The sequence below is a fragment of the Kitasatospora sp. NPDC051170 genome, from assembly GCF_044455705.1.
Taxonomy (GTDB): domain Bacteria; phylum Actinomycetota; class Actinomycetes; order Streptomycetales; family Streptomycetaceae; genus Kitasatospora.
Map to the genome: position 1 here is coordinate 516,373 of NZ_JBITFA010000004.1, position 55,147 is coordinate 571,519.

Consider the following 55,147-nt stretch of genomic DNA (forward strand, 5'->3'; position numbering starts at 1 on the left):
GCGGGCGGCGTCGGTTCGGCGTAGGCGCGGGGGCGGGGGGCGAGGGCGACCACCGGGGTGACGACGGGCGTCACCGCGTGGACCGTCGCCCTGTCGGCCGTCGGTGCGATCCGGACGGCGGCCCCCGCCTGCCCGTCCTCCGAGGCGGCCCGCCGGGCGGCCGCCGTCAGGCGCTCGCGCAGCACGTGCCGCAGGCCCGGGACGAAGGCGAGGTGGGTGACGGCCACGCCGATCACCGCGAGCAGGATGTGGTCCACGTTGAGCACGTGCCCGGGCGTCCAGGAGGAGAGGAACTCCAGGCCCGTCGCCAGCATGGCGGAGGCGCCGGTGGTGCGCAGGAAGGACGGCAGCCAGCCCGCCCGCACGCGCCCGCCGGCCAGCGGGAGCAGCACCCCGAGCGGGGCCAGCAGCAGGAGTTCGCCGGCGACCTGCCAGCCCGTCGAGGAGCGCAGCGACGCCAGCGGCGTCAGGTTGGCGTCGTAGACCCAGGCCACCGGCAGGGGCCGGAGCACCACCAGCCAGAGCACCACCGCCAGGTGGCAGGCCAGGCCCGCCAGCCCGATCAGGCGGAGGGGACGGTGGACGACCGCCGTCGGCCCGGTCTCGGTCCGCACGACGGAACGCTCGTCGCGTGTCCTGGTGCCATCTCGCTGCACGGGGGGAAGGACGTGAGCCGGTGGCGCGACGGTTCCACACCCGGCGTGAACATTCCGAAAGCGCCCCTCGGCGCCCCCGTACGACTGCCGGTACCGGCTACCGGCAGCCCGCGCCGGGGACGGCGCTGAACGGGTTGTCCGGCGGCGCGCTGCTCGCCTGCGCCGGGGCCGGGGACGGGCTCGCGGCGCCCTTGGCGACCCCGCCCCGGGCCTGGGTGACGGCCGGGGTCGGGGCGGGGGTGGCCAGGGCGGTCGGCACGTGCGGGGCGGTCGGGCAGGCCGTCCGGCTGGCCGGGGCCCCGGCGTCCACGGGCACGGCGGTGGGCCGGATGCCGCAGCCGGAGGCCAGCGCGAGCAGCGCCACCACCCCGGCCGAGCGGCGCAGGACGGTCGGCAGCGCAGGCGCGGCGGTCGAACGTACGGCGGTGGAGCGGGTCAACTTGCGTCCTTGTCCCGGGCGGCGTCGCGAACCGGGCCGCCCTCGGTCTCGTCCTCGGACGGCGGAGCCGGCGGGGCCAGTGGCAGCGTCAGGGTGAACACCGCGCCGACCTCCCCGTTGGCCGCCGTGATCGTGCCCCCGTGGATCTGCGCGTTGGCCATCGCGATCGACAGCCCCAGGCCGCTGCCCTCGGAGCGGGCCCGCCCCCGGTCGGCCTTGTAGAAGCGGTCGAAGACGTGCGGCAGCACGTCCTCGGGGATGCCGGGGCCGCTGTCGGAGACCTCGACCACCACCGAGTCGCCGGTCTGCCGGACCTTGACGCGCACCGGCGAGCCGCCGTGCTTGAGGGCGTTGCCGATCAGGTTGGCGAAGACCACGTCGAGCCGGCGCGGGTCGACGACGGCCAGGATGCCGCGCGGGGCGTCCAGTTCGACGGCGTCGTACCAGGCCCGGCCGTCGATGCAGGACATGATCAGGTCGGCCATGTCCACCTCGTCGGCGACGAGCTTCGCGGTGCCGGCGTCGAAGCGGGTGACCTCCATGAGGTTCTCCACCAGGTCGGACAGCCGCCTGGTCTCGCTCACCACGAGCCGTACGGCCGGTTCGATCATGGGGTCGAGGGACTCGGCCTCGTCCTCCAGGATGTCGGTGACGGCGGTCATCGCGGTCAGCGGGGTGCGCAGCTCGTGCGACATGTCGGCGACGAACCGCCGGCTCTGCGCCTCGCGTGCGCTCAGCTCCTCCACCTGCTCGTGCAGCGCCTCCGCCGTCCGGTTGAACGTCCGCGCCAGGTCGGCGAGTTCGTCGGCGCCGTCGACCTCGAGCCGGGTGTCCAGCCGCCCCTCGCCGAGCTTGCGGGCGGCGTCGCCGAGCCGCTTGACCGGCCGCAGCACGGTGGCGGAGGCGGCCTGGGCGAGCAGCGCGGAGCCGATCAGGGCGAGCAGGGTGGCGATGGACAGCGACCAGCCCAGGGTGTTGAGGTCGGCCCGCTCGTTCTCCAGCGACTTGAACATGTACGCCGTCGGGCCGTTCGGCATCACCTTGCTGCCGCCGATCAGGAACGGCCGGCCCTCCAGGTTCTGCCGCTGCCAGTACAGGTGGTACCGGTACGGGTTGCTGTCGGTGATCTCGCGCGGCTTGGCGACGGTGGACTGCAGCGGGGCCGGGACGTCGGCCAGGGTGAAGTGCGCCGGGTCGGAGGAGGCCGAGCACTCCGGGTGCTCCGGGTCCGTCACCACCACGTCGTAGCTCAGGCCGGAGCTGGCCACGCCGGAGGCGAGGCCGGCGAGGTCCTGGCAGGTCGCGTTCAGCGGCATCGTGGAGACGCTGCGGCTGAGCGAGACGCGGAAGTCGTTGAGCGCCGTGTCCTGGGCGCGCTTGAGCACCGCGTCGCGGTTCAGCCAGTACGCGATGCCGGAGGCCGAGACGGCGGCGAGCAGCGCGACCGCCGCGAACACCGCGATCAGCCTCACCCGCAGCGAGCGCAGCTGGCGCCACGAAACGGCCGGTATGCGCCGGGTGGTCGTCTGGTGGTCAGTCACGTGAGCCTGTCGTCGTACGGGAGTTGCGGGAGTGGAGGGAGCCGAGGGGGAGAGGGACTCAGGCCGGAGGGTCCAGCCGGTAGCCCACCCCGCGCACGGTGCGGATCAGCGTCGGCGCCGACGGCACGTCCTCGACCTTGGCCCGCAGCCGCTGCACGCAGGCGTCCACCAGCCGGGAGTCGCCCAGGTAGTCGTGCTCCCAGACCAGCCGCAGCAGCTGCTGCCGCGAGAGCGCCTGGCCGGGACGGCGGCTGAGTTCCAGCAGCAGCCGCAGCTCGGTCGGGGTCAGCTGGAGGTCCTGGCCGTCCTTGGTGACGGTCATCGCCGCGCGGTCGATCACCACGGTCCCGTACGCGGAGGAGTCCGAGCTCTCCCGTTCGCCGCGCCGCAGCACGGCGCGGATGCGCGCGTCCAGGACGCGGGGCTGCACCGGCTTGACCACGTAGTCGTCGGCGCCGGACTCAAGGCCCACCACCACGTCGATGTCGTCCGAGCGGGCGGTGAGCAGGATGATCGGCAGCTGGTCGGTGCGGCGGATGCGCCGGCACACCTCGAAGCCGTCGATGCCGGGCAGCATGACGTCGAGCACGATCAGGTCGGGCCGTTGCTCCTTGAAGAGTTTCAGACCGTCCTCACCGGAGGCGGCGGTGGCCACGCGGTGGCCCTGGCGGGTGAGGGCGAGTTCGAGGCCGGTGCGGATGGCGTCGTCGTCCTCGATCAGTAGGAGGAAAGGCACGGCCCCATTTTGGCCCACCGGCCGCGCCGATTCACCCCCCGGACCGGTCACCGCCCGTACGGGAACCGGAAGGAACGCCCCCGGCGTCCGGTACGGAGGAGGGCGGACCGGGACGAACGGCCCACCCCTGTGACACCCCTGTGACAGTCGGCAGACAGTGCCATCACAACCGCCGGGCAGGATTTTCCGTGTCGCCGCAGGACAGCGGGCCCCAGGCCCGGCTGGAGGGCGGCAACCGGAACCGCTCGTACCGACCCAGGGGGCGCACGATGAACGCCATGCTTCAGACCCGGACCAACCCGGCTGTCCGCACCGCGCGTTCGTCAGCCACCGCCCCCCGGACCCGGTACGAGGTCAGGACCGACGAGAACTCCGGTGCCGTGACCGTACGGGGGTGCGCGCACAGCACCGGTGGAAACCCTGCCGCACGCCGGGTGAGCGGCGGTGGCAGGACGGGGGAGCTGTACGGGATCGGCCGGACGGGGAGTGCGGCCGACTCCGCCAACACCCTCACGCTGCGGGGGATCCTCCCCGTCCGCGTCGAGGGCAAGGACGCCCTGGGGGGCAACCGGGGGAACAGCGGTCTGCGGACGGTCGGCTCGGGGGAGCCGGCCGGCCGCGAGGCCGCAGGTGCGACGCTGCTGCGGCTGAACGCCGCACCGGCCCGCACCGGCCAGGCGGGACAGGGAGACGCGCAGGGGGAGCACCCGGCCGTCGCGGAGGACCACATCACGGAGTTCACCGCGTACGTGCGCGAGCGCCGCGCCTCCCTGTACGCCACGGCCTACCACCTCACCGGTGACCGCTACGAGGCCGAGGACCTGCTGCAGAGCGCGCTCTTCAGCACCTACCGCGCCTGGGGCCGGATCACCGACAAGGCCGCGGTCGGGGGCTACCTGCGCCGCACCATGACCAACCTGCACATCTCCGCCTGGCGGCGCCGCAAGGTCAACGAGTACCCGACCGAGGAGCTGCCGGAGACGGCCGGCGACACCGACGCGATGGGCGGCACCGAGCTGCGCGCCGTGCTGTGGCAGGCGCTGGCGAAGCTGCCGGAGAACCAGCGGACCATGCTGGTGCTGCGGTACTACGAGGGCAAGACCGACCCGGAGATCGCCGACGTGCTGGGGATCAGCGTCGGCACGGTCAAGAGCAGCATCTGGCGTGCGCTGCGCCGGCTGCGCGAGGACGAGCACCTGAACAAGTCGGGCGACACCGTCCGGGCGTTCGGCGAGCTGGTCGCGTAGCGGCGCGGCGATGGACTCCCGTCGGGGGACGGGAAGCGGACGGTCACGGTCCGGGGGTCGGCTCGGGGGAGCGGCCCGTGGGGGAGCCGAGGATCGTTCGAAGGGCGACGGGCCCGGTGCGGGGGAGACGCACCGGGCCCGTCGTTTTCACGTCGTTCTGACGCCGTTCTGACGCCGCTCCGACGTCGTACGAGCGGCTCAGACGGTGGTGAAGCGCCCGGCCCACGCCGCCACGTGTATCCGCCGCTCGGCCTCGGGGCCGGCGCAGGCGTACGAGCCCAGCGAGACCTGCCGCTCGACGATCGAACGCTCGGCCCGCATCAGCCGCACCCCCCGGCGCAGCAGCACGGGCAGCGACTTGCGGCCCTCCCGGACGTCCCGGCGCAGCCGGCGCCAGGCCGTGGTGAGCGCGCCGTTGCGCAGGCACAGGGCGTCGCCGAGCAGCCCCTGGGCCTCGCACTCGCCGACGATCTCGGCGGCGAAGATGCCCTCGGCGATGAACGCGCCCGCCTCGCCGAGCTCCAGGAGGTGGGTGCCGACGCGGCCGTTGTCCGGGATCGAGTACACCGGCACCTCGGCGCGCCCCTGCTCGTGCAGCGCGCGGATGGCGGCGAGCGCCTGGTCGCGGTGCCAGGCGAGCGGGGAGTCCCAGTCGACGGCGCCGTCCGGCAGCCGGGGCAGGGTCGGGTCGTCGCCGTCCTTGTAGAAGTCGTCGAGCTGGAGGACCGGCAGACCGCTGCGCTCGGCGAGGGAGGACTTCCCCGAACCGGAGGGCCCGGAGATCAGGATCACCCGGGCGGGCGGGGTCGGTGCGGGGTTCATGGGGGAGTCACTCACGGGACACCAGTCTGACGCATCCCGGCCGGTTACCGAAACCGGTCGGTCAGACCTTTCCGGCGGCGTCCGGACCGGCCAGGGCGAGGTGCAGCATCGGCAGGTAGCGGCTGTCGACCTGGAGGTAGACCATCCGGCCGCCCCGGGGCGGTTCGTAGCCGGTGGCGGCCCAGTCCTGGCTGTGCCAGGTGTCGGGCTCGGGCTCGTGGAAGGTGCCGCCGACGGGCAGGTCGACGTGACCGAGCGCACGGGAGCCGAAGGTGACCGTGCGCGAACCCGGGGTGATGTGCAGTTTCCCGTTGACGTAGGCGCGTTGCCGGCCGGGCCGCTCGGACCGGGCCGAGCACGGGATCCGTACGGGCCGGCCGGCGGCCAGGCGCCTGCGGGTGCGGGAGACGTGCCACCGGCGGATGAACCCGTCGGTGAGCAGCGGCATTAGCTCGGCGATCAACTCTCCCACGGCGCCCCCTCGTTCGGTCCCTCGTTCGTCCGGGTGAAGGTCCCGGTGAACGTTCCGTGAACGCCCCGGTGAACATCCCGGTACGAAGGATTGTGCGCCGCGCGCGCCCGCCCCGGGGATCGCCGAAAGTCGAGGGGTACGCCGACGAAAGTCGACGGACCCGCACCTGGGGGGGAGAGGTGCGGGTCCGTCTCATGACCGCCCGGGCCCTGGGGGGGAGAGGGCACTGGGGACGGCCAGTCTGTGGAGTTGTGACTCAACCCGTCGGGGACGGAGGTCAGATCCCCATCGGGTGCCAGACCGTCTTCGTCTCCAGGAACGAGAGTAGCCGGTCCGTACCGGGCGCATCCGTCCAGTCCCGGGCGAACGGGTCCAGCTCCGGACGGATTACCCGCTTGAGGGTATCCGCGGCGGAAGCCTCCAGGGCGGGCGCCGCGCCGGGGCCGTCCTCGGCGATCGCGCCGGTGAGGTCCAGCGCGTTGACGTCCTGGTGCGAGGCCAGGGTCGGCGCGATGTCGGCCGTGCGGCCCGAGATGATGTTGACCACGCCGCCCGGGACGTCCGAGGTGGCCAGCACCTCGCCCAGCGACAGCGCGGGCAGCGGGGCGTCCGCGGCGGCCGCGACCACGACCGTGTTGCCGGTGGCGATCGCCGGGGCGATCACCGAGACCAGGCCGAGCAGCGAGTGCCCGTACCCGGCCTGCGGGGCGACGATCCCGACCACGCCGGTCGGCTCCGGGACGGAGAGGTTGAAGAACGGGCCGGCGACGGGGTTGGCGCCGCCCGCGATCTGGGCGACCTTGTCCGTCCAGCCCGCGTACCAGACCCAGCGGTCGATCGCGGCGTCCACCAGCGCGGCGGCCTTCTTCGGGCCGATGCCCTCGGAGAGGGCCACCTCGGCGGCGAACTGCTCGCGGCGGCCCTGGAGCATCTCGGCGACGCGGTACAGCACCTGGCCGCGGTTGTAGGCGGTGGTGCCGGCCCAGCCCTTGACCGCCTTGCGGGCGGCCACGACGGCGTCACGGGCGTCCTTGCGGGTGCCCAGCGGGGCGTTGGCGAGCCACTGGCCCTTTGCGTCGGTCACCTCGTACACCCGCCCGCTCTCGGAGCGCGGGAACTTCCCGCCGACGTACAGCTTGTAGGTCTTGAGGACGTCAAGACGCGCGAAGGTCGTGTCAGACATCGAGGTAGGCCTCCAGACCGTGGCGGCCACCCTCGCGGCCGTAACCCGACTCCTTGTAGCCGCCGAACGGCGAGGTCGGGTCGAACTTGTTGAAGGTGTTGGCCCAGACCACGCCGGCCTTGAGCTGGTTCGCCATCCAGAGGATGCGCGAGCCCTTCTCCGTCCAGATGCCGGCGGAGAGGCCGTACGGGGTGTTGTTGGCCTTCTCCACGGCCTCCGCGGGGGTGCGGAAGGTCAGGACGGAGAGCACCGGGCCGAAGATCTCCTCCTGGGCGATCCGGTGGGCCTGGCTGACGCCGGTGAACAGGGTCGGCTTGAACCAGAAGCCGGTGCCCGGGAGTTCGCAGGCGGGGGACCAGCGCTCGGCGCCCTCGGCCTCGCCGGCCTCGGTCAGCGCGGTGATCCGGGCCAGCTGCTCGGCGGAGTTGATGGCGCCGATGTCGGTGTTCTTGTCCAGCGGGTCGCCGACGCGCAGGGTGGCCATGCGGCGCTTGAGGGCGTCCAGCAGCTCGTCCTGGATCGACTCCTGGACCAGCAGGCGCGAGCCCGCGCAGCAGACGTGGCCCTGGTTGAAGAAGATGCCGTTGACGATGCCCTCGACGGCCTGGTCGATCGGCGCGTCGTCGAAGACGATGTTGGCGGCCTTGCCGCCCAGCTCCAGCGACAGCTTCTTGCGGGTGCCGGCCAGCTGCCGGGCGATCGCCCGGCCGACCGGGGTGGAGCCGGTGAAGGCGACCTTGTTGACGTCCGGGTGGGCCGTCAGCGCGGCGCCCGTACGGCCGTCACCGGTGACGATGTTGACGACGCCCTTCGGCAGGCCCGCCTGGCGGCAGATCTCGGCGAAGCGCAGGGCGGTCAGCGGGGTGGTCTCGGCCGGCTTGAGGACGACGGTGTTGCCGGTCGCCAGGGCGGGCGCGATCTTCCACGCGAGCATCAGCAGCGGGAAGTTCCACGGGATGACCTGGCCGGCCACGCCCAGCGGCTTCGGGTTCGGCCCGAGGCCAGCGTGGTCGAGCTTGTCGGCCCAGCCCGCGTAGTAGAAGAAGTGCGCGGCGACCAGCGGCAGGTCGACGTCGCGGGTCTCGCGGATCGGCTTGCCGTTGTCGATCGACTCCAGCACGGCCAGCTCGCGGCTGCGCTCCTGGACGATCCGGGCGATCCGGAACAGGTACTTGGCGCGCTCGCTGCCCGGCAGGGCCGACCAGTCGGTGAAGGCCTTGCGGGCGGCGGCGACGGCGCGGTCCACGTCCTCGTCGGTGCCCTGGGCGAACTCGGCGAGCACCTGCTCGGTGGCCGGGTTGACCGTCTTCAGGGACTCGCTGCCGGAGGAGTCGACGAACTCGCCGCCGATGAAGTGGCCGTAGGAGGTGGCGATGTCGCCCGCGGCGGCGGGGGACTCGGGGGCCGGGGCGTACTCGAAGAGGCCGCCCTTGCGCACGGGCTCCCCGGCGGTGGAGGTGGTGGTCGTCTTCTTCTTGGCCATGGTGATCAGTCCACCGTCACGTAGTCGGGGCCGGAGTAGCGTCCGGTGGTGAGCTTCTGGCGCTGCATCAGCAGGTCGTTGAGCAGGCTGGAGGCGCCGAAGCGGAACCAGTGCGGGGTCAGCCAGTCGTCGCCGAGGGTCTCGTTGACCATCACCAGGTACTTCATGGCGTCCTTGGTGGTGCGGATGCCGCCCGCGGGCTTCACGCCGACCTGCACGCCGGTGGCCTCGCGGAAGTCGCGGACGGCCTCCAGCATCAGCAGGGTGACCGGCGGGGTCGCGTTGACGGCGACCTTGCCGGTGGAGGTCTTGATGAAGTCGGCGCCGGCCAGCATCGCCAGCCAGGAGGCGCGGCGCACGTTGTCGTACGTCTGCAGCTCGCCGGTCTCGAAGATCACCTTGAGGTGGGCGGAGGTGCCGTCGGCGCGCTTGCACGCCTCCTTGACGGCGACGATCTCGTTGAAGACGTCGAAGTAGCGGCCGGAGAGGAAGGCACCGCGGTCGATCACCATGTCGATCTCGTCGGCCCCCGCGGCCACCGCGTCGGCGGTGTCGGCGAGCTTGACCGGGAGGGCGGCGCGGCCCGCCGGGAAGGCGGTGGCGACGGAGGCGACCTGGATGTCGGTGCCGCGCAGGGCGTCCTTCGCGGTGGCGACCATGTCCGGGTAGACGCAGATCGCGGCGACGCGGGGGGTGGTCGGGTCGGTCGGGTCGGGGGTCCTGCCCTTGGCGCACAGGGCGCGCACCTTGCCGACCGTGTCCGCGCCCTCGAGCGTGGTCAGGTCGATCATGGAGATCGCCAGGTCGATGGCGTACGCCTTCGCCGTGGTCTTGATCGAGCGGGTACCGAGGGTGGCGGCACGCGCCTCCAGGCCGACCTGGTCGACGCCGGGCAGGCCGTGCAGGAAGCGGCGGAGCGAGGCCGCGGACGCCGCAACGTCCGAGAGGCCGCTGCCCGCAACGCCGGGGGCATTGGCTGCAACAGTGGACATAGTCACCAGACCAGCATATCTACGCGCGTAGTCGTCCGCTAGAGCACCCCCCTTTCGTGGCCGGACCGAGATCTGGGGGCGGTCGGCGTTCATGCGAACGGGCGAATCGGGGAAAACACGGATGTCTCCGGGTCTCCTCGTCGCCACACTGGCGGCATGGGGGTGAAACCGACCATCAGGGACGTGTCCGCCGGCGCCCGGAACATTCTGGCGGCGAGAGCGAAGCGCGAGCGCCCGTTCCTCACTCGCTACGTCGCCGACGTGCTGGACCGAGGGGCCCGGAGACCGACGATGGGCGAGGTGTTGGACCGCATCGCCTCCCGCCGCAGACTCCCGGGCGGCAGCGAACAGGTGGTCGAGGCCGTTCGTGAACGGTGATCGCCGGTGTCCGCGCCTGGCGAGGGGCGGAAGCCGGCCACCCGGCGTGATCATCGAGACGACGGACGACATCAAGCGACGCCTGAAGTTCCGGCTCCCCGCCGGAGCCGATCTCGCGGCCGACGATCGCGCCGGGGCGGACGAGGACCGTGCACATCCGATAGGTGCCGAATAGCCGTCGAACGGTGATCGTCGGGGCCTGTGGTCCGCGCGGGGCATGGGGCAGAATCGGGCCATGACCCAATCCGACGGCGGGCCCCACCGGGGCCGGCCCGCTCCCGACGGGGACCAGGCGTACGCGGACCGCGTGTACCGCTCCGTCCCCGGTGTGATCACCGGCGTGATGCTGCTCGCCCTGGCCGCCTGGCTGATCGGCGACGCCCTGCTGAACGGGACGGGCAGGACCCCGTACGTGTCGCTGGCCGCCCTGCCGCTGTTCGCGGCCCCCGTGATCGCCTACACGCTGCGCCCGGTGGTGCGGGCGACCCCCGCCGGGCTGCTGGTGTGCAACCCGTGGCGGACGATCACCGCGCCCTGGGCCTCGGTGGACGCCCTGCGCGCCGGGTACTCGGTCGAGCTGCTCGCCGGCGGGAAGAAGTACCAGGTCTGGGCGGTGCCGGTGTCGCTGCGCCAGCGCAAGCGGGCCGGCCGGCTGCGGGCGGAGAACCAGGGCGAGGAACACGCCTCCCGGGTCGGGATGATCTTCGGCCGCCAGGCCAACCCGGTGGTCGTCGGCTCCCCGGACCCGACGAAGGCGTGGTCCGACCAGGTGACGGCCGTGCTCCAGGAGATGGCCGAGCGCAACGCCGGCGAGCCGGCCGCCGCCGGGCCGGTCGTGGTGCGCTGGTGCTGGTGGCTGATCGCGCCGACGCTGATCGGGCTGGTCGCGCTGATCACGGCGATCGCGGTCTGACCGCGTTCCGGGCGAACGTACGGAGAAGGGCCCGCCGTGCACCGGCGGGCCCTTGCGTCGTGACGGGGGCCGGGGTCAGATCCCGGCGGCCGCGGCGAGGTCGCGCTTGATCGCGTCGAGCAGCTCGGCGGCCCGCGTACGGGCGGCGCCGAGGTCGGCGGCGGTGGCGACCGGGAGGACGACCTCCAGGTAGCACTTGAGCTTGGGCTCGGTGCCCGAGGGCCGGACCACGATCCGCGCGGAGCGCACGGCCTCGCCCTCCAGGTAGTAGCGCAGCCCGTCGGTGGGCGGCAGCTCGGCGGAGCCGGCCGACAGGTCGTCGGCGCGGGTGACGGTCAGGCCGGCCACGGCGGTCGGCGGCCGCTCACGCAGGCGGCGCATGGCGTCGGCGATCAGCGAGAGGTCCTGGACGCGGACGGAGAGCTGGTCGGTGGCGTGCAGGCCGTGCTCCAGCGCCAGGTCGTCCAGCAGGTCGGTCAGGGTGCGGCCGGACTTCTTGAGGGTGGCGGCCAGCTCGGCGACGAGCAGGGCGGCGGTGACGCCGTCCTTGTCGCGCACGCCCTGCGGGTCGACGCAGTAGCCGAGCGCCTCCTCGTAGCCGTAGCGCAGGCCCTCGGTGCGGGAGAGCCACTTGAAGCCGGTCAGCGTCTCGGCGTAGCCCAGGCCCGCGGCCTCGGCGATCCGGCCGAGCAGGGTGGCGGAGACGATGGTGGTGGCGAAGGTGCCCTCGGCCTTCTTGGCGACGAGCGCCGAGCCGAGCAGCGCGCCGACCTCGTCGCCGCGCAGCATCCGCCAGCCGGAGGTGCCGTTGCCGGAGCCGGCCGCGTTGGCGTTGACGGGCACGGCCACCGCGCAGCGGTCGGCGTCCGGGTCGTTGGCGATGACGATGTCCGGGCCGACGGAGGCGGCGGTGCGGAAGGCGAGGTCCATCGCCCCCGGCTCCTCCGGGTTGGGGAAGGCGACGGTCGGGAAGTCCGGGTCGGGCTCGGCCTGTTCGGCGACGACGGTCGGCGCGGGGAAGCCGGCCCGGCGGAAGGCGGCGACGAGGGTGTCGCGGCCGACGCCGTGCATCGGGGTGTAGACCACGTCGAGGTCGCGCGGGCTGTGCTCGTCCACGATGCTCACGGCCCGGTCCAGGTACGCCTCGACGACCTCCTCGCCGAGCACCTCCCAGCCGCCCTCGGCGCGCGGGACGTCGTCCAGCGAGCCGATCGCGTCGATCTCGGCGGCGATCCCGGCGTCGGCCGGCGGGACGATCTGCGAGCCGTCGCCCAGGTAGACCTTGTAGCCGTTGTCCTGCGGCGGGTTGTGGCTCGCGGTGACGGTGACGCCGGCGGCCGCGCCCAGGTGGCGGACGGCGAAGGCGAGCACCGGGGTCGGCAGCGCGCGGGGCAGCAGCGCGGCGCGCAGGCCCGCACCGACGACCACGGCGGCGGTGTCCCGGGCGAAGTCGTACGACTTGTGGCGGGCGTCGTAGCCGATGACGACCAGGTCGCCCAGGCCCTCCTTCTTCACGTACGCGACCAGGCCTGCGGCGGCCCGGATCACCACGGCGCGGTTCATCCGCATCGGGCCGGCGCCGAGCTCGCCGCGCAGGCCGGCGGTGCCGAACTGGAGGCGGTCGGCGAAGCGCCCGGCCAGCTCGGCCCAGGCGAGCTGCCCGTCCTCCTCGGCCCCGGGGGCCTCGGCCCGGGCCAGCAGGGCGGTCAGTTCCTCGCGGGTCTGCGGGTCCGGGTCCTCGGCCAGCCAGGTCCGGGCCCGGGAGAGGAGGTCGGTGGTGCTTGCCTGCGTCATGGTGTGCAGCTCCATCGGGAAGTGCGTCGGTGGGTCGGCCGGAGGGTTCCGCGCGATGAGAAGACGCGATGAGAAGGGGTGTGCACATGCGGACGGGGCCCACGGGAGGGCGTGATCAGCGGATCACGCCGCCCGTGGGCCCCGTCTCATGCATTCTGTGCCTGGTGGGCGTCAGATCCGCTCAAGGACCTTCGCCAGCAGCTCGCCCATGCGCTCGGCGGAGGCCTTGCCGGCCTCCAGGACCTCGGCGTGGTTGAGCGGCTCGCCGGTGATGCCGGCGGCCAGGTTGGTGACCAGGGAGATGCCGAGCACCTCGGCGCCGGCTTCGCGGGCGGCGATGGCCTCCAGGGTGGTGGACATGCCGACCAGCTCGCCGCCGATGACCCGGGCCATGTTGACCTCGGCCGGGGTCTCGTAGTGCGGGCCGCGGAACTGGACGTAGACGGCCTCGTCCAGGGTCGGGTCGACCTCGCGGCACAGGGTGCGCAGGCGCTTGGAGTACAGGTCGGTGAGGTCGACGAAGTTGGCGCCGACGATCGGGGAGTCCCCGGTCAGGTTGATGTGGTCGCTGATCAGCACCGGCTGGCCCGGGGTCCAGCCCTGGCGCAGGCCGCCGCAGCCGTTGGTCAGCACGATGATCCCGCAGCCGGCCGCGGCGGCGGTGCGCACGCCGTGGACGACGGTGGCGACGCCGTGGCCCTCGTAGTAGTGGTTGCGGCCCAGGAAGATCAGGGCGCGCTTGTCGCCGATCTTCACCGAGCGGATCGTGCCGGCGTGGCCGGCGACGGAGGGGGCGGGGAAGCCCGGGAGGTCGGTGACCGGGAACTCGGCCACGGTCTCGCCCAGGGCGTCGGCGGCCGGCACCCAGCCGGAGCCCATCACCAGGGCGACGTCGTGCCGCTCGGCACCGGTCAGCTCGCGCAGGCGCGCGGCGGCGGCCTGGGCGGCGGCGTAGGGGTCGGTGGAGACGACCGACTGAGGAGTTGCGTTCACGCGTCCGAGGATAGACGGGAATCGGCTACGCGCGTAGAAAATCGCCCGCGGCATGCCGGATCGTTACCCGGTTGACCCGAAAGTACAGCTCGGTGGCGCCTTTCGGGTGAAGCGGCCGTCGGGACGTACGAGAGCTCAGCAGGGGCGGCGGCGAAGGTCGAGCACGTAGTCGTCCGGGGCGCCCGCGCTCTCGGCGGCGTCGGCGATCAGGCCGAGGTAGCGGGCGGCGGGCAGGCCGCCCTCGTAGTCGTTGAGGACGTACGTCCAGACCTGGATGTCGCCCTCCAGGGTGTGCGCCCGCAGCTTGGTCTTGCGGTAGATGCCCAGCTGCACGCCCTCCCAGCGGTCCAGGCCCTCCTCGTCCATCGGCGCGATCTCGTAGAGCGCGACGAAGACCTGGTCCTTCTCGTCCTCCACGACGGTGGCCAACGAGCCCTCCCAGCCCAGCTGTTCGCCGCCGAAGGTGAGCCGCCAGCCGTCCAGCCAGCCGGTGCCGCGCAGCGGGGAGTGCGGGGCGCGGCGGGTCATCTGCCGGGCATCGAGGTTCGTGGCATACGCGGCGTAGAGGGGCATGGGGGTCAGAGTAGCCCGGCCGGGTGGGTGGGGCGTGTGTCCGGTACACGTCCTCACCTCCGACCCCGGCGTGGCGGCGTTCCCGGCGTGCGGGACAATGGGTGGCGTGACTCGGATCGTGATCATCGGTGGCGGACCCGGCGGCTACGAGGCGGCGCTGGTGGCCGCCCAGCTCGGCGCGGAGGTGACCGTCGTCGACCGCGACGGTCTGGGCGGATCGGCGGTCCTGACGGACTGCGTGCCGTCGAAGACCCTCATCGCGACCGCGGAGGTGATGACCACCTTCGACAGCTCGTACCAGGAGCTCGGCATCACCGTCCAGGACGGCGCGGCGCGCGAGCAGGGCGAGAAGGTCGTGGGCGTGGACCTCGGCAAGGTCAACCGCCGTGTGAAGCGCCTGGCCATCGCGCAGTCCCACGACATCACCCAGTCCGTCACCCGGGCCGGGGTCACCGTGCTGCGCGGCCGCGGCCGGCTCGGCGGCGGCGGGCAGGCCGTGGACGGCTCCCGCGAGGTGCTGGTGGACGGGCCGGACGGCTCGGTGCAGTCGCTGCGCGCCGACGCGGTGCTGATCGCCACCGGCGCGCACCCGCGCGAGGTGCCCGACGCCACGCCGGACGGCGAGCGCATCCTCACCTGGACGCAGGTGTACGACCTGGAGGAGCTGCCCCGCGAGCTGATCGTGGTCGGCTCCGGCGTCACCGGCGCCGAGTTCGCCGGCGCCTACCAGGCACTGGGCTCCAAGGTCACCCTGGTCTCCAGCCGCGACCGGGTGCTGCCGGGCGAGGACCCGGACGCCGCCGAGGTGCTGGAGGACGTCTTCCGCCGCCGCGGCATGAACGTGATGAGCCGCTCCCGGGCCGAGAGCGCCAAGCGCATCGGCGACCGGGTCGAGGTGACCCTCTCGGACGGCAAGGTCATCGAGGGCACCCACTGTCTGATGGCGGTCGGCTCGATCCCCAACACGGCCGAGATGGGCCTGGAGGAGGCCGGGGTCAAGCTCAACGACTGGGGCCAGATCCAGGTCGACCGGGTCTCGCGCACCAGCGCCCCCGGCGTCTACGCGGCGGGCGACTGCACCGGCGTCTTCATGCTCGCCTCGGTGGCGGCCATGCAGGGCCGGATCGCGATGTACCACGCGCTGGGCGACGCGGTGCAGCCGCTGAACCTCAAGACCGTGGCCTCCAACGTCTTCACCGACCCGGAGATCGCCACCGTCGGCTACACCGCCGCCGACGTGGAGTGCGGCAAGATGGACGCCGTCGTCGTCAAGCTCCCGCTGCGCGGCAACCCCCGCGCGAAGATGCAGGGCATCCGGGACGGCTTCGTGAAGCTGTTCTGCCGCCCGGGCACCGGCATCGTGGTCGGCGGCGTGGTCGTCGCCCCGCGCGCGAGCGAGCTGATCCACCCGATCTCGCTCGCGGTGGACGCCAATCTGACGGTCGAACAGGTGGCCAGTGCCTTCACCGTCTACCCGTCCGTGTCCGGATCGACCGCCGAGGCGGCCCGGCAGCTGCACATCCGCAAGCGGGCCGACGGCGAATCCTGAGCTCAAGGGGCACAGTTGAGGGCGGTCATCGGAAGGTGGCCGCCCTTCGCGCACGACGGACCGTCACCCGGACGGCGGGCGCAGCCCCGGCTTGCTGACGGCGCGTATTGTACGGTCACGCGCCGCTCGTGCGTGAGCATTTCCCGCTACCAGCTGCAAACGCATGAAAGCAGACGGTCACGCGGGTTACCGTCAGTTCTGTGTTTGCTGCAGAACGTCGCCAGTTGATCCTCGAAATGGTGCGCGCCAACGGAGCCGTCTCGCTCCGGGAGTTGGCCCGCGTCGTCCAGACCTCCGAAGTGACCGTGCGCCGTGACGTACGGGCGCTGGAGGCAGAAGGGCTCCTCGACCGCCGTCACGGCGGCGCGGTGCTCCCCGGCGGCTTCAGCCGCGAACCCGGCTACCCGCAGAAGACCCACCTGTCCGCGGCGGAGAAGAGCGCCATCGCGGACCTCGCCGCCTCGCTGGTGGAGGAGGGCGACGCGGTGGTGGTCGGCGCCGGTACCACCACCCAGGAGCTGGCCCGCAGACTCGCGAGGGTGCCCGGGCTGACGGTGGTCACCAACTCGCTGCTCGTCGCCCAGGCGCTGGCGCACGCCAACCGGGTCGAGGTGGTGATGACCGGCGGCACCCTGCGCGGCTCCAACTACGCGCTGGTGGGCAGCGGCGCGGAACAGGCGCTGCAGGGGCTGAGGGTCACCAAGGCCTTCATCTCCGGCAGCGGGCTGACGGCCGAGCGCGGGCTGTCGACCGCGAACATGCTGTCCGCGAGCGTGGACCGGGCCATGGTGCTGGCGGCCGCCGAGGTCATCGTCCTCGCCGACCACACCAAGCTCGGCGCGGCCGGCATGTTCCAGACCGTCGCCACCGACGCCATCACCCGGCTCGTCACCGACGAGCAGGCCACCGCGGACGACGCCACCGCCCGGGAACTGGACGCGCTGGCCGACTGCGGGGTGCAGATCGACCTGGCGCCCCTGGGCGGCGGCGCGGGCGGCAGCGACGCCCCCGTCCACGGCACCGGCAGCGGGCCCGTCCACCAGACGCAGCCCGGCCCGATGGCCCGCCGCTCGGGCCCGCCGCCCGGCGGCGCCCCGCTGCCCGGCCAGCGCCGCCCCGGCGCGCACGGCGGGCCGGTCGGCCCGGGCGGGATGCCCGTCCGGATGGCCGAGCTGGGGCTGCAGCGCGGGCGCTGAGCGCCGTACGAGAGCGGCCGGCCCGCACACCCCGGTGGGGCGTACGGACCGGCCGTGGAAAACGGACCTGCGTCAGTCCTTGATCTCGCTCAGTCCTTGATCTCGCAGAGCGCCGCGCCGCTGCTGACGCTCGCGCCGACCTCGGCCTTGAGGCCGACGACGGTGCCCGCCTTGTGCGCGTTCAGCGGCTGCTCCATCTTCATCGCCTCGAGGACGACGATCAGCTCGCCCTCGGCGACGACCTGGCCCTCCTCCACGGCGACCTTGACGATGGTGCCCTGCATCGGGGAGGCGAGGGTGTCGCCGCCGACGGCCGAGCCGGCCTTCTTGGCGCCCACGCGGCGCTTGGCCTTCGCCGCGCCCGCACCGGCCGCCGGGGCCGTCGAGACGCCCAGCGAGGACGGCAGCGAGACCTCGATCCGCTTGCCGCCGACCTCGACGACCACGGTCTCGCGGGTCTCGGCCTCCTCGCCCTCACCGGCCCCGCCCGCGAAGGCCGGGATGGTGTTGTCGAACTCGGTCTCGATCCAGCGGGTGAAGATCTTGAACGGCTCGTCGCTGCCGTGCACCTCGGGCGCGAAAGCCGGGTCGGTGACGACCGCCTGGTGGAACGGGATGGCGGTGGCCATGCCCTCGACCTTGAACTCGTTCAGCGCGCGGCGGGCCCGCTCCAGGGCCTGCTTGCGGTCGCGGCCGGAGACGATCAGCTTGGCCAGCAGGGAGTCCCAGGCCGGGCCGATGACCGAGCCGGTCTCCACGCCCGAGTCCAGGCGCACGCCCGGGCCGGACGGCGGGGCGAACAGCGTCACCGTGCCGGGGGCGGGCAGGAAGTTGCGGCCCGGGTCCTCGCCGTTGATGCGGAACTCGAAGGAGTGACCGCGCACCTCGGGGTCGCCGTAGCCGAGCTCCTCGCCGTCGGCGATGCGGAACATCTCGCGGACGAGGTCGAGGCCCGTGACCTCCTCGGTGACCGGGTGCTCCACCTGAAGGCGGGTGTTGACCTCCAGGAAGGAGATCGTGCCGTCCAGCGCCACCAGGAACTCGCAGGTTCCGGCGCCGACGTAGCCCGCCTCCTTGAGGATGGCCTTGGACGCGCGGTACAGCTCCGCGTTCTGCGCCTCGGTCAGGAACGGCGCGGGCGCCTCCTCGACCAGCTTCTGGTGGCGGCGCTGCAGCGAGCAGTCACGGGTGGAGACGACCACGACGTTGCCGTGGCTGTCGGCGAGACACTGGGTCTCCACGTGCCGCGGGTTGTCCAGGTAGCGCTCGACGAAGCACTCGCCGCGGCCGAAGGCGGCGACGGCCTCGCGCACCGCCGACTCGTACAGCTCCGGGATCTCCTCCAGCGTGCGGGCGACCTTGAGGCCGCGGCCGCCACCGCCGAAGGCCGCCTTGATGGCGACCGGCAGGCCGTGCTCCCGGGCGAAGACGACGACCTCGTCGGCACCCGAGACCGGGTCCGGCGTGCCGGCGACCAGCGGGGCGCCGGCGCGCTGCGCCACGTGCCGGGCGGTCACCTTGTCGCCGAGGTCGCGGATGGCCTGCGGCGGCGGGCCGATCCAGATCAGACCCGCGTCGAGGACGGCCTGGGCGAAGTCGGCGTTCTCCGACAGGAAGCCGTAGCCGGGGTGGACGGCGTCCGCGCCGGAGTCGGCGGCGGCCTTGAGGACCTTCGCGATGTCCAGGTAGCTGGTGGCCGGGGTGTCACCGCCCAGCGCGTAAGCCTCGTCGGCCGCGCGGACGTGCAGCGCATCCCGGTCCGGCTCGGCGTAGACGGCGACGCTGGCGATACCGGCGTCCGAGCAGGCCCGAGCGACGCGGACTGCGATTTCCCCGCGGTTGGCGATGAGCACCTTGCGCACTGTGGCTCCCTTCTTGAACCTCGTTGAGTTTATGGATTCCTGGGCGGTACCGGCGAGTAGCCCCAGGTTGTGAACTATCCCACACGCTCGGTGATGGGAATCGAGGCGTCCTCGACCGTCCGTGGAGACACTGCCCAGGTCACCGCGGGTGCGGTCGGAACAGCATGATCAACGGCGAGTGACCGTACGGGGGTACGGGCGGTCGGTGGCATCGGACACACTCTCGCGCGGCCCCCCTCAGGCGGCCGTCGTGGCGGACGTGGAGGCGGACGTGGAGGCGGCGGCGGGGGCGGACGGCCGGTGCAGCGCCTCGGTGGTGACGTCGGCGGCCAGTTCGACCATGTCCGGCCCGTACGCCTCCGGGTTGACCACCCGCAGGACCAGGGCGAAGGTGCCGTTCCGGCCGTACTTGCGGGCGAGCTCGCGGTGGTGGGCCACCAGGTAGCGCACGCCCGCCTGGTTGGCGACGCCGGTCTGTCCGCAGACGAGGAAGACCGGGCGGCCGCCGTCGGGCGTGGCGATCCGGGCGAGGAGCACGTGGGTGCGGTCGGACTCGACGACGTAGCTGTGCTCGCCCACCACCATCGCGTTCTCGCTGTGGTTCGGGCCCGAGGTGATCAGCACGCCCGGCAGGGCCCACGCCACGTGGGCGGCCATCCGCTCGTTGCTGACCGGACCGCCCAGGCACAGCTCGGTCTTGGCGCCCAGCCCCCGCTGCGCGGCGTCGTGGGCGACCAGTTCGGGGCGGGCCCCGCACTCCTCGACCAGCCCGGCCAGCCACATCAGCGCGTAGGCGTCCCGGCGGGTCACGGTGTTCGCGTGCGAGCCCGTCCCGATGCTGCGGTTGACCACGATCAGGCACTCGCTGCCGGCGGGCAGGCCGAAGAACCGGCGCACCCGCTCGACCCTGCGGCGCCGCCGCAGGGCCTGGGCGAGCCAGCCGAGCCCGGCGCTGATGGCACTGGCCACCAGGCCCAGCACCACGTTGAGCACGTTGTCGGCCATCGCCGCGTTCCTCCCCGGATCGAACGGGGGTCAGCTTAGAGGGCCGACTGCCCCGCGCGTCAGGTCAGTTGGTCCACAGATCCACAATGCGCACGTCGAGGTCGGCGAGCAGGCGGCGCAGCAGGGGCAGCGAGAGGCCGATGACGTTGCCCGGGTCGCCGTCGATGCCGTCGATGAACGGCGCCGAGCGGCCGTCCAGGGTGAACGCCCCGGCCACGTACAGGGGTTCGCCGGAGGCCACGTAGGCGGCGACCTCGGCGTCGTCCGGGGTGCCGAAGCGGACGGTGGTGGAGGCGGTGGCGGAGGACTGGCGGCCGGTCGCGGTGTCGATCACGCAGTGGCCGGTGCGCAGGACGCCCTCGCGCCCGCGCATCGCGCGCCAGCGGGCGACGGCCTCCTCGGCGTCGGCGGGCTTGCCGAGCGCCCGACCGTCCAGCTCCAGGACGGAGTCGCAGCCGATCACCAGCTCGCCGGAGTTCAGTTCGGCGGCGACGGCCTTCGCCTTGGCCTCGGCGAGGACGAGCGCCAGCTCGCCGGGGGTGGCGGCGCTGATCGCGTCCTCGTCGACGCCGCTGACCACCACGCGCGGGTCGAGCCCCGCCTGGCGCAGCAGCCCGAGGCGGGCGGGGGAGGCGGAGGCGAGGACGAGGGAGCGCTGGTCGGTCATGCCGACCAGCGTATCGGGGGCCCGCGCCCGTTCAGGCGAACCAGCGGGAGAGCAGGATCAGGACGGAGCCCACCAGCACGATGGCAGCCAGCACCCGGCCGGAGCGCTGCATCCGTTCCTGCATCCGCCGGGCCTCGGGTGAGGGCTCGTCGCGAGGGTCTGACCAGAGCACCCGTCCAGGGTGCGCCGCGCGGGGCGGCGGGCGCCTGAGTACGCGTACTCAGGTTGGGAACGCGTGTGGGGAGCCGCTTCCGGCTCCCCACACCTCGTCCGAGGGTTTTCTAGCGTGCCCAGCCCGAGGTGCGCCAGGCGTTGACGCCCGGGTGGATCGCGGGGCGGAGCAGGCGGGCGCGGTCGTTCCAGGGGGAGGCCGGGCCGACGCCGGCCAGGCGGGACGCCTCGGCGGCGGCCTGCGCGGCGGCGGCCCGGGCCTGGACCACCGCCAGGACGGTGGCCAGCTCCTCGGGGGTCGGCTGCCCGTGCAGCACGTGGATCGGGGCCATGGTTCGATTCTCTCCCGTACCGACCTACAGAGGGATGTTGCCGTGCTTCTTGGCGGGCAGCACCTCGCGCTTGCCGCGCAGCGCCCGCAGGCCCCGGACGATGTGGCGGCGGGTCTCGCTGGGCGCGATGACCGCGTCCACGTAGCCGCGCTCGGCCGCCAGGTACGGGTTGAGCAGGGTGTCCTCGTACTCGGCGACCAGCTCGGCCCGGCGGGCGTCGACGTCCAGGCCGGCCTCGGCGGCCTCGGCCAGCTCACGGCGGTAGACGATGTTGGCCGCGCCCTGCGCGCCCATGACGGCGATCTGCGCGGTCGGCCAGGCCAGGTTGAGGTCGGCGCCCAGGTGCTTGGAGCCCATGACGTCGTACGCGCCGCCGAACGCCTTGCGGGTGATCACGGTGATCAGCGGGACGGTGGCCTCGGCGTAGGCGTAGATCAGCTTGGCGCCGCGGCGGATGATGCCGTCCCACTCCTGCTCGGTGCCGGGCAGGAAGCCGGGCACGTCGACGAAGGTCAGCACCGGGATGTTGAAGGAGTCGCAGGTGCGGATGAAGCGGGCGGCCTTCTCGCTGGCGTTGATGTCCAGGCAGCCGGCGAGGTCCATGGGCTGGCTGCCGACGATGCCGACGGAGTGGCCCTCGACGCGGCCGAAGCCGGTGATGATGTTGCCGGCGAACAGCGGCTGGGTCTCCAGGAACTCGCCGTCGTCGACGATGTGCTCGATGACCTTGCGCATGTCGTACGGCTGGTTCGCCGAGTCCGGCACGATCGTGTCGAGTTCGAGGTCCTCGTCGGTGACCGCCAGGTCGGCCTGCTCGGGGTAGGACGGCGGGTCGGAGAGGTTGTTGGAGGGCAGGTACGAGAGCAGGCTCTTGACGTAGTCGATCGCCTCCTTCTCGTCCGCGGCCAGGTAGTGCGCGTTGCCGGACTTGGTGTTGTGGGTGCGAGCGCCGCCCAGCTCCTCCATGCCGACGTCCTCGCCGGTGACGGTCTTGATGACGTCCGGGCCGGTGATGAACATGTGCGAGGTCCGGTCGGCCATCACCACGAAGTCGGTGATCGCGGGGGAGTACACCGCGCCGCCGGCGCAGGGGCCCATGATCAGCGAGATCTGCGGGATGACGCCGGAGGCGTGCACGTTGCGGCGGAAGATCTCGCCGTACAGGCCGAGCGAGACCACGCCCTCCTGGATGCGGGCGCCGCCGGAGTCGTTGATGCCGATGACCGGGCAGCCGGTCTTCAGCGCGAAGTCCATGACCTTGACGATCTTCTCGCCGAAGACCTCGCCCAGCGAGCCGCCGAAGACGGTGAAGTCCTGGGCGAACACGGCGACCTGGCGGCCGTCGACGGTGCCGTAGCCCGTGACCACGCCGTCGCCGTACGGCCGGTTCCTCTCCTGGCCGAAGTTGGTCGAGCGGTGGCGCGCGAACTCGTCGAACTCGACGAAGGAGTCCTCGTCCAGCAGCTCCACGACCCGTTCCCGGGCCGTCAGCTTGCCCTTGGCGTGCTGCTTCTCGACGGCCTTGGCGGAGCCGGAGTGCACCGCCTCGTCGAGCCTGCGGCGCAGGTCGGCGAGCTTGCCGGCGGTGGTGTGGGGGTCGTACGGCGCCTCGGTCATTCCGGTGGCTCTCCCTGATCATCGGCCGCGACCTGTTCGAGTGCGCGCGGGCCGGATGCGGGGGCCCGCCGCGGGAGGGCAGGGCGGCGCTGCGAACTACCGTTGGGTAGCGTAAACGGCGGGTGGCGCCGGATGTAACGTCCGCCGGTTATGGCCAGCGACACAGTGTCATCGGCGTACGTTCTGGGGCACGATAGGTCGGCCTGGGGCATCTACTGTCATCCTCATGACCGCACCCGACACCCCCCGCCGCAGTGGACTGCGCGGCTTCGGCGCCGCCGGGCCGTCGCCCTGGACGGACCTGGACCGGCCCCCGCTGGACGGGGCGGCGCTGCGCCGCTCCCTGATCGTGCCCGGCGGGCTGTGGACCTCGCTGGACGTCCTCCCCGAGACCGGCTCCACCAACAGCGACCTCGCCGAGCGGGCCCGGGCCGGTGCCCCGCAGGGCGCGGTGCTGGTCGCCGAGGCGCAGAGCGCCGCGCGGGGGCGGCTGGACCGGCAGTGGACGGCCCCGGCCCGCTCGGGGCTCTTCCTCTCCTTCCTGCTGCGGCCGGAGGAGGTGCCCGTCGAGCGGTACGGCTGGCTGCCGATCCTCGTCGGCGTGGCCGCCGCCAGCACCCTCGGCCGGGTGGCCGGGGTCGAGGTGGGGCTGAAGTGGCCCAACGACCTCCAGGTGGAGATCGACGGCGCGGAGCGCAAGATCGGCGGGATCCTCACCGAACTGAGCGGCGGCGCCGTGGTCGTGGGCATGGGCCTCAACGTCTCGCTGCGCGCGGAGGAGCTGCCCGTCCCCACCGCCGCCTCGCTGGCGCTGGCCGGGGCCTCGACCACCGACCGGTCCGTCCTGCTGCGGGCGCTGCTGCGCGAGTTCGCCGGGCTGTACGGGGAGTGGACGGCCGCCGCCGGGGACCCGCACGCCAGCGACCTGATGCGCGCGTACGCCGACCGCTGCACCACGCTGGGCCGCCGGGTGAAGGTGCACCTTCCGGGCGGCGCGGAGCTGGACGGCGAGGCGGTGGCGGTCGACGGCGACGGCCGGCTCGTGGTGCGCGCGCAGGACGGCGCACGCCGGGCGGTCGGCGCCGGGGATGTCGTCCACGTGCGCCCCGAGCCCCGTTGAGCGGGTCGTAGGCGTCCGGTCCGGGGGCGTCGCCGCCCCCCTTACTCCCCCTTGACCCGGGCGGATGCCCCGGATGACGGGATTCCGTGCGAACATTCCACCTGGCAGCGGTGTGAGGCGCGCCACTGCTTGCAGGGGTGGTCAAACGCGCCCGGACAGGCAGCGCGCCCGGACAGGCAGGACACGAGGCGAGTGCGGCGACCGCACGGGGACGGACCGGTGGCAGAGGACGGCAGCAGCGGCACGGCGGCGGGCGACCACGACCAGACGGTCGCCCTCGAACTGGAGCGGCTGATCCTGGACGCGCCGCGCCGCTACACCCCGTACCAGGCCGCCCGTGCCGCCGATGTCCCGATGGAGCTGGCCACCCGCTTCTGGCGGGCCATGGGCTTTCCCGACATCGGCCAGTCCCGGGCGCTGACCGACGGCGACGTGATCGCCCTGCGGCGCCTGGCCGGGCTGGTCGAGTCCGGGCTGCTCAGCGAGTCGATGGCGATCCAGGTGGCCCGCTCCACCGGGCAGACCACCGCCCGGCTGGCGGGCTGGCAGATGGACACCTTCCTGGAGAACCTCACCCAGTCCGTCGAGCCCGGTCTGACCCGCGCCGAGGTCGCGTACCCGCTGGTCGAGCTGCTGCTGCCGGAGCTGGAGCAGTTCCTGGTGTACGTCTGGCGGCGCCAGCTGGCCGCCGTCACCGGCCGGGTGGTGCAGGCCGCCGAGGATCACGAGATCACCAGCGGACGGCTGGCGGTGGGCTTCGCCGACCTGGTCGGCTTCACCCGGCTGTCGCGTCGGCTGGAGGAGGAGGAGCTCGGTGAGCTGGTCGAGACCTTCGAGAACACCTGCTCCGACCTGATCGCCGGCCAGGGCGGCCGGGTGATCAAGACCCTCGGTGACGAGATCCTCTACGTCTCGGAGGACCCGGCGACCGCCGGCGAGATCGCGCTCAGCCTCATCGACGCGCTGGCCGAGGACGAGACCATCCCCGCGCTGCGGGTGGGCATGGCCTTCGGCACCGTGACCTCGCGGATGGGCGACGTCTTCGGCACCACCGTCAACCTGGCGAGCCGGCTGACCTCGATCGCGCCCAAGGACGCGGTGCTGATCGACGGGGAGTTCGCCGCCGCCCTGGAGCAGAGCGGCGCCGTCGCGCCCGCCGACTCGGAGGGGCCGGGCCTGGCGGAGGCGCTCTCCGCGGCGGCGGGGATGCCCGCCTCGGGGCTGCCGATGCCCGCGCCGGAACCCGGCCACCGCTTCCACCTGCAGCCGATGTGGCGGCGGCCGGTGCGGGGGCTCGGGCTGGTCGAACCGTGGCTGCTGTCGCGGCGGATGAAGGCGGAGTAGCCCGGGGCGGCGCGCGGCCGCGTAGCTCTTCCCTGGGGCAAACGGGACATAACCGAGCGAAATCGCCATAGTCTTGGTGCAAGCGGGCCGCACCGGCCCACGGGGGGTCTGGCAGGACCGAGCACACAGGGAGCGAGGCGAGCCGGTGAGCAGTGAGGCGATCATGACGGACCGCGGCTGCGACTGCGGTGGCCCGACGCGGCCCGAGTCGCTGCCCGACCTGCGGTTGCGGTCCGTGGTCGAGCTCGCCCAGGACATGGCCGGCGCGCTCACCCCGCTGGAGGCCGTGCGGGTCGCCGCCGCCCGGGCCACCGAGGCGCTCGGCGCCACCATGGCCGCCGTCTCCGTCTGGGACCGCGAGTCCGGACGGCTGCGGGTGCTGGTCAACCACGGCGACCTCGCGCCCGGGGAGCAGGAACTGCCCGAGGACGAGTCGTACCCCGTCGCCGACTTCCCCGAGATCGTCACCTACCTGGAAGAGCGCTGGACCACCGGGCGGCTGCCCCGCGCCTGGGTGCAGACCGCCCAGAGCGTCGAGCCGCACGCCGGGCACGCGCACCCGACCGCCGGCGCGTACTGCCAGGAGCGCGCCGCCGCGCTGCGCCGGCGCGGGCGGGGCTGCTGCGTGGTCGCGCCGATCGTGCTGCACGGGCAGGCGTGGGGCGAGCTCTACCTCGCCCGCGCGCTCGGCATGCCCGAGTTCACCGAGGCCGACGCCGACTACGCCACCCTGCTCGCCGCCCAGGTCTCCGCCGGGCTCGCCCAGACCGAACGCCTCGCCGACCTGCGCCGTCTCGCCTTCTCCGACCCGCTGACGGGCCTCGCCAACCGGCGGGCCGTCGACGAGCGGCTGGAGGGCGCGCTCGCCGCGCACAACCGCGACGGCGCCGTGGTCTCCCTGGTCGTCTGCGACGTCAACGGGCTCAAGCGGGTCAACGACCAGCTCGGCCACGAGATGGGCGACCGGCTGCTCGAACGCTTCGGCCACCAGCTCTCGCTGGCCGCCGCCAAGCTCCCCGGCAGCCTCGCCGCCCGGCTCGGCGGCGACGAGTTCTGCCTGCTCGTGGAGGGGCAGAAGGCGGACGAGGTGGTCGCCGTCGCCGAGGAGCTGTGCGCGCGGGCGCTGGCCCTGTCCGAGGGGGAGGGCGTCGCCTGCGGGGTCGCCTCCACCGGGGACTCCATCGGGCCCGTCACCACCGCCGACCGGCTCTTCCGGCTCGCCGACGCCGCCCAGTACCGGGCCAAGGCCGCCCGCGCCGCCCACCCCGTCGTCGCCGGGCGCAGCCACGGCCCCGGCTTCTCGCCCGACCCCACCGTGCTGCTCGCCGACGCCGCCGACCCGCACCGGCGCGCGGACGGGCGCCGCGGCCCCACCGGCCGCGCCGGGTCCGGCGACCGGCGGCGCTTCCGCGGCGCCGCCCACAGCGCCGACCCGGGGCAGCTGCTCACCGCCGTCCTCGCCTCCCTCGACCAGGCGGCCGGCGCCCGGTCCGTCCACCCGGCCGACAGCCTCGGCAAGCTGGTCGTCGTCGCCGAGACCTCCGCGCGGCTGCTGGACGCGGTCGGCTGGTGGGTCTCGTACGTGCCGCCGGGCTCGCAGCTGATGCGCACCGCCCAGCACGCCGTCTACCGGATGACCAGCGGGCCCAGCAGCAGGCGGGCCGAGACGCAGCGCGCCCAGATCGAGGCCCCGGACGCCGTCTTCGACCTGCGGCACTACCCGATGACGCGGCGGGCCGTGCGCGGCGGCGCCTTCGCGCTGCGCGCGGGCGCGGCGGGCAACGACCCGGCGGAGGAGGCGATGCTGGTCGTCTCCGGGTACCGGGGGATGGTCGCCGCCGGCGGGCAGAACGCGGCGGGCGGCTGGCTGGTCGAGCTCTTCGCGGACGACGCCACCCTGCCGCTGGGCCAGGCGGCCTGCGCGATGCGGACGCTGGTCGCGGTGGCCCTGGCCGGCCCGGCCTCGCCTCCCGGGCTCTGACGGCCCGCCGCCACTGTGGGAATCCGGATGGCGGGCACCTGTTGTCATATCTTCATTCACCTGATGTGATGATGCATATGGATATGCACAGTGCTGTGGCCCCCGACGCTCCGCTGGTCCTGGTCGGCAAGGCCGACGTCAGCGCGGAGGACGTGCTCGCCGTCGCCCGGGGCAACGCCCGGGTCGAGATCGGCCCCGACGCGCTCGCCGAGATGGCGGCCGCCCGCGCGCGGATCGACGCCCTCGCGGCCGAACCGCGCCCCGTCTACGGCGTGTCCACCGGCTTCGGTGCGCTCGCCGTCCGCCACATCAGCCCCGAGCTGCGCGCCCAGCTCCAGCGCTCGCTGGTGCGCTCGCACGCGGCCGGGATGGGCCCGGCCGTCGAGCGCGAGGTCGTCCGCGCGCTGGTGTTCCTGCGGATGAAGACCCTCGCCTCCGGCCGCACCGGCGTACGGCCGCTGGTCGCGCAGACCATGGCCGCCGTGCTCAACGCCGGCATCACCCCCGTGGTGCGGGAGTTCGGCTCCCTCGGCTGCTCCGGCGACCTCGCGCCGCTGTCGCACTGCGCCCTGGTGCTGATGGGCGAGGGCGTGGCCACCGGCCCCGACGGCGTGGAGAAGCCCGCCGCCGAACTGCTCGCCGCCGCCGGCATCGAGCCGGTCGAGCTGCTGGAGAAGGAGGGCCTGGCCCTCATCAACGGCACCGACGGCATGCTCGGCATGCTGGTGATGGCCATCGCCGACCTGGCCCGCCTGTTCACCACCGCCGACATCACCGCCGCCATGACCCTGGAGGCGCTGCTCGGCACCGACAAGGTGCTCGCCCCCGAGCTCCACGCCCCGATCCGCCCGCACCCCGGCCAGGCGCTCAGCGCCGCCAACATGCTGGCCGTGCTCAAGGGCTCCGGCCTCACCGGCCACCACCAGGACGACGCCCCGCGCGTCCAGGACGCCTACTCCATCCGCTGCGCCCCGCAGGTCGCCGGCGCGGGCCGCGACACCCTCGCCCACGCCCGGCTGGTCGCCTCCCGCGAGCTGGCCGCCTCCGTGGACAACCCGGTGGTGCTCCCCGACGGCCGGGTGGAGTCCAACGGCAACTTCCACGGCGCCCCGGTCGCGTACGTGCTGGACTTCCTCGCCATCGCCGCCGCCGACCTCGGCTCGATCTCCGAGCGGCGCACCGACCGGCTGCTCGACAAGGCCCGCTCGCACGGCCTGCCGGCCTTCCTGGCCGACGACCCGGGCGTGGACTCCGGCCTGATGATCGCCCAGTACACCCAGGCGGCGCTGGTCAGCGAGAACAAGCGGCTCGCCGTCCCGGCCTCGGTGGACTCGATCCCCTCCTCCGCGATGCAGGAGGACCACGTGTCGATGGGCTGGTCGGCGGCCCGCAAGCTGCGCCAGGCCGTGGACAACCTCTGCCGGATCCTCGCCGTCGAGCTCACCGCCTCCGCCCGCGCGCTGGAGATCCGTCAGCAGGCGGACGCGGCCGGCGGGGTCGCCCCGGCCACGGCGGCCGCGATGGCCGCCGCCCGCGAGGCGGGGGTCGGCGGCGCCGGCCGCGACCGCTTCCTCTCGCCGGACCTGGAGGCCGCCGCCGCGCTGGTCGCCTCGGGCGAGCTGGTGCGCGCCGTCGAGAAGGTCACCGGCCCGCTGGCCTGAGACCGCTGAGCGGTGGGACGGCTGGGTTCGGGCGGTGGCTCAGTCCCAGTCGTCCCGCGAGCGGCGCTCCTCGCGGCGGTTGCCGAAGGCGGCGGCGAAGTTGATCCCGACGATGCCGGCCCAGCAGACCAGCAGGCCCTCGAAGCCGCCGCCGGTGGGGTTGCTCGCGATGGCCGTCAGCGGGATGCCGAACATCATCGAGGCGATCGCCAGCCGGGTGCCGGGGCGGCCCTGGCCCCAGCCGCGGCGGCGCGAACGGTCGTGGTGGTGGCCGTGGTGGCGGGACGGCCCGTAGTCGTCCATCCGGTCGGCGACGGCGTTCTCGACCCGGGCGTCCAGACGGGAGTCGAGGCGCTTCATGAAGGAGTCGACCAGCTCGTCCTCGTACTCCTTGCCCAGCTCCTTGCGGGCCTGCAGGGTGGCGTTGAGGTCGCGGCGAAGTTCGTCCTGACGGGTGTCCATGGCACCAGCCTGGGGCCGAGGTTGGGCTCGGTCCACCCCTTCGTGGGGGGAATCCGGGCGGGATCAGGGTGAAATCAGGGTCACCCCGAGACGCCGCCGCCCCTTCGGGACGTCTCACCGGCCGTCCCGTCGTACGAGACGTTTTTGCCAGGGAAGGCGTGCTGCTGCACAGTCGTCGTCCAACCCGCACGCATCCGGAGGTACCGCGCTGATGACCGCCACCGACGAGGCCGGCACCGTCGGGCCCTCCGCCCGCCTGCTCCAGCTCTTCGAGGGCCACCGGCTGACCCCCACCCAGCGCCGGATCGCGCACTCGCTCGTCCGGCACGCCACCGAGGCGCCGTTCCTGTCGAGCGTCGAGGTCGCCGAACTCGCCGGGGTCAGCCAACCCTCCGTCACCCGCTTCGCCGTCGCGCTCGGCTACGACGGCTACCCGGCGCTGCGCCGGCAGCTGCGCGAACTCGGCGTGGGAGAGCAGGCCGCGCCCGAGACCCCGGACGACACGATGCGCAACGAGCACCAGCAGGCCGTGCTCGCCGAGATCGAGCACCTGCGCCACCTCGCCGAACTCCTCGCCGACCCCGAGCCGATCATCCGCGCCGCCCGGCTGCTCGCCGCCTCCCGCCCGCTGCCCGTCCTCGGGCTGCGCGCCGCCTCGGCGCAGGCGCGCGGCTTCGCGTACTTCGCCGCCAAGGTGCACCCGGACGTACGGCTGCTCGACGAGGGCGGCAGCATGCTCGCCGACCGGCTGGAACAGGCCACCGCGGCGGGCGCGACGGCGCTGCTCTGCTTCGCGCTGCCGCGCTACCCGCGGGAGCTGATGGACGCGCTGGCGGTGGCCCGGGACTGCGGGCTGACGGTGCTCACCGTCGCCGACAGCGCCTTCGCGCCCGTCGCCAAGATGTCCGACCTGATGCTGCCGGCGGCGGTCGGCACCGGGCTGGTCTTCGACACCGCCTGCGCGCCGATGATGCTCGGTCGGGTTCTGCTGCAGACCATGTGCGACGAACTCCCGGGCGCGGAGGCCCGGTTGGAGGCGATCGAGCAGGCGGCGGCGGCGCGGGGATTGTTCCTGGAGTAGGGGCCGGGGAGTATTCGGTATCAACCCGGGCATCCCCTACAGCAGGGGGTGCCGCCCATGCGCGTGATCCATGAGATGAAGTTCGTCGCCCGCCTGGCCTCGGGTGTCGACGAATGGTCCTGCCCCACCTGCGGCCGCCGCGTCACCCTGCGGCGGCTGCCCGAACCCGAACTGACCGTCCTCGACCCGGGCGACGACTCCGCCGTCCACGTCGGCGTCATCGAACCCGCCGCCGGAGCCGACGCCGGCCCAGCCGCCGGGACCGCCTCGGCCACCGCCGAGAAGTACGGCCTGGGCCCCGTCCAGAACGTCCCCCGCCCACCGTCCCCGCCCGCCCCCAACACGGCCGACCGCCGCTGGCTCGCCGAGATCGGCATCGACTGGGACGGCGACGCCGCGGCGTGACGCGGCCTGCCCCGAAACGCCCGTCCGGCCCGTCCGGGCGGGCGTTTCGGCGTGCCCGGAGGCGGGTTCCGGCCATCGCTGATCGGATGGGTCCAGGTCTGGCCGAAGGCCGGATGTTTGGATATATTCAGCCGAACCAAGTCTGAATGATTTCATCCGCAGGAGGCCGGGACATGGTGCAGCAGGTGAGTGGGCCGCGCGAGGTGCGGGCGGCGCGAGGGACGGGGCTGTCGACGCAGGGGTGGCAGCAGGAGGCGGCCCTGCGGATGCTCATGAACAACCTCGACCCCGAGGTGGCCGAGCACCCGTCGAAGCTGGTCGTCTACGGCGGCACCGGCAAGGCGGCGCGGGACTGGCGCTCCTTCGACGCCATGGTGAAGACGCTGCAGGGCCTCAAGCAGGACGAGACCATGCTCGTCCAGTCCGGCCGCCCGGTCGGCGTGATGCAGACCCACGAGTGGGCGCCGCGCGTGCTCATCGCCAACTCCAACCTGGTCGGCGACTGGGCCAACTGGGAGGAGTTCCGCCGCCTGGAGAGCCTCGGGCTCACCATGTACGGCCAGATGACCGCCGGCTCCTGGATCTACATCGGCACCCAGGGCATCCTCCAGGGCACGTACGAGACCTTCGCGGCCGTCGCCAACAAGCGGTTCGACGGCACGCTGGAGGGCACCATCACCCTCACCGCGGGCCTCGGCGGCATGGGCGGCGCCCAGCCGCTGGCCGTCACCATGAACGGCGGCGTGGCGATCTGTATCGACTGCGACCCGTCCCGCATCTCCCGCCGCATCGAGCACCGGTACCTGGACGTCGAGGCCAAGGACCTCTCCCACGCGCTGGAGCTCGCCACCGCCGCCCGCGACAAGAAGCAGCCGCTCTCCATCGGCCTGCTGGGCAACGCCGCCGAACTGTTCCCGCAGCTGCTCGCGATGGACGCCCCGATCGACATCGTCACCGACCAGACCAGCGCCCACGACCCGCTGAGCTACCTGCCCGTCGGCGTCGAGTTCGACGACATGGCGGACTACGCGGCCGCCAAGCCCGCCGAGTTCACCGAGCGCTCCCGCGAGTCCATGGCCCGCCACGTCGAGGCGATGGTCGGCTTCATGGACCGCGGCGCCGAGGTCTTCGACTACGGCAACTCCATTCGCGGCGAGGCCCAACTGGCCGGATACGACCGCGCGTTCGCCTTCCCCGGCTTCGTCCCGGCGTACATCCGCCCGCTGTTCTGCGAGGGCAAGGGCCCGTTCCGCTGGGCGGCCCTGTCCGGCGACCCGCAGGACATCGCCAAGACCGACAAGGCCGTCCTCGACCTCTTCCCGGAGAACGAGTCGCTGCACCGCTGGATCAAGATGGCCCAGGAGAAGGTGCACTTCCAGGGCCTGCCCGCGCGCATCTGCTGGCTCGGCTACGGCGAGCGCGACAAGGCCGGCGAGCGCTTCAACGACATGGTCGCCTCCGGCGAGCTGTCCGCCCCGATCGTCATCGGCCGCGACCACCTGGACTGCGGCTCGGTCGCCTCCCCGTACCGCGAGACCGAGGCGATGCTCGACGGCTCCGACGCCATCGCCGACTGGCCGCTGCTCAACGCCATGGTCAACGTGGCCTCCGGCGCCTCCTGGGTCTCCATCCACCACGGCGGCGGCGTCGGCATCGGCCGCTCGATCCACGCCGGCCAGGTCACCGTGGCCGACGGTACGGCGCTCGCGGGCGAGAAGATCCGCCGCGTCCTCACCAACGACCCCGGCATGGGCGTCATCCGGCACGTGGACGCCGGCTACGACCGGGCCGTTGAGGTCGCCGACGAGCGTGGGGTGCGCGTCCCGATGGGCGAGCTGTGACGGCCTCGTTCAACGAGATGTGGGCGGAGCTGCTCCCCGTGGGCCGCTCCGCCTCCTCCGGCGGCTACCGCCGCTTCGCCTGGAACTCCGCCGACGCCGAGTGCCGCGCCTGGTTCGAGCAGCAGGCCCGCAGCCGCGGCCTCACGTACGAGCTCGACCGCAACGGCAACCAGTGGGCCTGGCTGGGCGACCCGAAGGGCGAGGGCGCGATCGTCACCGGCTCGCACCTGGACTCCGTCCCCGACGGCGGCGCCTTCGACGGCCCGCTCGGCGTGGTCTCCTCCTTCGCCGCCCTGGACGAACTCCGGGGCAGGGGAGCCGAGTTCGACAAGCCCCTGGCGATCGTCAACTTCGGCGACGAGGAGGGCGCCCGCTTCGGCGTGGCCTGCATCGGCTCCCGCCTCACCTCCGGCGTCCTCGGCCGCGAGGCCGCGTACGAGCTGCGCGACGCGGACGGCCTGCGGCTGCCCGACGCCATGGAGAAGGCCGGCTACGACCCGACCGCCCTCGGCGCGGACGAGGAGCGCCTCTCCCGGATCGGCGCCTTCGTCGAACTCCACGTCGAACAGGGCCGCTACCTCACCGAGGGGCAGCCCGTCGGCGTCGCCAGCGCGATCTGGCCGCACGGCCGCTGGCGGTTCGACTTCCACGGCGAGGCCAACCACGCCGGCACCACCCGGATCGAGGACCGCCGCGACCCGATGCTGACCTTCGCCAACACGGTGCTCGCCGCCCGCAAGAAGGCCAGGCTCGCGGGCGCGCTCGCCACCTTCGGCAAGGTCGCCGTCGAGCCCAACGGCACCAACGCCATCGCCTCCCTGGTGCGCGGCTGGCTGGACTCCCGGGCCGCCGACGAGGCCACCCTCACTTCGCTGGTCACCGAGATCGAGCAGGCCGCCGCCGAGCGCGGCGGGCGCGACGGCGTCCGCGTCGAGCTGACCCGCGAGTCCTACACCCCGGTGGTGGACTTCGACGGCCCGCTGCGCGACCGCCTCGCCAAGCTGCTCGACGCCCCGGTGCTGCCCACCGGCGCGGGACACGACGCGGGCATCCTGGCCTCGGTCATCCCGACCGCCATGCTGTTCGTGCGCAACCCCACCGGCGTCTCCCACTCCCCGGCCGAACACGCCGAGGAGGCCGACTGCCTCGCCGGGGTCACCGCCCTCGCCGACGTACTGGAGGACCTGGCGTGCCACTGACTCCGCTCGTGACCTCGCACGTGACCTCGCACGTGACCTACTGGGCCGAGTACGCCTGGCTGCCGGGGGCCAACGGCCCGGCCGTCGAGCGGGACGTCCTGATCGCCACCGGCCCCGGCGGCCGGATCGTCAGTGTCACCGCCGACTCCGGGCCGTGTCCGTCCGGGGCCGTCCGACTGGGCGGGCTGGCGCTGCCCGGCCAGGCCAACGCCCACTCCCACGCCTTCCACCGGGCGCTGCGCGGGCACGTCCAGGTCGGGTCCGGCACGTTCTGGACGTGGCGGGACACCATGTACCGCTTCGCCGGCACGCTCGATCCGGACTCGTACCTGGAGCTGGCCACTGCGGTGTATGCGGAGATGGCGCTCGCCGGGATCACGGCGGTGGGGGAGTTCCACTACCTGCACCACGCGCCGGGTGGGGTTCGGTACACCGATCCCAACGCGATGGGCGAGGCGCTGATCGAGGCCGCCGCCCGGGCCGGGATCCGGATCACGCTGCTGGACACCTGCTACCTGTCGTCCGGGTTCGGCGCGGAGCCGACCAGGCCGCAGCTGCGGTTCAGCGACGGGGACGCGGAGGCGTGGGCCGTACGGGCGGACGCGCTCAAGCCGCGCGAGCACGCGCGGATCGGGGCCGCCATCCACTCCGTGCGGGCGGTTCCGGCGGAGCAGCTGGGCACCATCGCGGAGTGGGCGGACGAGCGGCAGGCGCCGCTGCACGTCCACCTGTCGGAGCAGACGGCCGAGAACGACGCCTGCCTCGCGGCGCACGGCGTCACCCCGACCCGGCTGCTCGCCGACCACGGGGCGCTCGGGCCGCGTACGTCGGCCGTGCACGCGACGCACCTCACGGAGGAGGACGTGCGGCTGCTGGCCGACACGTCCACGACGATCTGCATGTGCCCGACGACGGAGCGGGACCTCGCGGACGGCATCGGCCCGGCGCGGGCGCTCGCCTCGGCGGGGTGCCCGATCTCGCTGGGCAGCGACAGCCACGCGGTGATCGACCCGTGGGAGGAGGCGCGTGCCCTGGAGCTGGACGAGCGGCTGCGCACCCGGACGCGGGGCCACTGGACGGCCAACGCGCTGCTGCGGGCCGGCGGCGAGGACGGGCACGCCTCGATCGGCTGGCCGGAGGCCGGGCGGATCGAGGCGGGGGCGCTCGCGGACTTCACGGTGATCGCGCTGGATACGGTTCGTACGGCGGGGCCGCCGGCGCGGCTCGGCGCGGAGATCGCCGTCTTCGCGGCCTCGGCGGCGGACGTGCGGCACGTGGTGGTCGGCGGGCGGCAGGTCGTCCGGGACGGGCGGCACCTGCTGGTGGCCGACGTACCGGGGGCGCTGCGGGCCTCGATCGGCGCGCTGAGCGGCTGAACTTTCAACTCACCTAGGAAGGCGCTGTCTTGAGCACCAAGACCACCGTGATCACCGGCATCGGCAGCCTGGTCACCAACGATCCCGGGCTCGGTACCGGGCCGCTCGGCCTGCTGGCCGACGCGGCCGTGGTGGTCGAGGGCGACCGCGTCGCCTGGGTCGGCCCGGCTGCGCAGGCCCCGTCGGCGGACGAGCGGTTCGACGCCGAGGGGCGGGCGCTGCTGCCCGGGTTCGTGGACTCGCATGCGCACCTGGTGTTCGCGGGTGACCGTACGGCGGAGTTCAACGCCCGGATGTCGGGGCAGGCGTACACGGCGGGCGGGATCCGGACGACGGTGGCGGCCACCCGGGCCGCGTCGGATGCCGAACTCGACGCCAACCTGGCGCGGTTCGTGCGGGAGGCGCTGCGGCAGGGGACGACCACGATCGAGTGCAAGTCCGGCTACGGGCTGACGGTCGAGGACGAGGCCCGGGCTCTGCGCATCGCCGCGCAGCACACCCCGGAGACGACGTACCTGGGCGCGCATGTCGTCGCTCCCGAGTACGCCGAGGACCCGGCGGGCTACGTGGACCTGGTGACCGGCGAGATGCTCGACGCCTGCGCTCCGCACGCCCGTTGGGTGGACGTGTTCTGCGAGAAGGGCGCCTTCGACGGGGACCAGGCGCGGGCCGTCCTGACGGCGGGCATCGAGCGCGGCCTCACGCCGCGAGTGCACGCCAACCAGCTCACGTACGGCCCCGGCGTGCAACTCGCCGTCGAACTGGGCGCGGCCTCGGCGGACCACTGCACCCACCTGACGGACGAGGACGTGGCTGCCCTCGCCGGCTCGGGCACCGTCGCCACCCTGCTCCCCGGTGCGGAGTTCTCCACCCGAGCCGAGTACCCGAGCGGCCGTCGCCTGCTCGACGCGGGTGCCGTGGTGGCGCTGTCCACCGACTGCAACCCCGGCTCCAGCTTCACGAGCTCCATGGCCTTCTGCATCGCGGTGGCCGTACGGGAAATGGGCATGACCCCCGACGAGGCGGTGTGGGCCGCGACGGCAGGCGGCGCCCACGCCCTCCGCCGCACCGACGTCGGGAGCATCACGGTCGGCGCCCGCGCCGACCTGCTCCTGCTCGACGCCCCCTCCCACGTCCACCTGGCCTACCGCCCCGGCGTCCCGCTCACGGCCGCCGTCTGGCGCGCGGGAGTCCGCGAGCTCTGACCCCCCCAGGCCAACGTCGCCCCGTCGAGCCGCTGCTCGACGGGGCGACATGCTCCGGCGGTCCCGCACGGCCGTCCGGCGGCTACGCCGCGAGCGATGCGGCGTCGCCCATCACGATCACCGGGTGCCGGGCCGGGTCGAGGGTGTGCAGCAGCTCCTTCATATGGTCGGCGCTGAGGCTGACGCAGGCGTGGGTCGGGCCGCCGTGGTCCACGTGGACCCAGATGCCGCCACCCCGGTCGGTGCCCATCGGCTTGGTCCGGTCGAGCGGGGAGGTCCCGGGGACGCGGTTGTAGTTGATCGCGACCACGTAGTCGAAGGAGCCGGCCAGTGGTTCGCCGTTGAATCCCTGCCCGCTGACGGTGAAGCCGTTCGAGTGGTTGTAGGGCAGCAGACTCCCGGGGGTGGGCAGTCGGCCGCCCGCGTCGGTGAGGCCGAAGACGCCGATGGGGGAGCGGTAGTCGTTCAGGCGGTGGTCGGCGGTCCAGCCGTCGTGGCCGTTGTGGGCGGCCCAGATCGACCCGGGCTGCCAGCCCGCCGCCGAGCGCTGGTAGAGGACGGCGGTGGCGGTCGAGGAGTCCCGTCCCGAGCCGGTGACCAGAAGCACCTGCCCACTGTCCGCCGGTATCGCGGCGAGGAGGTGCGGCCCGAGGCCGACGAGCTGGCCCGGGGCGGGGGCGGCCGTCGTGGCGGGGATAGTGGCGGCGGGGGTGGGCACCGCCTGGTCCGCCGCCGGCATCGGGCGGGCGGCCCGGGTGACGTCGGTGGCCGGGGACGGGGCGGCGGTCCGTCCGGCCGGATTCCCCAGCCGGACGCTGTGGGCCCCGAGCTGGCCGCACCCGGTGAGCGCGGTCAGGGCCAGGAGGATCGCACCTGCCGTGAGACGGCGTGCAGAGGACATGCTTCAGCCCTTTCGGAGCCGGAGAAGGTGTCGGAGTGGCCGGGCTCAGCCCGGGAAGTGGCCGAGGCTGATCGATGCCGCGATGCCCCTGGCCTGGGCGAGCGTCGACTCAGCGGTGCCGTTCAGGCAGACGGACAGCACGAACCGCGTCTCCGGGCCCGCCTGCCCGGTCGGGATGCTGCCCGCCAGTTCACGGGTGCCGCCGACCCCTCGGCAGGCGGGTGACGGAGCTGTCTCGGTGAGCTTCAGGGCGTCGGCTGCGGGGATCTGCTCGGACTCCGGCAGGGTCTGGAAGACGACCAGCCCCCCGCCCGGCCGCAGGTGGTTGAGCAGTGGGCAGTACGGGGCCTTGAAGTCCGTCGGCTTCGGGCAGGCCGACTCGCCCGTCGGCAGCGGTTCGGTGGTGGCGAAGGCGACCGGCTCCGCCGTCCCGATCGCCGACCCGGCGGAGTCGTGCCACCCGGGCGGCAGCCGGTACTCCAGCCCGGCGACCGCCGGGACCTGGATCTCCGTCCACGGGGTCGGGTTGCCCGCGGCGGGGGCGAGCGCGGCCGGCGGCGGCGCGAGCGCCGGGGTACCGGACGAGGTGGCCAGCACGAACGCCGTCACCGCGGCAGCGGCGGCCGACCCGACGGTGGTGGCGGCGGCCCGTCGCCGCCGTCGCCGCACCACGCGCTGCCGGAGCTGGCGCATCCGCTGCTCGGGAGCGGGCAGCCGGGGCACCGTCAGCTCCAGGAACAGCCGCATGGCCGCCTCCTCGCCGCCCGGGGTCCGGTCCGGATCGGGTCGCTGGTCAGCTCCGTACACGCCGCTCACCGCCCCAGGCCTGTTCGTCCACCGGCAGCCGGCTCTGCAGTGTGCGCAGCGCCCGGGACGCCTGGCTCTTCACCGTGCCGGTGCTGCAGCCGAGCGTCATGGCGACCTCCTCCACACTCAGGTCCTCGAAGTACCGCAGCACCACCACGGCTCGCTGCCGCGCGGGCAGCCGCCGCACCGCCGCCGCCAGCGACTGCTCCAGGTCGACCGCCGCGAACGGGTCCCCGCCCGCCGCGCGCTCCGGCAGCTCGCCGTGCGGCAGCTCGCCCCGCCAGCGGCGGCGCCACCACGAGGCGTGCGTGTTCACCAGCGCCTTCCGGACGTACGCCTCCGGATGGTTGTCCGCCAGCCGGTGCCACTTCGGCCACACCTTGGCGAGGACGGTCTGCAGCAGGTCCTCCGCCAGGTGCCGGTCGCCGGTCAGCAGCCAGGCCACCCGGATCAGACGAGGCCCGCACCCGACCACGAACTCCTCGAAATCCGGAGCCGGGTCCGTCACCGTCGTGTCCTTGCCATCGTGTTCCTGTTCCTGTCGTGTCTCCCACATCCGGTGGAACCAGATGTGGGCCGGATCAGGTTGTCACGAATTCCGGAACCATCTGTTCCGGTCCGGCGGCCCCCGCGGAGGCCCGCTCCCGGCGCGCAGGGAGCGGGCTGCTTTATTGGCCTGACGCCTCGGCTGGGCGTGCGTGATCATGACCGGATGAACGCTCGTTTCCTCGGCATTCCCGAGTTGGCAGAAGTCCCGTCCGTGGCGGTCGTCGTCGATGTCATGCGTGCCTTCACCGTGGCTGCCTGGGCCTTTGCCCAGGGTGCGGAGAAGATCGTCCTCGCCGAGTCGCTGGATGACGCCCTGGCGCTCAAGGCTCGCCACCCGGGCTGGGTGGCGCTCAAGGACGGCCCGCCCGCGCCCGGGTTCGACGCGGTCAACTCACCGGGCTTGCTTCGGTCGGTTGAGCTGGGCGGGCGGACCGTGGTGCAGAAGACTACGGCGGGGACGGTCGGCGCCCTCGCGGTGAAGGAAGCGTCGCTGGTGCTGTGCGCCAGCTTCGTGGTGGCGGAGGCAACGGCCCAGCTCCTGCGGGCGCGAGGGCGTGACGATGTCACGTTCGTGGTCACCGGCGAGGACGGGCAGGCCGATGAAGACCTGGCATGTGCTGAGTACATCGCCCGCAGGGCCGCCGGGGCGGAGACGGATGCCGGTGAGTTCCTCCGCCGCGCTGCCGAGTCACGCGCTGCGACCGAGCTCGCGGAGGGCGTGCGTCAAGGGGTTCATCCTGATGACGTCGCACTCTGCATCGAGCTCGACCGGTTCCCCTTCGCCATGGTGGCGACCTTGGAGGACTCGCTCATGGTCCTCCGCCCATGTGTCGTGCCTTCGCCGACCCACGAGGTTCCGGCCTGATTGTCTGATCACGTCCAGCGGTTCTCGGCCCGCTGGGCCGCTGAGATCCTTACGCCGCTCCTCATAGGTTCGCCGTTGAGGGGCCAGATCTTTCCCGGCGGCCTCTTGCTCCCCGCAAGAGGCCGCCGGAAGGAGCTCATCGTCCGATGGCTCCTGCTCAGGGGGTGAGCAGGTTGCGGACTGCGTCGCTGACCTCGGGAAGCTTGCTCGGGAGTGCCCACTGGTGGGCGTCGTGTTCGGTGAGGACGACCGGCTCGGTCTTCTCCACGGTGACGGCGAAGTTGAACTGGCGGGTGGTGCCGCCGCGACTGTTTTCATAGTCGAAGTGCCCGCGGTAACCCACGATCTGGTTGACCGTCAGGCCGGTCTCTTCGGTGGTCTCCCGATGGAGGGCCTCCAGGATGCTCTCCCCGACGTCGACCTTTCCGGAGGGGATCTCCCACATCCCGCCCATGTAGTCGTCGGGGTTGCGACGGACGAGCAGGACCCGGCCGTCGTGGCTGATCACTGCGGCGGCGACGAAACCGGTGATCCCAGCGGCTTCGGCATCGGCGGCCAGGCCGGCCGCGAACTCGGGCGAGGGGACAGTCACTGCAGCTCCTTGTGTGGTCGCTGATCTTCGCGAGGTGTGAGCCCCTCAGTACGTCACGTCGCCCCGTCGAGCCGCTGCTCGACGGGGCGACGTTCAGGGCTGACGGTGGGCGCGGACAAGCAGGCTATCGGCCGCGCGTGCACTCGGTTCGGTGGGAGGGAGCCGGGAGATGGTGATGTTCGTGAACCCGGACTCGCCGAGCAGCTTCGTCCAGACGGTCCCCTGGAGAACCCAGCGGCGCATGGTCGTCGTGGTGCCGTCCTGGGCGAGGGCCGGAATGTCGGCGGGCCGGACGTCCGGCTCAGCGGGTGCTCCACCGAGGTAGTGACCCAGGGTGGAGGAGGCCAGCAATCCGCCGGGCCGCAGGGCGCGAGCAGCTGCTGGGAGGAGCTGGCGGGGATCGGCGAAGTCGAGGCTGCCGAACACCGAGTAGACCACGTCGTACTCGCCAGGATGCGCGTCCAGGTGCGCGGCCGCGTCCGCGTGCACCGCGCGAAGACGCGGTGCGAGGTGGCCGTACAGGTCGCAGGCCATCGCGTGCTGGGCGGGGGAGGCCTCGACGGCGTCCACACGGGCCGGAGTGTGGTGGGTGACGAGGTGCGCGGCATGACGGGCGGCACCTGCGCCGAGGTCGGCCACCACGAGGCCGGTGATGTCTCCCAGTACCTCGGCCCCTGGCCCGCCGTGCTGATCCCAGACCCAGTGGAAGGTGCCGGGGACGGCCCGGTCCGTCTCGGAGCGGGCGCGGCCGTAGTGGTGCCACAGGTCCGGTGCCGGGGAAGGGGGCGTCACCCGGTCATCCTCGCGCTGGGTACGCGCTGGTGCCGAGATTTGGGCGAAGTCCACTCCTGCGGGCTGCGGTGGCGCCGGACCGAGCCCGGCGCCACCGCAGTGGTTTCAGCGAGTACGACTCGTTGCCGGGGTGGCAGGAGGCCGCTTCGGCCTGCCTGTCAGCCGAAGGGCAGGACCTCGGTGCTGCCACCGGCCAGGATGTGCGGGTACTCGGTTCCGCCGTTGAGCGGGCGGTAGTTGAGCACCGGATCGCCGGCCCGGACGAGGGCCGTCGCGCATCCGAGGCACCAGGGCTTTGGCGGCTGCGCGTCGAGATCCTCGATCACCGCAGGGCTGGAGCACTGCGTGCAGCAGGCTGCCATCGATTCCTCCCCGGATCAGGGTCGGCACCCGATCCGCAGACCGGGCAGTGGCGGGTGTTGAGTCGGTCGGCCCGCTCCGGCAGCGGACTGGGCGGCGGCGCGGTTGCGGATACGGTCTCGACGGGCCTTGTTGACATGCGTTGTGGCGGAGCAGAACGAGTCTGGGGCGCCACGACGAGGACCCAGATCTTTGCCGGTGGCCTCTTGCATCCCGCAAGAGGCCACCGGAACGATTTGCGCTGGGACTCCTTTCCCCGGTTTCCGACATAACGTCGGAAACCGGATGTGTTCGATGCAGGTAGCATCGCGTCAACATCTCGTCCAAGGCCGGGAGTTGGCGTATGAGCACACTGGTGGTGGGGTCCCGGGCCAGTCACCTGGCACGAGCTCAGGTGCGGGAGTTCCTGGCGCCGCTGCGAGAGCGCTTCCCCGGTGTCGTCTTCCGTCACCAGGTGATCCTGGAAGGCGGCGACCAGGACCGCCGGGCAGCCCTGTCGCAGGTCTCCGTCCGCTCCGGAGGGTCGGCGTTCTCTACCAACCAGGAAGCCGCCCTCGTCGTCGGCGAGGTCGACGTGATCGTGCACAGCCTCAAGGACCTGCCCACTACCAGCCCTCCCGGCCTGGTGCTGTTGCCCCCGCCGGGGCGGGAGGACGTGCGGGACGCGCTGTGCGGGAGCACGCTGGCCGGCCTTCCGCAGGGCGCCAGGATCGGCACCGGGGCGGCCCGCCGGATCGCCCAGCTCCTGCACGTACGCCCGGACCTGGTGCCGGTGCCGATCCGCGGCAACGTCCCGCCCCGGCTGAACAAGCTCAAGACCATGAGCCTGGACGCCGTGGTGCTCGCGGCTGCCGGGCTCAAGCGCCTCAGCCTGGACGACGCGATCGGCGAGCTTCTGCCGATCGAGCAGTTCCCCCCGTCGCCGGGCCAAGGCGCCCTGGGCATCCAGATCCGCGAGGACAACGATCTGGCTCGCAAGATCCTCTCCACGGCCGGTGACTTGGTGGTGGAAGCGGAGGTGCGCGCCGAACGCGCGATGCTCGCCGAGCTCCACGGAGGGTGCTCGGTCCCGATCGGCGCTTACGGGAAGGTCGACGGTGATGTATTGACCCTGTACGGGCAGGTCACCTCCCTCGACGGCAAGCGGCAAGTGGACGCCCGCCTCTCCGGCTCGCTGGGCGAGCCGGAGAAACTGGGCGTGCAGGTGGCCCGTCTCTTGTTGGCTCAGGGCGTGGAGGGAATCCTCGCGGAGGTACGGCCCACCGCTACCGTTTAGGCATGCAGGCGGGCGAGGTCCAGGGCCGCGTAGGTGATGATCCGTTCCGCCCCGGCCCGTTTGAGCATCGTGAACAGCTCAGTCAGGGGGCGGAAGTCCCGCTGTCCGGTGGCCTGGTCGATCGGAGCAAGGCGCAGGTACTCGCCGGAGACGGAGAACGGCATCAACGGCGCCTGGGTGCGGCGCCTGAGGGCCGTGAGGACGTCCACCGACAGCATCCCGGGCTCCAGCAGCAGCATGTCCGCGCCCTCGCTGAGGAACGCCAGGCCCGTGTCCACGGCGGTCTCCGGGCTACGGGGGCTGATCTGGAACGGGCGGCGTGCGCCGGAGGCGGGGGTGGCCCGCATGGTGGTGCGGTAGCCCTCGTAGAGGGCGGAGTCGAAGATCAGGTGCGGCATGGTCGCCACGTCCCGGTGACCGGCCTCGTCCAGGGCCCGGCGCACGGCCCAGGTGGTGCCCTCGGTCATCGCTGCAGGTCCCACGATGTCGGCCCCGGCCTCGGCCTGGATGACGGCCTGGGCAGCGATCAGCTCGGCAGTCGCGCCGAGGTTGATCCGGCCGCCGGTGCTCAGGTGGCACTCGCCGGTGTCGGTGTGCCCGCACAGGCAGTTCTCCGTCATCACGGCCATGCCGGGCTCGGTGTCCTTGACGGCGCGGATCGCCCGCACCATCAGGCTGTCCGGCGCGATGGCGCCGGACGCATGCTGGTCGCGCACGAGGCTGTTGGCGAACACCTTCACCGAGCGGACGCCGACGACGGCCAGGCTCCGAACGATCTTGGGGATCTCGGCGGCGGTGACGGTCGGCATGGGCCGGTCACCGTCCTCGCCGTCCTCGCGGACCAGCAGGACCATACTCAGGTCCGCCGCCGTCAGTTCGGGGCCCTCCAGGAATCCGCGGACGGCCGCTCGGCCGTGGAGTCGGTCGGTGGCCGTGTGCGCGGAGGTGTGTCGGGTGGTGGTCATCTCAGCCCTCCGGACTGCGTGGTGGGGAACGGCGGCGACCACGCGATCCGGGGCCACGGTATCCAGCAGCTCACCGGCACGAGTGAACCCCCGGATCTGGACCTGTTCCTGCCGGTGCCGCAAGTGGTCTTCGATCGTCTGGTGGCCGAGGCCGTTGACCGCAGCGCGTCGTTTCATGCGCGGACTCCTTCCGCTTCGTGAAGGAACATGTCGGTGCACGACGAGTAGAGCCCAACTCGCGGTCACCATCCAGGCGTTGTCCGTAGTCCCAGGGTTGTCCCGCTATTGCTCGCAGTAGGCTCGCGGTCACAGTCGATGATGGGATTGGGCCCGTGGACGACCAGATCCGGCACCCCCTCGCGTATGCCCGCGCGCTTCGCGGCTGGTCCCAGACCGACCTCGCGGCCCGCATCCACCGCGCTGCCAGGAGCAGGCCCGAGGGGCTTCGTTCCGGCACCGACAAGGCCGCCGTCAGCAAGTGGGAGAACTGGCGGAAGACGCCCAGCATCGAATCCCAACTGCTCATCGCCGAAGCCTTCGACGTCCCGATCGCCGACCTGGAAGCCTTCGACTGGCCGCACTGGCTCCCGGGTCAGGAGCAGCCGGTGCCGCTCGGATCGGCGTTCACCGTCCACGCACTTCGAGACGCACAGAGAGCCGCCATGGACCATCGTCGCCGCAGCTTCATGACCTTCAGCGCGCTCGCCCTGGCCGGGTTGTCCACCCGGTGGGCCACCCTCGAACCCGACCGGCTCACCTCAGCCCTGAACGGCAAGCTGGTCGACGGCGAACTGGTCGACTGGTTGGAGGAGACCAGCGCCAAGCTGACCGCTCTGCCCACTGAACAGCGGCAGCACACTGCGAAGCTGATGGATGCCCAGCTCGACATGGTCACCGACTTGCTCGAGAAGGGCCGCTACACCGAACCCGTGGGCCGGCGGCTTCACCTGCTGGCCGCCTCCATGGCCAGCACGTGCGGCTGGCACCGCTTCGACCAGGGGCACCACTTCGCGGCGGGCAAGCTCTGGAACGCGGCCCTCACCAACGCGCACGCCGCGCGTGACCGCGACCTCGGCGCAGGGATCCTGTCCGACTTCGCCTACCAGTCGATCTGGCTCACACAGCCCGACGCCGCCGTCGAACCGCTCAGCCAGGCGCTCATCCATACCCGGCACCCCACCGCCCGTTCCCTGCTCCACCTCCGCCGGGCCCGCGCGCACGCGGCCATGGGGGCCTCCGCCGACTGCCATCGCGACCTGGCCGCTGCGGAGGTCGCGTTGCTGACCGACAGCCCCGACCCGGCACCGGCCTGGTGCCGGTGGATGAGTACGGCGGACCTGGCCGTCGACTCCGGCCAGTGCATGCTCGACCTCGGCCGTACGGAGGAGGCGCACGCCCGGATTGGTGAGGGCATGAGCCTGCTGCCGCGCTCTCGTGACAAGACCCGTGGGATCTTCCTGACCTACGAGGCCCGGAGCTTGTTGAAGGCCCGCGAGGTCGAGCAAGCCGTTGCCGTCGCGAACCAGTCTCTCGACCTCGCCACCCGGATCGGCGCCGAACGGTGCGTCACCCTGGTGCGCGAACTCGCTCTGGGCTTCAGGCCCTACCGGCAGGTGGATGGTGTCAGCGACCTCATGGACCGTCTCCCGGTCGGCTGAGCGGAGCGGGCGTGGTTTTTGCCGGCGGCCTCTTGCTGCCCGCAAGAGGCCGCCGGAACGATTCGCTTCGGCGCGTGGTGTGGTGGTCGAACTCGCCAGCCTGCGCGCTCTGGAGAAGCGCAGCGAACTTGGGGCGAGTCGTACGGACGACGATGTCGGCGTCATCCGACTCGCGAAGCTCGATTAGCCCGAGCTGGCGGCCGCCTGGCGCCTGTGCCCATTCGACCCGTGAGTGATGCGAGCAGGTCTGCAAGGCCGGGCCCACCTCATGAGCGGCCCGCTCCCTGCGAGCAGGGAGCGGGCCGCCTCGATGTGGTGCCGGTCAGCCGAAGGGCAGGACTTGGGTGCTGCCGCCGGCCAGGATGTGCTGGTAGTCGGTTCCGCCGTTGAGCGGGCGGTAGTTGAGCACCGGATCTCCGGCTCGCACGAGGGCGGTCGCGCAGCCAAGGCACCAGGGTGTCGGCGGCTGTGCGTCGAGGTCTTCGATCACCGCAGGAGCGGAGCACTGGGTGCAGGCCGCCATGGGGTCCTCCCCGGGTCAGGCCCAGGTGGAGCCGCAGGTGGTGCAGCCCCATCGGCCGTCGATCGTCTGGTAGGTGGCGCCCGATCCGCAGACCGGGCAGGCGCGGGCGCTGGGCTCGTCGGCCCGCTCCAGCAGGGTACTGGGCGCCGGGGTGGCAGTGGGCTCAGTCGCGGTGACGGGCTTGTCGATCATGGTGCACATGACGTATCCCCTCGGGACGGAGTGGCTGGGGTGCGCCGGCCGGGCAACACCCAGAGAACCCCGCCGAGGACCGGAATCGGGCGCAACTGAGGGGCTTCCGCACGGGGTGTGCGTGCACCGCACACCCCGTGCGCGCTCTGCCCCCGTGTGCCGTCCTGTCGATACCGTGAGTACTCCTTGCACTCGAAAGGCGACACCGTGTCACGTCAGCGTCGGCTTGGGACGGCCATCAGGGCCGCCCGATGTGCACGACGGATGACCCAGGCCCAACTGGGTCTGGCATGCGGCTACTCGGCCTCCGCGATCAGCCGGGTTGAGGCGGGCGCGCTCCGCCCGACCGAGCGGGCGCTTCTGCTGATCACCCGGGTGTTGGACCTGCCGCTTGAAGCCCTCGGGCTGGGGCGACCGGCTACCCTGGCGCAGGATGTGATCCCGGATCAGGAGGACGCCATGCTCCGCAGGCAACTGCTCGTGGCCGGCATGGCGGCGGCCGGGGCATCGGCCCTTTCGACCACTTCGGCGGCCGCTGCGCGCCCGGATGCGTCGGCCCGGATCGTCAGGGCCCTGTACGAGCCTGAGACATCCGAGGCCACATCGTTGCAGCAGCTCAAGGCGACACTGTCTTCGGCGCGTGCGCAGTTCACGACGGCTCGCTACCGGCAGCTCGGCGATGAGCTGCCTGGCTTGCTGGGCTCCGCGCAGGCGACCCGAGAGGCGTTGTCCGGCCGGTCCCGCGAGGAGGCCCATGCGTGTGTGGCCCGAGCCTGGGTGTTGGCGACCGAGCTCGCGTTGAAGGCTCACTCCGATGTCGCGTGGCCTGCAGCGGACCGGGCGCTGGCAGCGGCCCAGGCCAGTGGCGACCCGGTGGTGCAGGGTGAGGCGGCACGCGTTCTGGCGATCACGATGCGGCGTTCCGGCCGTCCCGTCGCTGCTGTCGATCTCCTGCGTCGTACTGCTGACTCGCTCGCCACGGCCCGGGACGACGTGTCCCGGGCCGTGGCGGCAACCCTGCTGATGACTGCCGCCTACACGGCGGCATGTGGGCAACGACGAGGTGACGCCCTCGACCTTATGGCGGGTGCTGGCGACGCGGTGGACCGCTTGCCGGGTGCCGGAGTTCGACCGGGTACCCCGCTGTTCACGGTCGACGCCACGAGTGCCCAGCTGAATCTGTACTGGATCGGGGTGCACACGGCGATGGGCACTCCCGAAGAGGGCGTGCTGTATGCGGCGCGGATCACGCCGGGGCAACTGCCCACGGCCGAGCGTCGGGCCCGGTACGGTACGGACTGCGCGCGGATGTGGCACAACCTCGGAGACCAGCGCAGGACGTTCGCGGCGTTGCGGTTCACCGAGCAGGTCGCTCCGGAGGAGGTGCGAAGGCCCGCTCTGCGGGCGCTCACAGCGGACCTGTTGTACGCCCCGGCAGCGGTGGCCGGCGTGCGGGAGTTTGCCGCGCGCACAGGGGTGTCCTGACGACCCGAGACGGACCCGTTGCTTCTCGTCGCCCCGTCGAGCCGGTGCTCGACGGGGCGACGTGCTCAGGCGGTGGTGGCGTGGTGGTCGAACTCGCCCGCCTTGGCGCCCTGGAGGAGGTCGGCGAACTTGCCACGGGTGGTGTGGACGATGACGTCGCCTTCGTCGGACTCGCGGAGTTCGATCGCTCCCTCGGCCGTACGGACCTCGACGCAGGATGCGTTTGAACCGGAGTAGCTTGATTTCTGCCAGGTGGAGTTATGCATGCTTGCTTTCCATTTCCTTCTTGATCGAGCGAATGAACTCTCGGGACTCCGAATCCGAGAGGGCGGCCGAGCCGAGCTGGGCGAGTAGTGATCTGAATCGGGCTGTGTGGGCCGGTGCATCGAACAGCAGGTTGCCAACCTCGGAGTCCGTCTGAACTGTGTCGAGCTCCTGAACCGGGCCCGCGACGTACGTGAAGTTCTCATTGGGGAGCGGAGCTGTATCCACCTCGAACAGCACGACTCGAATCGAGATGTTGGGCTGCTCGGAGGCTTCGACAAGGGCAGCGAGTTGCTCTGATTGGACCTTGGCTCCGCTGAACTGCATGCGTAGCGCCGCTTCATGGATGTAGGCAGTGAACGGAGTCGATTCAGAGCGGATGATCTGTTGGCGCCGCAAGCGAAAGGTTGCCCTCAGATCGACCTCATGGCCGGGAAGGGGCGGATAGGAGCGAGCGAAGACGGCGGAGGCATAGGCGTTGGTTTGAAGTAGTCCGTGGATGAAGGCCATCGTGTAGGCGGAGAGACCTCGTGCGTGACTCTCGATCTCGGCAACCTCAAGGAAGTCCTGTGAGAGCCGTCCGCGGTACTCCTCCCACCAGCCGCCTTTGTCTCGGTCCGTGATGATGCTCGCGAGCGCCTCGATCAGAGGTTCGTTGACACACATGCATCGTGCGGCGACTGTGCGAAGGCGTTCGACGCTGATCCCGGTCCTGCCGCTCTCCATCTGCGTCACATGGGCTGGGTTGATGCCCAAAGCGCGGGCGAGCTGACTGCCGCCCAGGCCCGCCTGCTCCCGCATCCTGCGCAACTCGGCTCCCAGGCGCAGTTGGCGGATGGTCGGGTTCGATCGAAGCGCCATGGCGTCCCTTCTGCAGGTTCTGGGACCAGTGTGCCGCACGTCGACAGCCTCGTTAGAGGGAACCTTGCGCGGATCGCCACAAAACTGTGGCGATCCGCGCTATCGTCGTGCTCAGGTCGATCCGATGGATCGTCAACAACGCCTGCCTTCACGGCAGTAGGCGCCTGCTGCCCGCGCACCGAAGAGCAACCAGCCCCACTCTGGCCTGGCTCACGGCGACGTATCCGCCGTCTCTCTCCTCTCCCACACCACAGCCTCACGGAGGTTCCCGTGTGCACCCGTAACAACCCCTCGCTCGCCCTCTCCCGGCTGGCCCTGCGAGACGTCCTGACCGGCAACGGCTGGGACCCCGAAACCATCTTCAATGCCGAACTCGCCCTGGTGGAGCTCATCTCCAACGCCTGGCGGCACGGCGACACCCCCTCGCCCGTCGTCTGGTTCTCCCTCGTCGGCGGCACCCTGCGGGTCGCCGTCTTCGACGAGTCCGACGTCGTCCCCCGTCTCCGGCCGTCCTCCGGACTCGCCGAGAGCGGCCGGGGGCTCCAGCTCGTCGACGGCCTCACCCACCGGTGGGGTGTCGACCCGCAGAAGCGCGGCAAGACCACCTGGTACGAGCTGGACTTCGCCGCATGATCGGCGAACCCGTCCCGGCGGGCGACCCCAGCACGCGCGACTGCACCGGCCCCCACATCATGGAACTCCTCGGCGAGTTGCACCGGCGCGGCCTGTCGCACGGCCTCCTCTGGGGCTCCGCCTCGCCCGGCGAGAGGACGCTCGACGGCTACACCCTCGTCAACTTCGGCAACGCCCCGGTGAGCACCCTGCTCAACCTCCTCCACCTCCTTCGCGACCTGGATCTCGACGATCCGTGCTACCCGTGAAGTTCTTCGTCGGCGCGATCCTCATCGCGCTCCTCTTCCTCGCGATCGCCACCGTGGCCCTCGGCGTCGTGGCCACCCTCAGGACGCCCCGCCCCGAGGACCGCGACGACCACCACTGAGCCCACGCGAAGGCCCTCGCCCACCCCGGGCGAGGGCCTCGCGGGTACACCGTTCGTCAGCCGAGGTGGGGGATCGTCCGGTGCTCCAGGAAGTGCTGGAGCCTGAGGCGCTGGGTGCGGTGCATCGGAAGGCCCTCGATCTCGCCGGGCGCGACGAACCGGAGGTCGGTGGACTCGTCCGAGATCCGCAGTTCCCCACCCGTGATGCGCGCAGTGAAGCAGATGTTGAACTGCTGCCGGACCTCGCCGTCCGAGTAGGCGATCACGTGCCGGGGATCGGTGTACGTGCCGACGAGTCCCGTGATCTCGATGTCGAGCCCGGTCTCCTCACGCACCTCCCGGACGGCCGTGCCGGGAAGCGACTCACCGAGGTCCATCGCTCCGCCCGGCAGCGCGTACAGCCCGTTGTCAGTACGCCGCTGGAGCAGGATGCGTCCTTCGGTATCTGTCACCACCGCCGACGCTGCCACAACCAGCCGGTTCGGCTTGGGAGCGTCGGGGTCGTCGTAGAACTCCGTCCGTGCCATGAGATCAGCTCTCCTTCACCTGGACCCGGGGCGGTCCGAATCTATTGACAGGTCTGGACCATTCGGAGTTGAGTCGCTGCGGGCTCCCTGCCCTGCCCCGTCCTTACCCCCACAAGGAGTGGCATTGAACAAGCAGAAGATCGCCGCGCTGCTGGCCGGCGCGCTGGCCGCGACCGGCCTGGCCGTCATGGTCCCCACCGCCTCGACGGCCGCCTCGGCCTGTGCGGCGCCGTATTCGGCGTCGCAGGTGTACACGGGAGGCGCGTCCGCCTCGTACAACGGGCACAACTGGAACGCCAAGTGGTGGACCCAGGGCGAGACCCCGAGCACCGGCGGCTCCGGGGTCTGGTCCGACCAGGGCGCCTGCGGCGGTGGCGGCGACCCGTCCCCGAGCCCGACCGGCACCGGTACTCCGCAGTCCTGCGACCACCCCGTCTGGGTGGCCGGTACCCAGTACACCACCGGCGCGGTCGTGAAGTACGCGCCCAACGGCCAGTACTACATCGCCACCCACGACAACCCGGGCTACGACCCCACGATCTCCACCTGGTACTGGAGCCCGTACACCTGCACCGGCGGCGGCTCCAGCCCGACCCCGACCAGCCCGACCACCCCCAACCCGGGCGGGTTCGTGGTCTCCGAGGCCCAGTTCAACCAGATGTTCCCGAACCGGAACCCCTTCTACACGTACTCCGGCCTGGTCACGGCCCTGAGCGCCTACCCGGCGTTCGCCAACTCCGGCTCGGACACCGTGAAGAGGCAGGAAGCCGCCGCCTTCCTCGCCAACATCAACCACGAGACCGGCGGACTGGTCTACGTCGTCGAGCAGAACACCTCCAACTACCCGCACTACTGCGACGCCTCGCAGCCCTACGGCTGCCCGGCCGGCCAGGCCGCGTACTACGGCCGTGGCCCGATCCAGCTCAGCTGGAACTTCAACTACAAGGCCGCGGGTGACGCGCTGGGCATCGACCTGCTCCACAACCCGAACCTGGTGCAGACCGACGCGGCCGTCGCCTGGAAGACCGGCATCTGGTACTGGATGACCCAGAACGGCCCGGGCACCATGACCCCGCACAACGCCATGGTCAACAGCGCCGGCTTCGGCGAGACCATCCGCTCCATCAACGGCTCTCTCGAGTGCAACGGCGGCAACCCCGCCCAGGTCCAGTCCCGGGTCAACGCGTACACCACGTTCACCTCGATCCTGGGGGTCCCCACCGGCTCCAACCTGAGCTGCTGACCGGCGGAGACGGAGCACACCGCCCGTTCCCACCCGGCAGGGTGGGGACGGGCGTGAAGGTTCTCGGGCTTTCGGACGTGGGCTGACGGTCTGGCAAGTACGGTGGCCCGAAAGCATCCAGGAGCCTGGGGGAGGGCGAAATGGGCACCGTCATCGTGAGGCCGGCGGAGTTGAACGCGTCGGCGGGGGTGGCTCGCAGTATCGGGGAGGATCTGGGCAAGGCGTGCACGGCTGCGATCACCGACAGCCATGCGGCGGTCGGGCAGTCGGCGGGCTGGTCGGTGGTCGCTGCGCTGGAGCAGGTGGCGACCGCCTGGGATCCCGTTCTGGCGACCGTCCGGGAGCGGTTCGGGAAGACGGCGGACAATCTCGTCGCCACCGCCCAGGCGTACACCGGTCATGAGGACGCCGTCACCGACGTCTGGCAGAAGAACAAGATCGCGGAGCCGTCGGACGTGAAGCCGAAGGGGGCCCCGTGAGCGGGCCGGCGGCGGTCAACCGGTTCGAGCTGCTGATGCGCTTCGACCCGGCGGGCCTGCACGCGGCGGCCAAGTCCTGGCACGGTCTGGCGAACGCGACCCGTTCCGCCGGGACGAGGCACCGGAGTCAGGTGGACGGGCCGCTGCGGCAGATGCACTGGCAGGGGAAGGACGCGGAGACCGCCTTCTGGACCATGCGCCGCACCGAGGAGATGGTGGAGATCGTCCGGGTGGAGGCCGCGGCCATCGCGCTCACCCTCAATACGGTCGCGGACCGGATGTACCAGGCGCAGACCAACCTGAAGAACGCCGTCCAGCGCGCTCAGGAGTGGAGCCTGACGGTGGGCCCGGACGGCACCGTGAACCCCCCGAAGCTGAGCTTCGCCGAGGCGCACGACCCTGGTGAACTGCCGGAACGCAAGGCCCAGTTGGACCAGTGCAAGCAGCTCCAGCAGCGCATCGACAAGGCGCTGTCGGACGCGCAGGCCGCCAGCGACAAGGGCAAGGAGGTGCTGGAGAACCGCGACCCCGGCATCCTCACCCAGCCCCGGGTGTTCGGCGCGGTGGCCGCCACGGCCGGTGTCGGTGACGCGGTCGAGAAGGCGCTCGGGCTCGACGGCCTCTCCGTCCCGGACAACACGGACCCGCAGAAGGCCGCCGCCTGGTGGAAGACCCTGACCCCCGACCAGCAGGCGGACTTCATCGCCCTCCACCCGGGCCGGATCGGCGCCATGGACGGGCTGCCGTCCGCCGTACGGGACGAGGCCAACCGGCTGTCCCTCGATCAGCAGTTGGACAAGAGCGAGGCGGGCCACGCGCGCGAGAGCAACCTGACCTCCGAGGAGTACAACAAGCAGCAGGCGGGCCTCCGCGCACTGCGGGACCGGCTCGCGGAGCAGGACGGCGCCCCCGAGGGCAAGCAGCTCTTCCTGCTCGGCCTGGACCCGAACGGGCACGGGCACGCGATCGTCTCGATGGGCAACCCCGACACTGCGGACCACACCGCCGTTGTCGTCCCGGGGACCGACACGACGATCGCCAGCATGCCGCGCGAGATCAAGCGCATCGACGCCACGCAGGAAGCGGCCAGTGACGCCTGCCAGGGCACCAAGAAGGTCGCCGTGATCTCCTGGCTCGGCTACGACGCACCCGAGATCCCGCCCGAGAACTTCTCCGTCGCGGACACGGACCGCGCCAAGGACGGCGCCGCGCCGATGCGCCAGTTCACCGAGGGCCTTCGCATCGCGCAGGGCGACCACCACAGCCACCTCACCGTGATCGGCCACAGCTACGGCACGACGGCGGTCGGCGCGGCCGCCTCCGGGGGCGCGGGGCTCGGGGCGGACGACATCATCGCGCTCGCCAGTCCGGGCATGATCGTGCCGGATGCCGGAAAGCTCCACATCAGCACCGATCACGTCTGGGTCGGCACGGCGAACGACGACCCCATTCGTTTCGCGTCCGGGCTCACCCTGGGGCGCGACCCGAGGAGTGACGTGTTCGGGGGGCACAACATCCAGATCGACACCAGTGGGCACAGCGGCTACTGGGACGAGGGCAGCATCACCCTCATGAACCAGGGCCGCATCATCGTCGGAGCCGATCCGCTCCAGGCCCCGAAGAAGATCGAGGGGCACTTCGTCGTCCCGCCCTACAACGTGCCCGGCGCGGGAGGTCGGTGACCGTGGTCCGGGCAACCGCGCGGCGCACGGGCGTCGCGGTCGCACTGCTCCTCTCCCTCTCCTCACTGATCGGAGGCTGTGTGTCCCAGGACCACGCGAAAGGTGCCGGTCCGGACGACCCGCTGCCGGTGAAGAGCCGGGAGGAGGCCCTGAGCTGGGCCAAGCGGACGACCGACTACCTGGCGCAGCTCGTCGGCACCACCATCAGGCCGGAGGGAGCCCGGACCTCGTACCGGGACTGCGTCGGCAAGGAGGGCGAGATGCGGGACGACGGCCGCTTCGTCATGTCGTACGCGGGCTATGCGCCGTTCCCACTGGAGCAGCACCCGGAGGCGGCACGCAAGGTCCGGGCGGAGCTGGAGAAGGAGGGCTTCGAGATCGCCGGGTACCGGGAGAAGGTGGACAGCGGGAGGATCGACGTCATCGTCGACGCCTACCAGAAGTCCAGCCGTTACCTGATGACGCTGGAGACCATGCAGTCCGGGGACCTCATGTTCCGGATCAATACCCCCTGCCTGATGCCCCCGAGCAGCTCCGGCGCCCCGCAACCCTGAGGTCCGGGGAAAACCACCGGGGCCGTCGCGGATCTCAGGAATCCGCGACGGCCCCGGAGCCGTATGGGGTGAACGTCAGTGGACGTCGCCCATGAGGGCCTGGACCTTCTTGCGGTACGTGTACACCGCGAAGCCGGCGAGGACGGCGAGGGCCGCCTGGACGGCGATGATCGTGGTGCCGTCGAGGTTGACGCCGGCCAGGGAGAGGAGGCTGGTGGTGCAGTCACCGGCGGTGACGGCGAGGAACCAGACGCCCATCATCTGGGAGGCGTACTTCTGCGGGGCCATCTTGGTGGTGACCGACAGGCCGACGGGGGAGAGGCAGAGCTCGCCGACGGTCTGGATCAGGTAGATGGACACGAGCCAGAGCGGGGAGACCTTGGTGCCGCCGTCGGCCATCGTCATCGGGAGGATGAAGACGAAGAAGGAGGCGCCGATCAGGGCCAGACCGATCGAGAACTTCACGATCGTGTTCGGCTCCTTGTTGCGGCGGGACAGCCACAGCCACAGGAAGGCGAACACGGGGGCGAGCGCCATGACGAACAGCGGGTTCAGCGACTGGTACCAGGTGGCGGAGAAGCCGAAGCCGAACACGGAGTCCGCGGTCTTCTTGTCGGCGAACAGCGACAGGGTCGAGCCGCCCTGGTCGTAGATCATCCAGAACACGGCGGCCGCGACGAAGAACCAGATGTACGCGGACATCTTGGACTGCTCGCCGACGGTGAGGTCCTTGTCGCGCTTGATGCGGGTCAGGACGATGACCGGGATGAGCAGACCGGCGATGGTCAGCGGGACGAGGGCCCAGTTCAGGGTGTAGAAGCCCAGGCCGGCGACGACGCCGTAGAAGACCGCGATGGCGAGGACGATGAGGCCGCCCTTGACCAGGAGGCGCTTGGTCTCCTCGGGCTTGAGCGGGTTCGGGACGACGCTGCTCCTGGCGCTCAGGTGGCGGCTGCCCAGCAGGAACTGGACGAGGCCGAAGGCCATGCCGACCGCGGCGAGGCCGAAGCCCAGGTGCCAGTTGTACTCCTTGCCGATGGTCCCGATGATGAACGGGGCGGCGAAGGCACCGAGGTTGATGCTCATGTAGAAGACGGTGAAGCCACCGTCGCGGCGCGGGTCGTCCGGGCCGTTGTAGAGGTGGCCGACCATCGTGGAGATGTTGGCCTTCAGCAGGCCGGAGCCGATCGCGACCAGGAACAGGCCGACGAAGAACGCCGCCGAGCCCGGGACGGCCAGCGCGATGTGGCCGGACATGATCACGAAACCGGCGATG

The 55,147-nt window shown here is 72.1% G+C and carries 57 protein-coding genes and 1 pseudogene (2 of these 58 running past the window's edge); 26 read left to right on the top strand and 32 right to left on the bottom strand.

Annotation, left to right across the window (positions count from 1 at the left end):
• The 4 genes from ACIBCA_RS12560 to ACIBCA_RS12575 form a co-directional block, all read right to left on the bottom strand.
• On the bottom strand, positions 1–614 hold the 5' portion of the coding sequence (locus tag ACIBCA_RS12560) for a VanZ family protein (RefSeq protein WP_396282825.1). 7 nt of this gene lie to the left of the window's left edge; 614 of the gene's 621 nt are visible here — the first part of the coding sequence; its start codon is at positions 612–614; its stop codon lies off the left edge, out of view.
• Between the two features lie 139 nt (positions 615–753).
• Positions 754–1,095: a hypothetical protein gene (locus ACIBCA_RS12565; protein ID WP_396282826.1), complete on the bottom strand. Its 342-nt coding sequence runs from the start codon at positions 1,093–1,095 to the stop codon at positions 754–756.
• Positions 1,092–2,636: a sensor histidine kinase gene (locus ACIBCA_RS12570; RefSeq protein WP_396282827.1), complete on the bottom strand. Its 1,545-nt coding sequence runs from the start codon at positions 2,634–2,636 to the stop codon at positions 1,092–1,094. The genes ACIBCA_RS12565 and ACIBCA_RS12570 overlap by 4 nt, the downstream gene beginning before the upstream one ends.
• Positions 2,637–2,694: 58 nt before the next feature.
• Complete coding sequence (locus ACIBCA_RS12575; RefSeq protein WP_031073463.1) at positions 2,695–3,372, bottom strand: response regulator transcription factor; 678 nt, start codon at positions 3,370–3,372, stop codon at positions 2,695–2,697.
• 557 nt (positions 3,373–3,929) lie between these two features.
• On the opposite strand from ACIBCA_RS12575, the gene ACIBCA_RS12580 reads away from it, so the two are divergent.
• Complete coding sequence (locus ACIBCA_RS12580) at positions 3,930–4,619, top strand: SigE family RNA polymerase sigma factor (protein ID WP_396282946.1); 690 nt, start codon at positions 3,930–3,932, stop codon at positions 4,617–4,619.
• A gap of 198 nt (positions 4,620–4,817) precedes the next feature.
• Here the strand turns inward: ACIBCA_RS12580 and ACIBCA_RS12585 are convergent, their stop codons facing one another.
• From ACIBCA_RS12585 to deoC, 5 genes are all read right to left on the bottom strand, one after another.
• Positions 4,818–5,441 (bottom strand): ATP-binding protein, encoded by a 624-nt coding sequence (locus ACIBCA_RS12585; RefSeq protein WP_396282947.1) that lies wholly within the window; start codon positions 5,439–5,441, stop codon positions 4,818–4,820.
• A 61-nt stretch (positions 5,442–5,502) separates the two neighbouring features.
• Positions 5,503–5,913 (bottom strand): hypothetical protein, encoded by a 411-nt coding sequence (locus ACIBCA_RS12590; RefSeq protein WP_396282828.1) that lies wholly within the window; start codon positions 5,911–5,913, stop codon positions 5,503–5,505.
• 277 nt (positions 5,914–6,190) lie between these two features.
• Entirely contained in the window at positions 6,191–7,096 is a 906-nt protein-coding gene (locus ACIBCA_RS12595; RefSeq protein ID WP_396282829.1) for an aldehyde dehydrogenase family protein, read from the bottom strand.
• Positions 7,089–8,579 carry an aldehyde dehydrogenase family protein gene (locus ACIBCA_RS12600; RefSeq protein WP_396282830.1) on the bottom strand — a complete coding sequence of 497 codons (1,491 nt, stop codon included), beginning with the start codon at positions 8,577–8,579 and terminating at the stop codon, positions 7,089–7,091. The genes ACIBCA_RS12595 and ACIBCA_RS12600 overlap by 8 nt, the downstream gene beginning before the upstream one ends.
• 5 nt (positions 8,580–8,584) lie before the next feature.
• Positions 8,585–9,571, bottom strand: coding sequence for a deoxyribose-phosphate aldolase (gene deoC, locus ACIBCA_RS12605; protein ID WP_396282831.1), 987 nt, complete (start codon positions 9,569–9,571; stop codon positions 8,585–8,587).
• Between the two features lie 156 nt (positions 9,572–9,727).
• On the opposite strand from deoC, the gene ACIBCA_RS12610 reads away from it, so the two are divergent.
• Entirely contained in the window at positions 9,728–9,949 is a 222-nt protein-coding gene (locus tag ACIBCA_RS12610) for a hypothetical protein (protein WP_396282832.1), read from the top strand.
• 235 nt (positions 9,950–10,184) lie between these two features.
• Complete coding sequence (locus tag ACIBCA_RS12615; RefSeq protein WP_396282833.1) at positions 10,185–10,862, top strand: PH domain-containing protein; 678 nt, start codon at positions 10,185–10,187, stop codon at positions 10,860–10,862.
• Positions 10,863–10,937: 75 nt separating this feature from the next.
• Here the strand turns inward: ACIBCA_RS12615 and ACIBCA_RS12620 are convergent, their stop codons facing one another.
• From ACIBCA_RS12620 to ACIBCA_RS12630, 3 genes are all read right to left on the bottom strand, one after another.
• Positions 10,938–12,656, bottom strand: coding sequence for a phospho-sugar mutase (locus tag ACIBCA_RS12620; protein ID WP_396282834.1), 1,719 nt, complete (start codon positions 12,654–12,656; stop codon positions 10,938–10,940).
• A gap of 171 nt (positions 12,657–12,827) precedes the next feature.
• Positions 12,828–13,703: a purine-nucleoside phosphorylase gene (locus ACIBCA_RS12625; RefSeq protein WP_396282835.1), complete on the bottom strand. Its 876-nt coding sequence runs from the start codon at positions 13,701–13,703 to the stop codon at positions 12,828–12,830.
• 81 nt (positions 13,704–13,784) lie between these two features.
• Positions 13,785–14,222 (bottom strand): gamma-glutamylcyclotransferase, encoded by a 438-nt coding sequence (locus tag ACIBCA_RS12630; protein WP_396282836.1) that lies wholly within the window; start codon positions 14,220–14,222, stop codon positions 13,785–13,787.
• A gap of 97 nt (positions 14,223–14,319) precedes the next feature.
• Here ACIBCA_RS12630 and ACIBCA_RS12635 point away from each other — a divergent pair, with 97 nt between their 5' ends.
• Positions 14,320–15,771 (top strand): NAD(P)H-quinone dehydrogenase, encoded by a 1,452-nt coding sequence (locus tag ACIBCA_RS12635; protein WP_396282838.1) that lies wholly within the window; start codon positions 14,320–14,322, stop codon positions 15,769–15,771.
• Between the two features lie 236 nt (positions 15,772–16,007).
• Entirely contained in the window at positions 16,008–16,967 is a 960-nt protein-coding gene (locus ACIBCA_RS12640; protein ID WP_037973305.1) for a DeoR/GlpR family DNA-binding transcription regulator, read from the top strand.
• 89 nt (positions 16,968–17,056) lie between these two features.
• Here ACIBCA_RS12640 and ACIBCA_RS12645 read toward each other — a convergent pair whose 3' ends face one another.
• From ACIBCA_RS12645 to ACIBCA_RS12670, 6 genes are all read right to left on the bottom strand, one after another.
• A complete protein-coding gene (locus tag ACIBCA_RS12645) occupies positions 17,057–18,829 on the bottom strand; it encodes an acetyl/propionyl/methylcrotonyl-CoA carboxylase subunit alpha (protein ID WP_396282839.1) in 1,773 nt (590 codons plus the stop codon).
• Positions 18,830–19,066: 237 nt separating this feature from the next.
• Positions 19,067–19,834 (bottom strand): hypothetical protein, encoded by a 768-nt coding sequence (locus ACIBCA_RS12650; protein ID WP_396282840.1) that lies wholly within the window; start codon positions 19,832–19,834, stop codon positions 19,067–19,069.
• A gap of 64 nt (positions 19,835–19,898) precedes the next feature.
• A complete protein-coding gene (locus tag ACIBCA_RS12655; protein WP_396282841.1) occupies positions 19,899–20,501 on the bottom strand; it encodes a nucleoside triphosphate pyrophosphatase in 603 nt (200 codons plus the stop codon).
• Positions 20,502–20,532: 31 nt separating this feature from the next.
• Positions 20,533–20,673 carry a morphogenic membrane protein MmpB gene (mmpB, locus tag ACIBCA_RS12660; protein WP_396282842.1) on the bottom strand — a complete coding sequence of 47 codons (141 nt, stop codon included), beginning with the start codon at positions 20,671–20,673 and terminating at the stop codon, positions 20,533–20,535.
• A 109-nt stretch (positions 20,674–20,782) separates the two neighbouring features.
• Complete coding sequence (locus ACIBCA_RS12665) at positions 20,783–21,004, bottom strand: acyl-CoA carboxylase subunit epsilon (RefSeq protein ID WP_396282843.1); 222 nt, start codon at positions 21,002–21,004, stop codon at positions 20,783–20,785.
• 24 nt (positions 21,005–21,028) lie between these two features.
• Positions 21,029–22,621: an acyl-CoA carboxylase subunit beta gene (locus ACIBCA_RS12670; protein WP_396282844.1), complete on the bottom strand. Its 1,593-nt coding sequence runs from the start codon at positions 22,619–22,621 to the stop codon at positions 21,029–21,031.
• 226 nt (positions 22,622–22,847) lie between these two features.
• On the opposite strand from ACIBCA_RS12670, the gene ACIBCA_RS12675 reads away from it, so the two are divergent.
• The 4 genes and pseudogenes from ACIBCA_RS12675 to hutH all read left to right on the top strand — a co-directional run bounded on the left by ACIBCA_RS12675 (position 22,848) and on the right by hutH (position 28,727).
• Positions 22,848–23,741, top strand: coding sequence for a biotin--[acetyl-CoA-carboxylase] ligase (locus ACIBCA_RS12675; protein ID WP_396282845.1), 894 nt, complete (start codon positions 22,848–22,850; stop codon positions 23,739–23,741).
• Positions 23,742–23,960: 219 nt separating this feature from the next.
• Entirely contained in the window at positions 23,961–25,085 is a 1,125-nt protein-coding gene (locus tag ACIBCA_RS12680; protein ID WP_396282846.1) for an adenylate/guanylate cyclase domain-containing protein, read from the top strand.
• A gap of 163 nt (positions 25,086–25,248) precedes the next feature.
• A pseudogene (locus ACIBCA_RS12685) lies at positions 25,249–26,484 on the top strand (diguanylate cyclase domain-containing protein); the annotation flags it as partial.
• A 665-nt stretch (positions 26,485–27,149) separates the two neighbouring features.
• The gene (hutH, locus tag ACIBCA_RS12690; RefSeq protein ID WP_396282847.1) at positions 27,150–28,727 is read left to right on the top strand and encodes a histidine ammonia-lyase; all 1,578 of its coding nucleotides are present in this window, start codon (positions 27,150–27,152) and stop codon (positions 28,725–28,727) included.
• Positions 28,728–28,766: 39 nt separating this feature from the next.
• On the opposite strand, the gene ACIBCA_RS12695 is transcribed toward hutH, so the two are convergent.
• Positions 28,767–29,189, bottom strand: a complete 423-nt coding sequence (locus tag ACIBCA_RS12695; protein ID WP_396282848.1) for a hypothetical protein — start codon at positions 29,187–29,189, stop codon at positions 28,767–28,769.
• A gap of 211 nt (positions 29,190–29,400) precedes the next feature.
• On the opposite strand from ACIBCA_RS12695, the gene ACIBCA_RS12700 reads away from it, so the two are divergent.
• The 6 genes from ACIBCA_RS12700 (at position 29,401) to hutI (ending at position 36,296) form a co-directional block, all read left to right on the top strand.
• On the top strand, positions 29,401–30,270 hold the full coding sequence (locus tag ACIBCA_RS12700; RefSeq protein WP_396282849.1) for a MurR/RpiR family transcriptional regulator: 870 nt from the start codon (positions 29,401–29,403) through the stop codon (positions 30,268–30,270).
• Positions 30,271–30,327: 57 nt separating this feature from the next.
• The gene (locus tag ACIBCA_RS12705) at positions 30,328–30,675 is read left to right on the top strand and encodes a hypothetical protein (protein ID WP_396282850.1); all 348 of its coding nucleotides are present in this window, start codon (positions 30,328–30,330) and stop codon (positions 30,673–30,675) included.
• Between the two features lie 185 nt (positions 30,676–30,860).
• Positions 30,861–32,516: a urocanate hydratase gene (hutU, locus tag ACIBCA_RS12710; protein ID WP_396282948.1), complete on the top strand. Its 1,656-nt coding sequence runs from the start codon at positions 30,861–30,863 to the stop codon at positions 32,514–32,516.
• 17 nt (positions 32,517–32,533) lie between these two features.
• Positions 32,534–33,715 (top strand): allantoate amidohydrolase, encoded by a 1,182-nt coding sequence (locus tag ACIBCA_RS12715; RefSeq protein ID WP_396282949.1) that lies wholly within the window; start codon positions 32,534–32,536, stop codon positions 33,713–33,715.
• Positions 33,716–33,723: 8 nt separating this feature from the next.
• Complete coding sequence (locus ACIBCA_RS12720) at positions 33,724–35,091, top strand: formimidoylglutamate deiminase (RefSeq protein ID WP_396282851.1); 1,368 nt, start codon at positions 33,724–33,726, stop codon at positions 35,089–35,091.
• Between the two features lie 29 nt (positions 35,092–35,120).
• Positions 35,121–36,296, top strand: coding sequence for an imidazolonepropionase (hutI, locus tag ACIBCA_RS12725; RefSeq protein WP_396282852.1), 1,176 nt, complete (start codon positions 35,121–35,123; stop codon positions 36,294–36,296).
• An 82-nt stretch (positions 36,297–36,378) separates the two neighbouring features.
• On the opposite strand, the gene ACIBCA_RS12730 is transcribed toward hutI, so the two are convergent.
• The 3 genes from ACIBCA_RS12730 to ACIBCA_RS12740 are packed head-to-tail and all read right to left on the bottom strand — an operon-like array spanning position 36,379 to position 38,512.
• Positions 36,379–37,197, bottom strand: a complete 819-nt coding sequence (locus ACIBCA_RS12730; RefSeq protein WP_396282853.1) for a L,D-transpeptidase family protein — start codon at positions 37,195–37,197, stop codon at positions 36,379–36,381.
• Between the two features lie 45 nt (positions 37,198–37,242).
• Positions 37,243–37,944: a hypothetical protein gene (locus ACIBCA_RS12735; RefSeq protein WP_396282854.1), complete on the bottom strand. Its 702-nt coding sequence runs from the start codon at positions 37,942–37,944 to the stop codon at positions 37,243–37,245.
• Between the two features lie 46 nt (positions 37,945–37,990).
• On the bottom strand, positions 37,991–38,512 hold the full coding sequence (locus ACIBCA_RS12740) for a SigE family RNA polymerase sigma factor (RefSeq protein ID WP_396282855.1): 522 nt from the start codon (positions 38,510–38,512) through the stop codon (positions 37,991–37,993).
• Positions 38,513–38,716: 204 nt separating this feature from the next.
• Here ACIBCA_RS12740 and ACIBCA_RS12745 point away from each other — a divergent pair, with 204 nt between their 5' ends.
• Positions 38,717–39,418 carry a 2-phosphosulfolactate phosphatase gene (locus tag ACIBCA_RS12745; protein WP_396282856.1) on the top strand — a complete coding sequence of 234 codons (702 nt, stop codon included), beginning with the start codon at positions 38,717–38,719 and terminating at the stop codon, positions 39,416–39,418.
• A 157-nt stretch (positions 39,419–39,575) separates the two neighbouring features.
• Here ACIBCA_RS12745 and ACIBCA_RS12750 read toward each other — a convergent pair whose 3' ends face one another.
• The 3 genes from ACIBCA_RS12750 to ACIBCA_RS12760 form a co-directional block, all read right to left on the bottom strand.
• Complete coding sequence (locus ACIBCA_RS12750; protein ID WP_396282857.1) at positions 39,576–40,010, bottom strand: NUDIX hydrolase; 435 nt, start codon at positions 40,008–40,010, stop codon at positions 39,576–39,578.
• Between the two features lie 93 nt (positions 40,011–40,103).
• Positions 40,104–40,802 carry a class I SAM-dependent methyltransferase gene (locus tag ACIBCA_RS12755; protein WP_396282858.1) on the bottom strand — a complete coding sequence of 233 codons (699 nt, stop codon included), beginning with the start codon at positions 40,800–40,802 and terminating at the stop codon, positions 40,104–40,106.
• 158 nt (positions 40,803–40,960) lie between these two features.
• Positions 40,961–41,164: a hypothetical protein gene (locus ACIBCA_RS12760; protein ID WP_396282859.1), complete on the bottom strand. Its 204-nt coding sequence runs from the start codon at positions 41,162–41,164 to the stop codon at positions 40,961–40,963.
• Positions 41,165–41,505: 341 nt separating this feature from the next.
• Between ACIBCA_RS12760 and hemC the strand changes: the two genes are divergently transcribed.
• A complete protein-coding gene (gene hemC / locus ACIBCA_RS12765) occupies positions 41,506–42,438 on the top strand; it encodes a hydroxymethylbilane synthase (protein WP_396282860.1) in 933 nt (310 codons plus the stop codon).
• Here the strand turns inward: hemC and ACIBCA_RS12770 are convergent.
• Positions 42,435–43,403, bottom strand: a complete 969-nt coding sequence (locus tag ACIBCA_RS12770) for a hypothetical protein (RefSeq protein WP_396282861.1) — start codon at positions 43,401–43,403, stop codon at positions 42,435–42,437. The two genes, hemC and ACIBCA_RS12770, sit on opposite strands and share 4 nt — an antisense overlap.
• A gap of 332 nt (positions 43,404–43,735) precedes the next feature.
• On the opposite strand from ACIBCA_RS12770, the gene ACIBCA_RS12775 reads away from it, so the two are divergent.
• Positions 43,736–45,061 carry a helix-turn-helix transcriptional regulator gene (locus ACIBCA_RS12775; protein WP_396282862.1) on the top strand — a complete coding sequence of 442 codons (1,326 nt, stop codon included), beginning with the start codon at positions 43,736–43,738 and terminating at the stop codon, positions 45,059–45,061.
• A gap of 322 nt (positions 45,062–45,383) precedes the next feature.
• Here ACIBCA_RS12775 and ACIBCA_RS12780 read toward each other — a convergent pair whose 3' ends face one another.
• Positions 45,384–45,584, bottom strand: a complete 201-nt coding sequence (locus tag ACIBCA_RS12780) for a hypothetical protein (RefSeq protein WP_396282863.1) — start codon at positions 45,582–45,584, stop codon at positions 45,384–45,386.
• 15 nt (positions 45,585–45,599) lie between these two features.
• Positions 45,600–45,785 carry a hypothetical protein gene (locus ACIBCA_RS12785; RefSeq protein ID WP_396282864.1) on the bottom strand — a complete coding sequence of 62 codons (186 nt, stop codon included), beginning with the start codon at positions 45,783–45,785 and terminating at the stop codon, positions 45,600–45,602.
• Between the two features lie 198 nt (positions 45,786–45,983).
• On the opposite strand from ACIBCA_RS12785, the gene ACIBCA_RS12790 reads away from it, so the two are divergent.
• Positions 45,984–47,261, top strand: a complete 1,278-nt coding sequence (locus ACIBCA_RS12790) for a helix-turn-helix domain-containing protein (protein ID WP_396282865.1) — start codon at positions 45,984–45,986, stop codon at positions 47,259–47,261.
• Between the two features lie 65 nt (positions 47,262–47,326).
• Here the strand turns inward: ACIBCA_RS12790 and ACIBCA_RS12795 are convergent, their stop codons facing one another.
• Positions 47,327–47,527: a DUF397 domain-containing protein gene (locus ACIBCA_RS12795; RefSeq protein ID WP_396282866.1), complete on the bottom strand. Its 201-nt coding sequence runs from the start codon at positions 47,525–47,527 to the stop codon at positions 47,327–47,329.
• Entirely contained in the window at positions 47,520–48,386 is an 867-nt protein-coding gene (locus tag ACIBCA_RS12800; protein WP_396282867.1) for a helix-turn-helix domain-containing protein, read from the bottom strand. The genes ACIBCA_RS12795 and ACIBCA_RS12800 overlap by 8 nt, the downstream gene beginning before the upstream one ends.
• Positions 48,387–48,656: 270 nt before the next feature.
• Here ACIBCA_RS12800 and ACIBCA_RS12805 point away from each other — a divergent pair, with 270 nt between their 5' ends.
• Genes ACIBCA_RS12805 through ACIBCA_RS12815 form a run of 3 tightly spaced genes read left to right on the top strand, consistent with a single transcriptional unit; the run spans position 48,657 to position 49,386 of the window.
• The gene (locus ACIBCA_RS12805; protein WP_396282868.1) at positions 48,657–49,019 is read left to right on the top strand and encodes an ATP-binding protein; all 363 of its coding nucleotides are present in this window, start codon (positions 48,657–48,659) and stop codon (positions 49,017–49,019) included.
• Entirely contained in the window at positions 49,016–49,267 is a 252-nt protein-coding gene (locus ACIBCA_RS12810; RefSeq protein ID WP_396282869.1) for a hypothetical protein, read from the top strand. The genes ACIBCA_RS12805 and ACIBCA_RS12810 overlap by 4 nt, the downstream gene beginning before the upstream one ends.
• On the top strand, positions 49,264–49,386 hold the full coding sequence (locus tag ACIBCA_RS12815) for a hypothetical protein (protein ID WP_396282870.1): 123 nt from the start codon (positions 49,264–49,266) through the stop codon (positions 49,384–49,386). The genes ACIBCA_RS12810 and ACIBCA_RS12815 overlap by 4 nt, the downstream gene beginning before the upstream one ends.
• 56 nt (positions 49,387–49,442) lie before the next feature.
• On the opposite strand, the gene ACIBCA_RS12820 is transcribed toward ACIBCA_RS12815, so the two are convergent.
• Positions 49,443–49,913 (bottom strand): NUDIX domain-containing protein, encoded by a 471-nt coding sequence (locus tag ACIBCA_RS12820; RefSeq protein ID WP_396282871.1) that lies wholly within the window; start codon positions 49,911–49,913, stop codon positions 49,443–49,445.
• A 124-nt stretch (positions 49,914–50,037) separates the two neighbouring features.
• Here ACIBCA_RS12820 and ACIBCA_RS12825 point away from each other — a divergent pair, with 124 nt between their 5' ends.
• The 4 genes from ACIBCA_RS12825 to ACIBCA_RS12840 all read left to right on the top strand — a co-directional run bounded on the left by ACIBCA_RS12825 (position 50,038) and on the right by ACIBCA_RS12840 (position 53,871).
• Positions 50,038–51,156, top strand: a complete 1,119-nt coding sequence (locus ACIBCA_RS12825) for a glycoside hydrolase family 19 protein (protein WP_396282872.1) — start codon at positions 50,038–50,040, stop codon at positions 51,154–51,156.
• A 140-nt stretch (positions 51,157–51,296) separates the two neighbouring features.
• Positions 51,297–51,635 carry a hypothetical protein gene (locus ACIBCA_RS12830; RefSeq protein WP_396282873.1) on the top strand — a complete coding sequence of 113 codons (339 nt, stop codon included), beginning with the start codon at positions 51,297–51,299 and terminating at the stop codon, positions 51,633–51,635.
• Positions 51,632–53,317, top strand: a complete 1,686-nt coding sequence (locus ACIBCA_RS12835; protein WP_396282874.1) for an alpha/beta hydrolase — start codon at positions 51,632–51,634, stop codon at positions 53,315–53,317. The genes ACIBCA_RS12830 and ACIBCA_RS12835 overlap by 4 nt, the downstream gene beginning before the upstream one ends.
• Before the next feature lie 2 nt (positions 53,318–53,319).
• Entirely contained in the window at positions 53,320–53,871 is a 552-nt protein-coding gene (locus ACIBCA_RS12840; protein ID WP_396282875.1) for a hypothetical protein, read from the top strand.
• Between the two features lie 75 nt (positions 53,872–53,946).
• Here ACIBCA_RS12840 and ACIBCA_RS12845 read toward each other — a convergent pair whose 3' ends face one another.
• On the bottom strand, positions 53,947–55,147 hold the 3' portion of the coding sequence (locus ACIBCA_RS12845; protein WP_396282876.1) for a peptide MFS transporter. 320 nt of this gene lie beyond the right edge of the window; the window shows 1,201 of its 1,521 coding nt (coding positions 321–1,521); its start codon lies beyond the right edge, outside the window; its stop codon occupies positions 53,947–53,949.

Excerpts from the sequence above, each read along its gene's own strand:
- ACIBCA_RS12820 (WP_396282871.1), bottom strand. The coding sequence starts at position 49,913 with ATGGCACGGACGGAGTTCTACGACGACCCCGACGCTCCCAAGCCGAAC.
- hemC (WP_396282860.1), top strand. The coding sequence starts at position 41,506 with ATGAGCACACTGGTGGTGGGGTCCCGGGCCAGTCACCTGGCACGAGCT.
- ACIBCA_RS12830 (WP_396282873.1), top strand. The coding sequence starts at position 51,297 with ATGGGCACCGTCATCGTGAGGCCGGCGGAGTTGAACGCGTCGGCGGGG.
- ACIBCA_RS12735 (WP_396282854.1), bottom strand. The coding sequence starts at position 37,944 with ATGCGGCTGTTCCTGGAGCTGACGGTGCCCCGGCTGCCCGCTCCCGAG.
- ACIBCA_RS12675 (WP_396282845.1), top strand. The coding sequence starts at position 22,848 with ATGACCGCACCCGACACCCCCCGCCGCAGTGGACTGCGCGGCTTCGGC.
- ACIBCA_RS12795 (WP_396282866.1), bottom strand. The coding sequence starts at position 47,527 with ATGCATAACTCCACCTGGCAGAAATCAAGCTACTCCGGTTCAAACGCA.
- ACIBCA_RS12745 (WP_396282856.1), top strand. The coding sequence starts at position 38,717 with ATGAACGCTCGTTTCCTCGGCATTCCCGAGTTGGCAGAAGTCCCGTCC.
- ACIBCA_RS12650 (WP_396282840.1), bottom strand. The coding sequence starts at position 19,834 with ATGGCCGACAACGTGCTCAACGTGGTGCTGGGCCTGGTGGCCAGTGCC.
- ACIBCA_RS12665 (WP_396282843.1), bottom strand. The coding sequence starts at position 21,004 with ATGGCCCCGATCCACGTGCTGCACGGGCAGCCGACCCCCGAGGAGCTG.
- ACIBCA_RS12800 (WP_396282867.1), bottom strand. The coding sequence starts at position 48,386 with ATGGCGCTTCGATCGAACCCGACCATCCGCCAACTGCGCCTGGGAGCC.
- ACIBCA_RS12670 (WP_396282844.1), bottom strand. The coding sequence starts at position 22,621 with ATGACCGAGGCGCCGTACGACCCCCACACCACCGCCGGCAAGCTCGCC.
- ACIBCA_RS12705 (WP_396282850.1), top strand. The coding sequence starts at position 30,328 with ATGCGCGTGATCCATGAGATGAAGTTCGTCGCCCGCCTGGCCTCGGGT.
- ACIBCA_RS12700 (WP_396282849.1), top strand. The coding sequence starts at position 29,401 with ATGACCGCCACCGACGAGGCCGGCACCGTCGGGCCCTCCGCCCGCCTG.
- ACIBCA_RS12600 (WP_396282830.1), bottom strand. The coding sequence starts at position 8,579 with ATGGCCAAGAAGAAGACGACCACCACCTCCACCGCCGGGGAGCCCGTG.
- hutH (WP_396282847.1), top strand. The coding sequence starts at position 27,150 with ATGCACAGTGCTGTGGCCCCCGACGCTCCGCTGGTCCTGGTCGGCAAG.
- ACIBCA_RS12655 (WP_396282841.1), bottom strand. The coding sequence starts at position 20,501 with ATGACCGACCAGCGCTCCCTCGTCCTCGCCTCCGCCTCCCCCGCCCGC.
- ACIBCA_RS12585 (WP_396282947.1), bottom strand. The coding sequence starts at position 5,441 with ATGAACCCCGCACCGACCCCGCCCGCCCGGGTGATCCTGATCTCCGGG.
- ACIBCA_RS12635 (WP_396282838.1), top strand. The coding sequence starts at position 14,320 with ATGGGTGGCGTGACTCGGATCGTGATCATCGGTGGCGGACCCGGCGGC.
- deoC (WP_396282831.1), bottom strand. The coding sequence starts at position 9,571 with ATGTCCACTGTTGCAGCCAATGCCCCCGGCGTTGCGGGCAGCGGCCTC.
- ACIBCA_RS12620 (WP_396282834.1), bottom strand. The coding sequence starts at position 12,656 with ATGACGCAGGCAAGCACCACCGACCTCCTCTCCCGGGCCCGGACCTGG.
- ACIBCA_RS12785 (WP_396282864.1), bottom strand. The coding sequence starts at position 45,785 with ATGTGCACCATGATCGACAAGCCCGTCACCGCGACTGAGCCCACTGCC.
- ACIBCA_RS12695 (WP_396282848.1), bottom strand. The coding sequence starts at position 29,189 with ATGGACACCCGTCAGGACGAACTTCGCCGCGACCTCAACGCCACCCTG.
- ACIBCA_RS12770 (WP_396282861.1), bottom strand. The coding sequence starts at position 43,403 with ATGACCACCACCCGACACACCTCCGCGCACACGGCCACCGACCGACTC.
- ACIBCA_RS12625 (WP_396282835.1), bottom strand. The coding sequence starts at position 13,703 with ATGCCGCGGGCGATTTTCTACGCGCGTAGCCGATTCCCGTCTATCCTC.
- ACIBCA_RS12630 (WP_396282836.1), bottom strand. The coding sequence starts at position 14,222 with ATGCCCCTCTACGCCGCGTATGCCACGAACCTCGATGCCCGGCAGATG.
- ACIBCA_RS12615 (WP_396282833.1), top strand. The coding sequence starts at position 10,185 with ATGACCCAATCCGACGGCGGGCCCCACCGGGGCCGGCCCGCTCCCGAC.
- ACIBCA_RS12760 (WP_396282859.1), bottom strand. The coding sequence starts at position 41,164 with ATGGCAGCCTGCTGCACGCAGTGCTCCAGCCCTGCGGTGATCGAGGAT.
- ACIBCA_RS12715 (WP_396282949.1), top strand. The coding sequence starts at position 32,534 with ATGTGGGCGGAGCTGCTCCCCGTGGGCCGCTCCGCCTCCTCCGGCGGC.
- ACIBCA_RS12730 (WP_396282853.1), bottom strand. The coding sequence starts at position 37,197 with ATGTCCTCTGCACGCCGTCTCACGGCAGGTGCGATCCTCCTGGCCCTG.
- ACIBCA_RS12810 (WP_396282869.1), top strand. The coding sequence starts at position 49,016 with ATGATCGGCGAACCCGTCCCGGCGGGCGACCCCAGCACGCGCGACTGC.
- ACIBCA_RS12640 (WP_037973305.1), top strand. The coding sequence starts at position 16,008 with ATGGTGCGCGCCAACGGAGCCGTCTCGCTCCGGGAGTTGGCCCGCGTC.
- ACIBCA_RS12595 (WP_396282829.1), bottom strand. The coding sequence starts at position 7,096 with ATGTCTGACACGACCTTCGCGCGTCTTGACGTCCTCAAGACCTACAAG.
- ACIBCA_RS12610 (WP_396282832.1), top strand. The coding sequence starts at position 9,728 with ATGGGGGTGAAACCGACCATCAGGGACGTGTCCGCCGGCGCCCGGAAC.
- ACIBCA_RS12780 (WP_396282863.1), bottom strand. The coding sequence starts at position 45,584 with ATGGCGGCCTGCACCCAGTGCTCCGCTCCTGCGGTGATCGAAGACCTC.